Raw genomic sequence first — 57,671 nt, forward strand, 5'->3', positions numbered from 1 at the left:
GCTTCGATCATCATGTGCTCGCCGTGCTGCCACAAACAGATCCGCTTGCAGATCCAGAGCCCCGCCTTGTTGAAGCCGATGCTGCAATACGGTCTGCACATGGGCCAGCAGGCAGAGATGGTCACCGACAGCCTGCGCGCGCTGTTGCTGGAGGCATGCGGTTACGAGACCAAAGTGTTCGAGTTCATTTCGCTGGAGCACACCAACAAGAACAAGATGATCCTCGCGGTCAAGCGTGCCGAGCCGGTCGATCCTGCTCAGTTACTGGCGCGTATTCAGGAGCTCAAGACGTTCTACGGCATCAGCGAGCATTGCCTGGAAACGCTCCTCAAGAGCGACGGCTTTATCGGCTGAAAATAGCCGTTCTGTGCGCAGTGGCCGAAGTGCCTGCGCTCAACGGTCTGGTGTTTGACTGATTCGTTGCGCTGGGTCAATGGTTGTACCTCGCGCAAGGCGGATGCTTGGCTCATCACCCAAGCATCCACGCTACGCTCGAGGGTCCGTCATGATCAGCACTTTTTTCATCCCCGCTGTGAACATCATCGGCACTGGCTGCATTGATGAAGCCATGCTCGCCATACGCAAATACGGATTTCGCAAGGCGCTGATCGTCACGGATGCGGGGCTCGCCAAGGCTGGAGTAGCCAGTCAGGTCGCCGGGCTGCTGGTGGAGCAGGGCATCGACTCGGTCGTGTACGACGGTGCCCGCCCCAACCCGACCATCGCCAACGTCGAGAACGGTCTTGCCCTGTTGCAGGAGCGCCAGTGCGATTTCGTCATATCGCTGGGCGGTGGCTCGCCGCACGACTGCGCTAAAGGCATTGCCCTGTGTGCCAGCAACGGCGGGCACATCAGTCACTATGAGGGCGTAGACCGCTCGGCAAAGCCGCAGTTGCCGCTGATCGCCATCAACACCACCGCCGGAACCGCGAGTGAAATGACCCGCTTCTGCATCATCACCGATGAAGCCCGGCATGTAAAAATGGCCATCATCGACCGCAACGTCACGCCGCTATTGTCGGTGAATGACCCCGACATGATGGTCGCCATGCCCAGGTCGCTGACCGCCGCCACCGGTATGGATGCCTTGACTCACGCAATCGAAGCCTATGTCTCCACGGCTGCCAACCCGATCACCGATGCCTGCGCCTTGCAGGCCATGGCGCTTATCGCCAACAATTTGCGCGACGCATTCAACAACGGGGCGAACATCACCGCCCGCGAGAACATGGCCTATGCCCAGTTCCTCGCCGGCATGGCGTTCAATAACGCCTCATTGGGCTACGTGCATGCGATGGCGCACCAGCTGGGCGGCTTTTATGATTTGCCCCACGGTGTGTGCAACGCGGTACTGCTGCCCCATGTGCAGCGCTTCAACGCCAGTGTCAGCGCTGCCCGCCTGACCGACGTTGCGCACGCCATGGGCAGCAATATCCGCGGGCTGTCTCCGGAAGAAGGCGCTCAAGCGGCCATCGACGCCATTCGTGCACTGTCGGCTGCCGTGGACATCCCGCCAGGTCTTGCTACGCTGGGCGTCAAAGAGGAAGACTTCCCGCTGTTGGCCACCAATGCTCTGAAAGATGCCTGTGGCCTGACTAATCCGCGTCCTGCCGATCTTGAGCAAATTCAGGATATATTTCGCCAGGCACTTTAATCACTTCTGCACAACAGGCCCGCCATGGATAGGCTTCGGCCCTACACCCTTGCAGAGGGTGAGCGATTTACAGGTCCAATACAACTGGGGTGCGCTGGCAGTGTGGGGTTCATTGCAGTGGCTTCGAGGCAGGCGTCGTATCGGCCATCGAGTAAACCCACTCGTTGCCGATCTTCGCTTTGTGAAACAACTTCAGGTCCACCAAACCATTCAGAACGGTTGCCGCTGTGTTGTAGGCACATGCCAGGTTTTCTTTGACATCGGTCACCGTAAAGGATTTGCCGTCTGAGGAACTGGCCACGTTGAATACCGTTCGTTGCTTTTCGGAAAGCTTGGCATACAGCCCTGACTCGTAGAGGAACGCGTTGAACCGGTCCATGGCCGCTACGGCGGCTTCGTGATTTCTCGTGAACTCTTTGATGGCTCGGGCAATGACCTGGCATTGGTAATCAATGAAATACGTCAGGTCCATCTCATCGGTTTCAGTGTAAAGGTAGCTTCTTCCGTATTTGACGGGCGCAATTTTCAGAAGCGTGCTGATAGCGATATACCTGAATCCGCCAAAACCGCACTTGAACAGATACCAGTAAAACAGCGACCTGGCGACCCGGCCATTACCGTCATGAAAGGGGTGCTCGAAGCCAATGACGAAGTGGAGGATGACCGCTTTTATCAACGGGTGGATATAGGTCACACCCTCTGCATCCGCATGATCTGCATTCACCCATTTGATGATTGATTGAAGTCGCTGCGGCAGATGTTCAGCGGGCGGAGGCTGATGAACAATATTGCCGTTACCGTCCTCGACGACAACGTCATCAACAGACCTGAATTCGCCTGGACGGTAACGCTTATCCTCTATCCCCGCGACACCCACCTGGTGCAGGTCGGTTATAAGCTCCAGAGTCAGGGCCTCGTCGCGATACTCCCACGCATGCTGCATCATCCGGAAGTTGCCGATGATCATCTTCTCATCGGGGGTCCGTGCGCCACGTTTTCGCTTCAGCAGCGCCTTCGCCGCTTTGGTCGTCGTTGCTGCGCCTTCAAGTTGACTGCTGCTGATGGCTTCATCTTCGGCGAGGTCGTTGAGCAGGTACTTCAATTGTCGAGACTCTCCGACCCTGGAGCACATCCATTCCAGTGCCGCAGTGGTCGTGTTCTGGTCGCAGGCCGACACCGCTATTTGCATTGCCGGTGTATGCAGAAACCCGCAGGGCTTGGGCGGCTCACCAAGTGAAATGGCGGTTACCAGTTGACGATTTCTGGCCTGCCTGACAACCGACCAGGCCAGATCCGCATCCAGCGACTTCGGGAATCTGAAACGCAGTTTGTCGAAATGCAGATACCGCCCTTGGGTATCGAAGGGTTGCGCAAGCTCAAGGTACGCGTCTGCCTGATCGGCATGGTCCTTGATGATCCTGGCGAATGGATTCGGTATGAGCTTGGGCGGCGACTTAATTGTCATTTCAAATTTCCGAAAATTTGAAATGGAGGATACGTAGGTTGAAGGTGTATTTCAATTTTGAATGAAATTGAAATAAATGGCTGGCCGGTTGATGCTTGGAGACGAGACTCGGAGCAGACGCAGGGGTGAGCGTGTAGGAGAGGAGCGGGACTGTGAGCGTTTCAATTCTGAAATGGATGTTCATCGGCACAGGCCAGTGACACGTTACCTGTATCTGATTGTGATAGCGGGGGGAGGGTGATACTTGACTGGAAAGGGGGACTGGCGAATTTCAGGAGGGTAGAGCAGATTTTTTTGAAGGATTGAAGTGGAGCGGGTAGAGGGAATCGAACCCTCAACTAAAGCTTGGGAAGCTTTCGTTTTACCACTAAACTATACCCGCTCTGATAGCTGCTCTGAGCGGCTGACTTTGTACCAGAACCCTGCCCTGATTTGAAGCGCTAATTTCACCCCGCAGCGCTTTACCTCCTGATACTCACCCTGAAAACCAACCGCCAGATGACGATGCTCCGCAACTGACGGTGGCTTGGTGTGTGGTTTTCAGAAGGTCAGGGACGGGTAGTCCTGAGCGCGGTTATGGGCGTTGCGTGACGTCTGTGCCGGTTGCAGGAAATTCATCAGTACCTGTTTCGAGTCGCGGCAGGCGGCCTTGTGTTCCATGTCCAGGAAGTGGCCGGTAGCGTCGATGGTGCTGAAGCAGCAGTCGCGCAGGTATCTGGAGAAGTGGGCGGCGTCGTTTGCGCAGGTGTATTCGTCCAGGGCTCCGTTGATGAACAGCACGGGGACGGTGATGTTCTTGCCTGCGGTCAGGTAATTGTCCGGGTCGAGCTCCAGGACCTGGCTGAAGTGGTAATGCATCTGGTCATACTCGTGAGCATCCAGGCTGCTGATATGACGGAAATTGAAGCGCTTGAACAACGTAGGCAGATGCTTGCCGACGGTGTTGTTGATCAAGTGGCCCATGTCATAACGGTTGTGCGCGCCCAGGTGCGTGATGCCGTGACACAGGTAGTCATGCATCTTCTCGTTGATCACGGGGGAGAACGAGCTGATCACTGCGCTTTCGATGCGTTTCGGCCGATGCGCCAAAGCAACCAGCGTGGCCGCGCCGCCCCACGAGAACGACAGCACGTGCTCGGCGTTGAAGTGGTCGATCAATTCCAGCAGGAGCTGGCCTTCTTCTTCCCGGGTCAGTGGCGCGCCATGCAGGTTGTGCGGTTTGGATTTGCCTGAATAGGGCTGGTCGTAAAGCACCACGTTGAAGGTCGGGTAGAGGTTGCGGACGGTCTGGGTAAATGAAGCGGTGGTGGCCAATGAGCCGTTGACCAGAATGATGGTCTTGGCGGCGGCATCGGTGCGATAGAGTTCGGTATAAACCCGAAACTGTCCTTGTATGTCGAGCACTGCTTTTTCTGGCGACATAGGTTTCACTCCTGGCGTAGACAGGTAGGCGTGCCTATGACATTGCCCGCGTTTCGTGACAGACATGCGATAGTCGATCAAAGGCCTGTGCCGATCCGACGAGCGTCTGCCAGGCGGCCATGACGTTCAGAACAGGCCGATTTCGCCGGCGTTCAGCGCGCGATAGCTGCCGGGGCCCAGGCCGGGGTCCAGCGCCAGCGTGCCGATGTTCTCCCGATGCAGGCGCAACACTTTGTTGTCGAAGTGGCCGAACATTCGTTTCACCTGATGATAGCGGCCTTCGACAATGCTCAGGCGTGCACTGCGCGGCCCCAACAAGGTCAATTGCGCCGGTTGTGTGGTGAGGTTTTCGAATGCGAAATACAGGCCTTCGGCAAACTTCGCGGCATAGCGTTCGTCGATCGGTTGCTCGGTCTCGACGTAATACACCTTGGGCATTTTGGTCTGTGGCTGAGTCAGGCGTCGCGACCATTGACCATCGTTGGTTATCAGCATCAGGCCGGTGGTGTTGAAGTCCAGCCGTCCGGCGATGTGTAGTTCGTGCTTGTCAGGCTCGTCCAGCAAATCGAGCACGGTCGGATGCTGCGCATCGCTCGTCGCGCTGACGCAGCCTTCAGGTTTGTGCAGCATGAAGTAGCGGGGGGCTTTGCCTGCCTGGAGGATTTCTTCGTCAAGCGCCACACAACTGAATTCGCGTACTTCGTGATGCGGGTCGCGGGTTGCCTGGCCGTCTACCTGTACCCGTCCGTTGGCCAGCGCCAGGCGCACTTGCTGACGATTGAAGCGTGGCAGGTTGCTGAGGAAGCGATCAAGGCGCATGGCGATAACGGCGAGCTGAGGAAGGGGCGCGCATCTTACTCTGTGGCCCGGCGTGCCTGGGGATTTGGCGCTGCATCTTCGATCCCGGCGCAGCGCGGGCACAGACAGGCCTTGTCGCGAAGGTTATCCGGCAGCGCTGCCAGCAATGCCGGGTCGATGCTTTGCGAGAAGCACCAGCAGGGCTGGTCCACGGTGCGCGGATCGGCCAGGCTGCATTGGTTGCTGAAGCCGCAGAGGGGGCACAGCGCTGTGTCAGGGGAGGCCGTTGTCATGTCGGAGTAAGCGCCGTGCTGGATGATCGGGGTGTTCGGTTCAGGCCATATTAGCAATCACCGAGCTCGCTGCCGGGGCATGATAGACGGGTGAACGGTTCATCAGCGCAGATATCGCGGCACATCGGCAGTGCACCAGCAATATTCTGTCGTAATGGATGCCTTGCATGGACAGGCTTTCGAACAGGTCGGCCAACGATGGCGGGGGCATGCCGAAGCGGTTGCGCACTGTCAGAACATCCATCGGCGTTGGCGGCAGCCAGCCGCGCAAGGGCGACGCCCGCGAGTTGCCCACCACGCTTGCGATCTCGTCATAGCTCTCGCTGGTGGTCGTCTGAAACTTGGACAGGCTGTAGTTCTTCAGTCTGCCGGGCAGCGAAGTGCCTGCTATCAGCTTGTCGGTGAGAAGCAGGGGTTCAAGCGGCGTTGGCTGCATCACGCTGTGCACCGCCGTGTTGGAGCGTGCGAATGGCCGGGCATTCTTGTTAACGACCCGATGCAGTTTCGGGTCCACCAGTTCGTAGCCATGCGGCGCGTAGGTGCGAATCTCGGTGCCATTGGGGATCTTCACGGTTCGGGACCACGGCGTGTAGTACCCGTGGCTGCTGACCACCAGAGTGCGCGCCTGACCTCTGTCCGACGTCCATAAAAGGAACCTTTTACCCAGCTTCCAGGCATGCACCTGCAACAGGTTTGACGAGACGGCAGTGCTGACAGTCCAGCGTTTGAGCAGGGCGTCGGTGTGAAAGAATTTCTCCAGCCGGGTCTGGCGCGGGGTGACAAACTGCCTGCGCAATGGCCGGGTGCCGAACGCCCGGTCGAGCGTAATCGCTACGGTTTGGGAACTGCTCACGGCAGGTTTTACGATTCGGCTCAGTGAGCGCAGCATCCTTGGCGTGTGCGGAGCCAGTTGCAGCAAGCCCAGCGTCAGCGTGGCCAGCAGCGCCTGGTTTTTCTCTGCGTAACGGCTGCCCGGCAGATGCGTTGCGGCAATGGCCAGCGAGGTGATGCCAATCTCCGTCGCCAGGGAGGCAATGAGCGCAGGTGTCAGCAACAAGGACATCGGCACCAGCAGCCGCTGTAATTGCTGAAGCCGGTCGGTCCAGTCCGCCAGTGTTACCTGCGTTGACGTGACGATCTGATCCTCTGCGTCATCCAGTGCGTTCTGTTTGAGCAGTTGGTGCAGAAAAGCGAATGGCGTGTCTTCCAGTCTTTTCTCACACAACGAGTGGCTCATGGCCTGGCGCGTGTCCGGGTTGTACAGCGCATCGGTCCAGGGGCGAAGGATGGAAACGGGCGGGTTGGGCGCCTGTGTCCCGCCCCATAATTTGAGCAGGTAGTCCAGGCGCGGGTGATGACGGCGGGGAACATAGTGCATGACCGTGTCACGCCATTCCGGACTGGCCGTTGCCCGATTCAGATGCTGCTTCAGCGCCGTGTCATCTGCAAACTCGATGAACGCATCGGCGTGGCCTACCTGATAAAGCACGTTCGTCAAGCCCGGCTGCTCAAGTACCAGCAGGCCGGTGTATTGCTCCTGCATGCCGTCGGTCAACGCGCCCTGAACGAAAAAACCGAGTGACCGCCATTGACCAGGTGCAGAGGGCGCAAGGGTTTCCACGAGCAGATCGAAGGTGCCGCGCGTGAGGCTGCCGCGCTTCAGGCTGATCAACGCCTGGCTGATGAAGGTGGTTCTGAACGCCTGTTCTATGGCGGTTCTCTGCTGATCCCAGAAGTCGTGTATGCGTTGAGTCATCCAGGTCAGAAAGTCGAAGGCTCTGATGTAGTCCTCGAGCGCCTGCGGGCTGATATCAAGCACCTGACCCTGCTCACTGTCGCCCTGCCCGGTGGGGTCGAAGAAGACCACGGTGCCGCCGCCGTGATCGATATAGCCAGCAGGGTGATCGACTCGATAATTGCTTATCAGCGCCTCGCTCAGGCTGATCGGCCTCGGGTCGGGGGTGTGAACATAGGTAGGCGGCAACCGGGGGTTGCCCAGGGGTTTGCTCGAATAGCCGGGTTGATAAGCGATGAACACATGCTCGGGGTTGTGCGTCAGCGCGTGGTTTTCCTGCAGATAGCTCGCCATGACCTGGCCGGCCATTTTCGACGCAACCGGGATCTGCTCCAGAATGCTCGGCTGTGTCTGCCACAGGTCTGCGGCACCTGCCAGCGCCAGGCCGCGAGCGACTGGCCTGAGCAGGTCGAGCGTGCTGCGCGCGTGGCTGTCGGCAAGAAGCCCGGCGAACGAAGCCTGGGTCAGTGCGCTGAACAGGTCGCCTTCGATCAGCGGCGCCTCGACAACGATGCCGGCATGCTGCTCAAGCGCAAGAAATACCTGGCCGTAGAGCCCTGAGGCGTTCATGGCCGCCAGCAGCCGCCTGCTCATCTGGCGTGGATCATCGCTGATGTATTCGATGACGTTACCCTTGGCACCCAGAATGTGAGTGAAACAGTGCGACGTGGTTTTCGAGCTGATCTGAAATATCCCCGGCACCTGTTTGCCATTCAGCGTCAGGACCCGGACCTCGGATTTTTCACCTCGTCCGCTCATGCTGATCGTGTCGGTGTCGACGGGAGACCGGTCAAGTCCCATGGCGTCCCGCGCCAGCCAATAACCGTCCCGACTGATGTGTCTGTGGTTGAGCTGCCGAGCCAGGTTGTCAAGGAACGCCAGCCGCGACAAGGTGCGCCAGGTTGCTTCGTGTCGTGTCCTGAAGGACTGCAGTACGGCGTTGTAGTTGCGTTTGAGCGGCAGCTCGCCAATCAGCCTGAACATCTGCGCGGTTGTCAGCGCAGGCGTGTCCTCGCACAGTGAAAGGTCGGCAAGTGTGCTACGCGACAGCGCCTGGAAATGCGCGGGTTCGAAGCTGGCCAGCGCCACATCGGTCAGCGACAGGCTGACGCTGTAATGCTCGTGTCCATTGTCGTCCACAGCAGGTCGGTCATCGTTGCTGAAGGTGATCTGCAGGGCGTCCGGGTCGAGTGCCTTGTCGCTCATCTGCGTGAGCAGCGTGGTCAGTTGCCGGCGAACGAAATCCTGTCGGGTCGGTGGAAAATCCATGTCCAGTTGGCAGGCTTTCAGGAGTAACGTCGAGTCGGCAATCAGCCGGAAACCTGCGCTGTTACGCATGGCCCTGAGTTGTCGCTCGATGTGTGGCGAGGCGTCTTTTGGCTCGCTTTCTTCGGCCACTGCAGGCGACGGTGTTGGCTCGGGCACTGAAAAGCCGTCGGGCAGCATAAACGGTATCGATGCGTTCAGCGTGTCGTGCCTGCTACTGCTGTGCTCGGGACGCAGAACGCTGGTTTGCTCCAGCAGCATAGAGGACGGATGAAACAGCGTGTCCTGGCGAAGCGGACTCCAGATGGGGTTCATGACGTGCGGTCAAAATGAATGAATGCCCATTATTTCGCGACGCGCGATGGGGAAGGTCATAACTATGTAGTGCGATTTCCCGTCGCGCTGAAAGAGTGAGGCGGCACGCCCGATCATGCCGCCTGGCGCTTACTGCTGTCGCACGTGCGCACGCCAGCCGCCGAGATGGCTGATGTCGCGGGCACCTTCCAGGCCATAGGCTTCGCAGATGAAACCGGTCTCCCAGCGGCCGTCGGCCAATTGCACCTTGCCCAGCCCGAGCGGTGCTGGAATGCCGGTCAGGAACGACCCCAACTCGATACTTGGCAGCTCCCAGACCTCCACGTCGATGGCTACGCCGTGTTCGGCCACCCGCACCATGCCAGGCCGGAAGGGCGGACCACCGGCCAGCGCATACAGCCGATAGTCGGCCGAGCTTTGCGTGGTTTCCAGCAGGCGTGCCCCGCGTTGCCTGAGCTGCCAGTTCAACGCCAGTCCGTCCAGGTGAGCACCGCAGACCACCAGCCGCGCCCTATCGTTGCGCGCGGTAGTCTGTGGCGCAGGCAGCCGAGGTGCTTCGCCGCCAATCAAGGGCAGGGCGGTTTGCCGTTGCAAGGCGTCGGCCAGGCTGAGCAGGTACTGATCGGTGAATGCGCGTCCGAACAGCGTTACGCCCCACGGCAGACCGTTGCCCATGAACGCGCTGGGCACGGCGACGGCGGCGTAGTCGAGCAGGTTGACGAAATTCGTGTAGTAACCCAGCTCCGAGTTACGCAACACTGGCTCGGCCGCCAGCTCTGCCGATGTCACCGGGCGGCCGATGCTTGGCGTCACCACGCACTCCAGCCCCTCAAGTGCCCGATCGCACGTCGCCTTGAGCGCTTGCAGGCGGTATTGCGCGCGAAACGTATCGACCCCGCTGACCTGGGGAGCCTTGGCCAGCACGTCGCGGATCACCGGCAATACGGCGTCAGGGTGTTCTTCCATTAACTGCCCGGCGACGCTGTAGCGTTCGGCCACCCACGGCCCTTCGTACAACAACCGCGCGGCTTCGAGAAACGGTGACAAGTCCACGGTGACCGCTTGGCCACCCAGTGCGATAAGGTGGTCGATGGCTGCGTTGAACAGCACCGGCCCCTCGGTACAGCCGAAGAACTGCAGGTCCTCGGCGCGGGGTACACCGAAGCGAAACGGGCGAGGCGTGCCGAACGCCGAGGCGTCGTTCCACAACGGGTTGCGACGGCTGTACTCATCGCGCGGATCAAATGCGGCGATCAGTGCCAATAGCTCGCTGGCTTCCCGTGCCGTGGCGGTGAAGGTCGAGACACAATCCTGCGTGCGGCATGCGGGCACCACGCCTGCCGTGGAAATCAGCCCCTTGCTGGCTTTCATTCCCACCAGGTTGTTCAGTGCTGCAGGTACCCGGCCCGAGCCCGCCGTGTCGGTGCCCAGCGAGAAGCTGCTGACGCCCAGTGCCACGGCCAGCGACGAGCCAGCGCTCGAACCGCCGGACGGGTACTCGTTCAACACGCTGTTGGGGCAAGCGCCATAGGGTGACCGGCTGCCGTTCAAGCCTGTGGCGAACTGGTCCAGATTGGTCTTGCCCATGGGCACTGCGCCCAGCGCGATCAGTTGCGCGACGACGCTTGCCGAGTGCCCGGGTGTGTAGGCGTAGTCCGGGCAGGCCGCGGTGGTTGGAATGGTCGCCAGATCAATATTGTCCTTGATCGCGAAGGGCACGCCGAACAGTGGCAGGTCCGTGGGATCACGATCGTCCAGTGCGGCCAGATAAGGCTCGAGTTCAGCCGGGCTAAGCAGGTAGATGAACAGGTGATAATCGCTGTTCAGCCTTGCGGCTTTTTCGCGCAGCGCCAGGATCAGCTGGCGCGGTGATGTCCGGCCGGACTGGTAGAGCGCGCGTACGGTGTCCAGGCGCAGGTCATTGGGCAGTACTGTGTCGTTCATGACGGGATTCCCTTGAAAGTGAAAAGTGGGTCGATTCAGTCTGCGGCCAGCACCACGACCCGTTGCCCTGCGCGTACTGCCGAGCCGGGTTGCACCCTGACGTCCTGCACCACGCCGGCGATCGGGGCGAGCAGGGGGATTTCCATTTTCATGGACTCCAGAATCACCAGCACATCGCCTGCTTCAACGCGGTCGCCCGGTTGCACCTGGACTTGCCAGAGATTGCCGGCGATGTGGCTGTCGACGCCTTGCTGGCCGGGTTGCAGAGGCTGTTCTTCGGTGTTCGGCGTCACGCCTTCATCGCTCTGGAAATCGGCCTGCCCGTTGGCGATCCAGCGTTCGCGCTCGGCGTTGAAGGCGGCGTTTTGCTGGGCGCGAAAGGCCGTAATACCTTCGGTTTCGCGGCTCAGGAAGGCCTGGTAATCAGCCAGATTCAGGGTGCTGTGTTCGATGTTCAGGGCAAAGCGACCCAGCGGGAAGTCGCGGCGGATACGCAACAGTTCGTCGGCGCTGACCGGGTAGAAACGGATCTGATCGAAGAAACGCAACAGCCATGGTTTGCCCTCGAAGGCTGCGACGTCGCGATAGCGATTCCACATCTGCAATGTACGGCCGACGAACTGGTAACCGCCGGGGCCCTCCATGCCGTACACGCACATGTACGCGCCGCCGATGCCCACCGAATTTTCGGCGGTCCAGGTGCGTGCCGGGTTGTACTTGGTGGTGACCAGCCGATGGCGCGGGTCCAGCGGCGTGGCCACCGGTGCGCCGAGGTACACATCGCCCAGCCCCATGACCAGATAACTGGCGTCGAACACCGTGCGCTGGACTTCGTCGAGGTTGGGCAGGTCATTGATACGGCGGATGAACTCCAGGTTGCTCGGGCACCAGGGCGCGTCCTTGCGCACGGTGGTCATGTATTTTTCAATGGCCAGCTGGCAGGCCGGGTCGTCCCAGGACAGTGGCAGATGGACGATGCGCGAGGCCACTTGCAGGTCTTTCGCTGCGCACACCGCGTCCCATTCTCCGGCGACGATGTCGAGCAGTTGCCGAAGCGGCAGTTGCTCGGGGCGGTAGTGGACTTGCAGCGAGCGAATGCCCGGCGTCAGATCGACCACCCCCGCCAGCGCCTTGGCCTCCAGCGCAAGTATCAAGGCATGGCCGCGCAGACGCAGCACCAGGTCCAGCTCCGGCGCACCGATTTCCAGCAGCAGATGGGTATCCCCGGACAGACGCGCAACCAGGCGTTTATCGTCCTGGCCGATGTCGAGGATGACCGGGGAGGGCAGATCTTCTATGCGGACAACTTCGCTGTCACGGGAGTTTGCGGTGCCCTGTAGGAGCGGACTTGTCCGCGAAGAGGGTGTTGCAGTCGATGGATTTTCTGCGTCAGGACTATAGCCTTCGCGAACAAGTTCGCTCCTACTGGAGTTTGCGGTGCCTTGTGGGAGCGAGCTTGCTCGCGAAGAGGGCGGTACAGCCGATGGATTTTCTGCGTCAGGACTATAGCCTTCGCGAACAAGTTCGCTCCCACGGGAGTTTGCGGTGCCCTGTAGGAGCGGACTTGTCCGCGAAGAGGGCGGTGCAGTCGATGGGTTTTCTGCGTCAGGAATATGGCCTTCGCGAGCAAGCTCGCTCCCACGGGAGTTTGCGGTGCCCTGTAGGAGCGGACTTGTCCGCGAAGAGGGTGTTGTAGTCGATGGATTTGCTGCGTCAGGAATATAGCCTTCGCGAGCAAGCTCGCTCCCACGGGAGTTTGCGGTGTCCTGTAGGAGCGGACTTGTCCGCGAAGAGGGCAGTGCAGTCGATGGGTTTTCTGCGTCAGAAATATAGCCTTCGCGAACAAGTTCGCTCCTACTGGAGTTTGCGGGGCCTTGTGGGAGCGAGCTTGCTCGCGAAGAGGGCGGTACAGTCGATGGATTTGCTGCGTCAGGAATATAGCCTTCGCGAGCAAGCTCGCTCCCACGGGAGTTTGCGGTGTCCTGTAGGAGCGGACTTGTCCGCGAAGAGGGTGTTGCAGTCGATGGATTTGCTGCGTCAGGAATATGGTCTTCGCGAACAAGTTCGCTCCTACGGGTATACGCGGCTTCCTGTAGGAGCGGACTTGTCCGCGAAGAGGGTGTTGCAGTCGATGGATTTTCTGCGTCAGGAATATAGCCTTCGCGAACAAGTTCGCTCCCACGGGAGTTTGCGGTGCCTTGTGGGAGCGAGCTTGCTCGCGAAGAGGATGTTGCAGTCGATGGATTTTCTGCGTCAGGAATATGGTCTTCGCGAACAAGTTCGCTCCTACGGGTATACGCGGCTTCCTGTAGGAGCGGACTTGTCCGCGAAGAGGGTGTTGCAGTCGATGGATATTCTGCGTCAGGAATATAGCCTTCGCGAGCCGGCTCGCTCCCACGGGAGTTTGCGGTGCCTTGTGGGAGCGAGCTTGCTCGCGAAGAGGGCGGTACAGTCGATGGATTTGCTGCGTCAGGAATATAGCCTTCGCGAACAAGTTCGCTCCTACGGGTATACGCGGTGTCCTGTAGGAGCGGACTTGTCCGCGAAGAGGGCGTTGCAGCCGATGGATTTTCTGCGTCAGAAATATAGCCTTCGCGAACAAGTTCGCTCCTACGGGCATCAGTGTTTCGCATGTTTTGTAGCAGCACTGCTGCCATTTCCGCATGACACGCCTCGACGCTCACCGGAGTGAATCGGACCTTGTCGCCAGCCTTCAATTGCCCCAGCTGCCACAGGTCCGCTTCGATGATGGTCACCGGGCAGACGAATCCGCCCAGGCTGGGTCCGTCCGGCCCGAGGATTACCGGCATGTCGCCGGTGAAATCCACCGCGCCGATCGCATACGGGTTGTCGTGAATGTTGGAGGGGTGCAACCCCGCCTCGCCACCATCGGCACGCACCCATTCGGGTTTGGGGCCGATCAGGCGCACGCCGGTGCGGCTGGAGTTGAAATGCACTTCCCAGTCGGTCGCGAAAAACCTTTCGATGTACGCTTCGGTGAAGTATTCCGGGGCGGCATGCGGGCCGTAAATGACCCTCATCCGGCGCACGTCTGTCAGCGCTTCAAGTGCCTCATCGGCAATCCGCTGCCCCGCACTGCGCTCCACCAGGGGCGCGATGTGCAGCACATCGCCGGCGCGCAGCGCGCGACCGCCATGACCGCCGAACTGGCCGAGGGTAAAGGTACTTTTGCTGCCCAGGTAATCCGGCACGTCGAGCCCGCCGCGCACGCACAGATAGCTGCGCACACCGGCACCTGCGATGGTGCCCAGCGACAACGTCGAACCGGCGCTCACGAATAGCGCGGTGTTCATCGCACAGGACTGGCCATCGAGGGTGATCGGGATGTGTGCACCGGTCACTGCGACCACCGCATCGGTGTTGAAGCGCAGTAGCGGCCCGCTCATGGTTATTTCCAGCGCGGCGCATCCTTCAGGGTTGCCCAGCAGGCCATTGCCCTGGCGCAACGCGCGGCTGTCCATCGGCCCGGATGGCGGTACACCGACCGCCCAGTAGCCCAGTCGTCCCGGATAATCCTGAACGCTGGTCTGGGTGCCGCCGCTCAGCACTTCGAAGGTGTCAGCGTGATACACCAGATCTTCCAGACAGCGGGTCCACGGCTGGCCACTGGCGAACGGCGCGTCGGCAATGATCTGGCGCAGGTAGTCGCGATTGGTTTCCACACCGTACAGGCGCGTTTCGTTCAGCGCGTCGATCAGCCCGGCGCTGGCGTCCTCGCGGCTCGGCGCCCAACTGATCAGCTTGGCGATCATCGGGTCGAAGTACGGCGGTATCTCACAACCGGCCTCGACCCAGGTGTCGATGCGCAGCGACCGGCCATCCGCAGGCGGGAAATCAGCCGCAGTCAGCAGGCCAGGGCAGGGCTGAAAGTCACGGCCCGGATCTTCCGCGTACAGCCGCGCCTGAATCGCATGGCCAACCGGTTTCAGACCGGCCTGCAACTGATCCAGCGGTGGCAGATCACCGGCGGCCAGTTGCACCATCCAGCTGACCAGATCCACGCCCCACACCTGCTCGGTGACGCCGTGCTCGACCTGCAAGCGTGTGTTCACTTCCAGAAAATAGAAGCGCTGATCTTCACTGTCGAAGACGAACTCTACCGTACCGGCGCTGCGATAATTGACTGCCCTGGCGAGTTTGACAGCCGCTGCGCACAGCTCTTCAGCCATGCCGTGCGGCAGGTTCGGGGCCGGGGTTTCTTCCAGCACTTTCTGATTGCGCCGCTGTACCGAGCAGTCGCGTACGCCGAGCGCCAGCACTTCGCCCTGACCGTCGCCGAACACCTGCACTTCCAGGTGGCGGGCGCGCTGGATGTATTTCTCGATGAACACACCCGCGTCGCTGAAATTGTTCTGACCGAGGCGTTTGACCGCCTCGAACGAGTCGGCCAGCTCTTCGGCGCTGCGACACACACGCATGCCGATGCCACCACCGCCCGCCGTGCTCTTGAGCATCACCGGGTAGCCGATGGTGCGGGCTGCCGCGATGGCTGACTCCAGGCTGTCGAGCAGTTCAGTGCCTTCGAGCATGGGCACGCCATGCTGTCTGGCCAACGCTCGGGCGGTGTGTTTGAGGCCGAATACGCGCAGTTGCTCGGGCGTCGGGCCGACGAAGGCGATACCGGCGTCTTCGCAGGCCTGAGCGAACGCAGCGTTTTCGGAGAGAAACCCGTAGCCGGGATGAATGGCCTTGGCGCCGCTGGCTTTGGCGATGGCGAGGATCTTGTCCACCGCCAGATACGTTCCGGCTGCGCCGCCTTCGCCCAGGCTATGGGCTTCGTCGGCCTGCATCAGGTGCAGGCTGGCAGCGTCGGCTTCGGAATACACCGCCACGCCTTTGACCTGCAAGGTGCGCAGGGTCCGCAAAATGCGGCAGGCAATGGCGCCACGGTTGGCGATCAGCAGTTTGTCGAACATGGCATAACCCCGGAAACCCAGTCGCGCTCGGTTTCGTGATGGGAAGCGGGCCGTCCCGCTATTGATCAATCTACGCAACGGTCGTCCGTTGCTGAGGGCAGGTGCCGGGTCAGTTGCGAATCAACAATTGCGCAGGCGTCGGGTTGTAGCCGTTGCAGGGGTTGTTGAGCTGCGGACAGTTGGAAATCAGCACGATCACGTCCATTTCTGCGCGCAGCTCGACGTATTTGCCGGGTGCGGAAATACCGTCTTCGAAGGTCAGGCCGCCTTCGGCTGTCACGGGTACGTTCATGAAGAAGTTGATGTTGGGGCCGATGTCGGCCTTGCTCAGCCGACCGTCATGCATGCAGGCGCGCAGGTAGTTGTCGCGGCAGCTATGCATGTAGCGCTTTTCCAGGGCGTAGCGGACGGTGTTGCTCTCTTGCGCGCACGCGCCACCGAGTGTGTCGTGGCGACCGCAGGTGTCATCGACAATGGTCAGCATCGGCTGGCCGAGGTTGGAAAACAGCACGCTGCCGGTGGTCAGGTACACGCTGTTCTGACGGCGCAGGGTGCGCTGTACGTCGTAGCGTTCACGCGGGTTGCTCAGGCTGAAAAACAGTGTGTCGACCGCCTGATTGCCTTGCAGATCGAGGATGCGCACGGTCTGCCCGGCCTTGACCTCGGCCAGAAAGGGCTCGCCGGCCGGTATGGTCGCGTCACAGCAAAGGTGAGTGGGTGAATTCATGACAAGGCTCCTCAGGCGAACAGACGGTCGGTATTGATGAAGCCGCGCTCGTTTTCCGGGCGCGAGGTGCGGCAGTGCTCGGCAACGCTGGCGTCGGCTTTCATCCAGCTGAGCTTGAGCGGTTGCGGGGCATATTCCGGGTTGGGGTCCATCGGGTGTTGCAGCGCGGTCAGCACCACCAGCGTGTCCATCGGTGCGTAGAGTTCGATGTAGTCACCGGCTTTGGAATTATTCGGCGCGAAGTGCAGGGTTCCTGCCTCGTCGACATCGACACGGCTGAACAGGTTGAGGGTCATCAGCAGGTCGGACAGCCCCAGCCCCCATTTGCCCAGCTCGACCAGCAGGTTGTCGACGCCGTTGCGAAAGAAGCCGTTGCGCAATTCCTGATAACGGCCCTGGCCGTATTTTTCAGCGACTTCCTGAGCATTGAGCACGCCGCCGATGCTGTCGCTCCAGCCGCAGGTGTCAGTGACGATGGCCGCCAGTACACGGCCCATGTCCGAATACAGGCAATGACCGTTGCTCAGGCGAGCGGTGTGCTGGCATTTGAGGCTGTCGGGCAGGTTCAGCCGTTCGGTTTTTTCGTGGGCGTTGAGCAGGGTCAGGCTGACGTTGGCGTTGCCGTGCAGGTCGGTCAGACGCAGCAGTTCGCCGCGTTTGAGGATGAACGAACGATGGCCGCCACCGGGCAGCATCTCTTCGGCGAAAACCGGGTACAGCGTGGTTGAGTCAGTCATTGAACGGGCTCCTCTGAAACGTTGAGCAGCGAATCGATGGCGGCGCGTTCGGCGCGGCGTTCGCTGTTGAGGGGGATGTCGTAAGTGATGCGCGCGCCATAGGCGCCGGGGGCGTGCGGGTCGTGGCGCACCTTGTCGAAAACCAGCAGGCGGGTGCCGAGGTTGAAACCTTCGGACAGGTCGTGGGTGACCATGAACACGGTCAGCTTCGTTTCGCGCCACAGGTCCAGCAGCAAGTGGTGCATGTCCTTGCGGATGCCCGGGTCGAGCGCGCCGAACGGCTCGTCCAGCAGCAGGACGCGCGGTTTCATGATCAGCGCCTGGGCGATCGCCAGTCGCTGTTGCATGCCGCCGGACAATTGCGTCGGGTACTTCTCCAGCGCATGCCCCAGGCCGACCTTGCCGAGCAACTGCGCAGCGTGCTCGCGCGCCTCGCTTTTGGCCTGGCCGAACAATCGGCCGAGCCAGGGCGAGCGGGGCAGCTCCAGACCCAGCGCCACGTTGTCGAGCACCGACAGGTGCGGGAACACCGAATAGCGCTGAAACACCACGCCACGGCTGGCATCCGGCTCATTGCGCAGGGGCGTGCCGTCCAGCGTGATCAGGCCGCGACTGGGGGATTCCTGACCCAGCAACAGGCGCAGAAAGGTTGACTTGCCGCAGCCCGACGCGCCGACCAGCGTGCAGAACTCGCCTTCGGCCACATCCAGGTTGAGGCCCTCGAGCACCACCTGATCGGCGTATTGCTGCCAGACATTGCGCACACTGATAAAGCTCATGCTCGCGCTCCTTCGTACCAGGGAAAGGCGCGTCGGGTCAGAGCTTTCAGGCCCCAGTCCATCAGCCAGGCGAGCAGGGTGATCCACACCACATAGGGCAGAATCACGTCCATCGCCAGATAGCGCCGCACCAGGAAGATCCGGTAGCCCAGGCCGTCAGTCGAAGCAATCGCCTCGGCGGCGATCAGGAACAGCCACGCCGAACCCAGCACCAGGCGCAGCGCGATCAACAGGCGTGGCAGCAATTGCGGCAGGATCACCCGCAGGATCAGTGTCCAGGTAGAGGCACCGAGGGTTTGCGCCTTGATCAGCAGTTCGACCGGAATTTCACGGGCGCGCTGTTCCAGATCACGGGCCAGAATCGGCGTGATACCGATCACGATCAGCATCACCTTCGATAACTCGCCCAGACCGAACACGATGAACAGAATGGGCAGGATGGCCAGCGGCGGCACCATCGACAGCACCGTCAGCAAGGGCGACAGCGGTGCGCCGCACAACGGCAGGATGCCCGCTGCGATGCCCAGACCCAGGCCCAGCAGCGCGCTGATCCCCAGGCCGATGGCCAGGCGTTTCAGGCTCGAGGCGCTGTCCTGCCACAGCAGGTAGTCACCGCTGCGCGGATCGGCAACGAACGCCATGCGCTTGACCGCATCGGCCATCTGTACCGCGCTGGGCAGTAGTTTGTCGCTGGGGTTTTCCGCAAGCCGGGTCGCCGAGCCCATGAAATAGGCGAACAGCAACAGGGCGAACGGCAGGATCACCAGTATCAGGCGACCGGCACGATCCGGATGGCGGTTTATCAAACGCATGGCAATGACCTTTCTACTGAGCGTGACTTACAGCTTGCCGTCGGCGGCCATCTGCACGTAGCTGGGGTCAAAGTGCAGCTTGAGATTGCCCTTGTCGCCGAGCGTCACGCCATTGGCGAACGACATGCCGACCGCATCGGCGTCGCGTGCGCCTTCGCCGAGCAAACCGTGGGCGAACGAGAAGTCAGCCACCTTGCGCTGGGTGTCCGGCAGCTGTTTGCTGGTGGCGAACTCAAGGGCTTCCTTGGGCGTGGCAAACAGCTTGGTGGTGTCCAGTTGCGCCTGGAAGCCGGCCAGATCGGTGCCCGATGCCTTGGCCATGTGTTCCAGCGCAGCCTTGGCCTGAGCATTTTTGGCATTCATCAGCGCGACCACTTCAAACCAGGCGCCGGTCAGGGCTTTGCCCAGGGCCGGGTTGTCTTTCAGGGTCTGGGTGTTGACGACCATCATGTCCATGATCTCGCCGGGGATCTGGCTGGAGTTGAACACTTCGGTCACGCCGGGCTTGGCCTTGATGTCCGAGAGCATCGGGTTCCAGGTGGTGACGGCCTGTACATCGTCGGTATTGAAGGCTGCCGAGATATCGGCATCCGAGGTGTTGACCACCTTGAGGTCTTTTTCACTGAGCTTGACGCTGTCCAGCGCTCGGGCCAGCAGGTAGTGAGACACCGACAGTTCGACCAGATTGACGTCCATGCCTTTCAGATCGGCGACTTTCTTGCCTTCGCCCTTGAGCACGATGCCGTCATTGCCATTGGAGAAGTCGCTGACGATCAGTGCCGTGCTTTCCACGCCACCTGCGGCCGGGATGGTCAGGGCGTCCATGTTGGTCATGGTGCAGCCATCGAACTGGCCGGCGGTGTACTGATTGATGGATTCGACGTAGTCATTGAGCTGAGTGACATCGATCTTGATGCCGTACTTTTTCGCCCACTTGTCGACGATGCCCTGGCTACCTGCGTATTCCCACGGCATCCAGCCTGCGTAGATGGTCCAGCAGACGTTGAAGTGATCTTTCTGGGCGGCATTCGCCGAGAGGCTCAACGCAGCAAACAGGCCTGCCGTCAGCAGACCGAAGAGACGAGACTTTTGCATGTTGAGAAATCTCCAGTAGTGAAAAAAGGCGGCCAGGAGCAACGTGACACCACTGGTGTCCCTGTCTCCCGGGCTTTTGTCCCGCCGTGTAACCTCTACTGGAGGTCGCCAACTCTCGGACCAGCCACTTGCCTGGCGGCAAGCCGGAACCCTAGTCGGCTATTGCAAATTGTGGTGCCGCGAACCTGTGTTGACTCCTGCACATCTCTCATCAAGCGAGAGTTGTGCCAACTCGTGCTGCGCCTTGTTTTTCAAGGGCTGGCCGAGTCATGGACGGCCAGCTGCCGGAGGAACTGCCTTGTGCTGGTGCGAGAGCGCACCGTGATGAGGCAAAGGTAGATGAAATGTTTTGTAGCATGTTTGTAGAAAGCCGAAACAGGCCTGCAGGCCTTGGTTGCAGAGCCTTTGCGCATCTGCTGGCGATCATTTGTATTGAGGCGTCGACGCAGCCCCAAGGCACTAGAAGGCCTTTTCGGTGTCAGATAATTCGTCCGCCAACCGCTTTGACGGACGCCGACCAGCGTCGCTGGTTTGGCCCAATCGCGGTCCAGGAGGCCGCCATGTATCGAAGACCCTTGCTTATCACGTTGCTGACCCTTTTCCTTTCTGGTTGCTACGCAGGTCCCGGTTACTACGAATCCGATGTGTACACGCAGCCGACTGTCGTTGGCGGTGCCTACGCGTATGACAATGGCTACCGCTCTACCTACTATCAGGAGCGACGCATCTATGTGGCGCCTCAACCGCGCTATTACGCCCCAGCACCCCGTTATTACGCGCCACCGCCCCCGCCGCGCTATTACCAGCCGGGACGTCCGCCGGGTTATGGCTGGAGAAACGACGGTTTCGGCCGCAATGACGGCTTTCGCGGCAATGGTGGCTTCGGCCGCAACGACGGCTTCCGCGGCGATCGAGGTAGCCGTGGCTGGGACGACCACGGTGGGCGTGGCGGACGGGATGGCCGTGATCATGGAAGAGGCGGGCGCGGCGATGGTCGTGGTGGGCATCGATAGCTGAAATATGCGCGCTCGCTATCCTCCCAACCCTGTGAACTGACAGCTGCGAACTGACTGTTGCAAACTGACTATCGTGCCGACGCTCCGCGTCGGCACACTTTTCTGGACGATCTGCGTCCGATCTTGAAGGCGCATGGCGCAACCGGCATTGACTTTGCTGTCCGGCTTTCCTAGTGTCCGCGCATTGTTTTTACCGGATGTAACCATGACTAGCGACGACCGCATCAAGCTTGAGCCGAGCTGGAAAGAAGCCCTGCGTGACGAATTCGAACAACCCTACATGGCTCAATTGCGCGAGTTTCTGCGTCAGGAGCACGCGGCCGGCAAGGAAATCTATCCGCCCGGGCCACTGATCTTCAATGCGTTGAACTCCACGCCGCTGGATAACGTGAAAGTGGTCATCCTGGGCCAGGACCCGTATCACGGCCCGAACCAGGCGCATGGGCTGTGCTTCTCGGTGCAGCCGGGTGTGCCGACGCCGCCATCGCTGGTCAACATCTACAAAGAGCTGAAACGCGACCTGAACATCGATATTCCGAACCACGGTTGCCTGCAATCCTGGGCTGATCAGGGTGTGCTGTTGCTGAACACCACCCTCACCGTCGAGCGCGCCAACGCGGCTTCCCATGCAGGAAAAGGCTGGCAGCACTTCACCGACCGGATCATTCAAGTGGTCAGCGAGCACCAGCCGCATCTGGTGTTCCTGCTGTGGGGCGCTCATGCGCAGAGCAAGCAGAAACTGGTCGATGCGACCAAGCATCTGGTGCTGACCTCCGTCCATCCGTCGCCGTTGTCAGCCTACAAAGGCTTTTTGGGCAACGGGCATTTCGGGCGGGCCAACAAGTACCTTGAGCAAAACGGCATTGCGCCGATCGACTGGCGCTTGCCTGCGCTTTGATTTGAGAAGGTTCCAGCGACCTGATCAGTCAGCGAGCCGTTTGTTCCAGCGTCGGTAAAGCGGCTCGGCGAGAAACAGCACGAACAGCAGGCGCATGACCTGCATGGCCGTGACCAGCGGCACCGACAGTTGCAGCACTTCGGCGGTCAGGCTCATTTCTGCGATGCCGCCGGGCATCATGCCCAGCGTCAGCGAACGCAGGTCCAGGTGGGTGAGGGCGCTCAGCGCCAGTGCCGCCAGCGCGGCGATCAGCATGGTCAGCGCAGTGCCCAGCAGCGTGCGCGCCAGGAACGATGGCGCACGCCGAAAGAACTCCCGATTGAAATGACAACCCAGCCCGCTGCCAATCAGCAACTGGCCAAGCTGGCTGGCACCGTTGGGCAGGCCGATTTTCAGATCCCAGACCACGCTCGCCACGGCACTGAGCAACAGCGGGCCGAACAGCCAGGGATTGGGCTGCTTGAGGCGTTGCCACAGCCAGGCCAGCGCAGCCCCGAGCGGCAGCAGAACGGCCAGCCAGCGCCAGTCCACGACGCTGGCATGCAAGGCGGGTGCGCCATCACCCGATAGGTATTTGAAGATCGCCGGTACGCACAGCACGACGGCGAGTACCCGCAGACTTTGTGCGGCCGCGACACTGCTCAGCGTTGCACCGTTACGCGCGCCGAGGTTGACCATCTCCCCGGAACCGCCCGGCATGCTGGAGAAGAACGCCGTAGGGCGATCCTCGCCGGTACGCAGCATCAGCCACACGCCGACCAGACACGACAAGCTGGTGACCAGGGCACCGATGAAAATCAGCCCGAAATGCGCCAGTACCTGCTCGATGACCACCGGGGTGAAGTGCAGGCCGATGCCGATCCCAATGATCAGCTGTCCGCATTTGCGACCGCCGGGAATCTGCGCCAGCTGCCAGGGTGTCAGGCAGCGCACCAGGATGATTGCCAGCAACGAGCCCACCATCCACGGCAACGGCCAGCCGACCTGGCTGGCGAGGTAGCCGCCCAGCAGGCCGACCAGTGGCGTTGCCCACCATTGGCGCAGAGACGAATCAGCCATGTGCCGCAGCGGCCTGCTGTTTGGCGCGCTTGCGCCAGATGCGCAGCAGCGGGAACAGCAGCATGAACACGGTCACTACCCAGACCCCGAGGGTAATCGGGCTGGACCAGAGGATCCCCAGTTCGCCGTTGGAGATCGACAGGGCACGACGCAGGTTTTGCTCCATCAGGCCCCCCAGGATGAACCCGAGCAGGATCGGCGACAGCGGGAAGTCCAGCTTGCGCAGGATGTAACCGAAGATACCGATACCGACCATCAGGAACAGGTCGAAGGTGGTAGCGTGCACCGCATACACACCGATGCCGGTGATGATCGCAATCACCGGGACCAGCGCCCAGTTCGGTACGGCAAGGATGCGCGTGAAGATGCGAATCATCGGGATGTTGAGGATCACCAGCATGATGTTGGCGATGAACAACGACGCGATCAGGCCCCAGACGATATCCGGTTGCTGTTGAAACAACATCGGGCCGGGCGTGATGTTGTACAGCGACAACGCGCCGATCATCACCGCCGTGGTGCCTGAACCCGGCACGCCGAGTGTCAGCATTGGCACCAGTGCGCCACAGGCTGTCGCGCCGATGGCTGTTTCGGGGGCGGCCAGGCCACGCATGTCGCCCTGGCCGAACTTGCCGCTGGCGCCGGCGATGCGTTTTTCCGTCATGTACGCGACCGCACTGGCCAGCGTCGCACCGGCACCCGGCAGCACCCCGAGGATGAACCCCAGCAGACCGCAGCGAATGTTCACCACGAACACGGAAGCGGCTTCCTTGACGTTGAACATCATGCGCCCGGTGGCCTTGACGGCCTCCTGGCCGCGATGGGTCTTCTCCAGCAGCAAAAGGATTTCGCTGATCGAAAACAGGCCCAGCACCAGCACCACGAACTGAATGCCATCGGTGAGGTGAATGTTGTCACCCGTGAAACGGTACACCCCGCTGTTGGCATCGATACCGACCGCAGACAGGAACAGCCCGATCAGCGCGGCAATGAACGTCTTCAGCGGCCGGTCACCGGCCATCCCGCCCAGACAGACGATCGCAAATACCATCAGCACGAAGTATTCCGCAGGACCGAAGGCAATCGCCCATTTGGCGAGCAAGGGCGCGAACAGCACCATGCCGCAGGTGGCGATGAACGCGCCGATGAACGAACTCCATGCCGACAGCGACAGTGCAACCCCGGCCAGGCCCTGGCGGGCCATCGGGTAACCGTCCAGGGTGGTCATCACGGTGGAGGCTTCACCCGGAATGTTCAGAAGGATCGAACTGATGCGTCCGCCGTATTCGCAGCCAAGGTACACGGCTGCCAGCAGAATCAGCGCCGACTCGGGCGGCAGGCCCAGCGCGAAGGCGATAGGGATCAGCAGCGCTACACCGTTGATCGGTCCAAGCCCCGGCAGCAGGCCGACGACAGTCCCGATCAGTGTTCCGCACAGCGCCGTGATCAGGTTGTAAGGCGTCAGGGCGACACCGAAGCCCTGGCCCAGATAACCGAAAGTATCCATTTTAATTCTCCAGAACGCTGAGCAGGCCCAAAGGCAAGGGGACGTCCATGGCCTTGTCGAACAGCAGGTACAGGCCGACGCTCATCAGAATCACCACCACCACGCTCGGCAGCCAGCGACCGCCATACAGGCGGGCCATGGGGATGCCGATCAGAATGCTGCTGAGGATGAAGCCCAGCGGTTCGAACAGCCCCGCGAATATCAGCAGCAGGACGATGCACACGCCGATCTTTATCAGGGTCTCGCGGTCCAGCTCCGGGTCTTCCTCGGTGTGCACGATGGGTGTGGGCCTGATCAGCAGGTACAGCAGGGCGGCGCCCATCAGCCCGAGCATCAGCAGCGGGAAAGCGCGCGGTCCGACCGGTTCATAGGAAAAAGGTGCCTGATAAGGCCAGGCCATAAGGGCAAGGCCTATGCATGCCAGTAACAGCACGCCAGCGAAGATGCGTTGTATGACCATGAGAAGCTCCTGAGTCACGCCCGTACGGCGGGCGCAACTGAATGTCAGCCAATTGAGTTCAATTACTGAATCAGGCCGAATTCCTTGGCCATCAACTTGTAGTCGGCAACCTGCTTCTTGACGTAGGTGTCCAGTTCCGCGCCGGTCATGGCGAACGGGAACAGCTCGCGCTGGTCGCGCAGTTTGGCGAAGTCCTCGGAAGCCAGGATCTTGTCGAACGAGGCTTTCCACCAGTTGTAGTCTTCGTCGCTGACCTTCGGCCCGAGGTAGAAGCCACGTACCACCGGCCAGACGATGTCGTAGCCCTGTTCCTTGGCGGTGGGGATGTCTTTCATTTCAGGTTCGTCGATACGCTTTTCGGCGAACACCGCGAGCAGGCGCATATCGCCGCTCAGAATGTGCGGCATGGAGTCGGAAATATCGGTACTGCCCACCTGGATGTGGCCGCCAAGCAACGCGGTGGCGATTTCACCGCCGCCTTCGAGTGCCACGTAGCGCAGGGCGCGCGGGTTGATGCCTGCGGCCTTGGCGATCAGCGCGGTCTGCATCCAGTCCTGGCTGCCCACGGTGCCGCCTGAGCCGATCACGACTTTGCTGGGATCGGCTTTCAGCGCCTGGACCAGATCGTCGAGATTCTTGTAGGGCGAGTCGCTCTTCACGGCGATGGCGCCATAGCTGGTGCCCACGGCGGCGAGCCAGCGCACTGCGTTCTCATCGAAACGACCGAATTTGCCCTGCGCCAGATTGAGCAGCGAACCGCTGGACCACGCGACCAGTGTGCCGGCATCGGCGGGGCGCTGCGCGACGACGGCGTTGTAGGCCACCGCGCCGACACCGCCTGGCATGTAGGTGACGCGCATCGGCGAGGTCAGAATCTTCTCGTTGATCAGCGCGCTCTGTACCAGTTTGCAGGTCAGGTCGAACCCGCCACCTGGCGAGGCAGGGGCGATGCATTCCGGACGTTTGGGTTCGGCAAGCAACTGGCTGGCAATCAGCATGCACCCAGCGGTGGCGGCTACGTGACGCAGGGAAAATTTCATGTTCAGTCTCCAGGGATATTGTTGTTTTTGGCAGAGAGAAGCTGTTCGCCAGGCGCTTTTGTCGCGCACACGGCGAAGCCTGTGTGCTGTTTCACAGGTACTGGCGTTTGCGCTGAAGTGTTGTTTTGCGGCGGGTGGCGGGAGGGGCGCGCAGAGCATTCCTCGACGGGAGGTGCTCCATGGGCTGGCAAGCCTGGACGGGCGTAGACATGACGTGACTCCGTTTAACAATTTATTGTTTTTATTGTTCAGACGCATCCGGGCGCCTGTTTTTTACGTACCCTTTTATCGGGTCGTTTCGCGATGCTAAACGACAAACCTTTCGTAAACCTTTCAGTTGCCTTTCACGTCGTGATTAGCGAGCCTCGAATCGTTTCTGCCCTTCACAGACGGCAGCCGGCCTGTAAACTCCACCGCCACGAGCCTCGATACCCAGATCGATAACAACAGTGACAATCAGGAGACGGCGATGCGTGTTCTTCTTGTGGAAGATCATCTGCAATTGGCTGAAAGTGTCGCGCAGGCGCTCAAAAGCGCGGGTTTGACCGTTGATGTGCTGCACGATGGCGTGGCCGCCGACCTGGCGTTGAACAGCGAAGAATACGCGGTCGCCATTCTCGATGTCGGGTTGCCGCGCATGGACGGCTTTGAAGTGCTGGCGCGTCTGCGAGCGCGCAGCAAAAACCTGCCGGTGCTGATGCTGACGGCGCGCAGTGACGTCAAGGACCGGGTCCATGGGCTGAATCTGGGCGCCGACGACTACCTGGCCAAGCCTTTCGAACTTTCCGAGCTGGAGGCCAGGGTCAAGGCCTTGCTGCGGCGCAGCGTGCTGGGTGGCGAGCGGCAACAGCGTTGCGGCGTCTTGGCCTACGATCTGGACACTCGACGTTTCACGCTCGGCGAAGAACTGCTGACCCTGACTTCTCGCGAACAGGCGGTGCTGGAAGCGCTTATCGCCCGGCCGGGTCGGGTGATGAGCAAGGAGCAACTGGCGGCGCAAGTGTTCGGGCTCGATGAAGAAGCCAGCCCCGACGCCATCGAGATCTATGTCCATCGTCTGCGCAAGAAGCTCGACGGGCATTCCGTGGCCATCGTGACCTTTCGCGGTCTGGGGTATCTGCTGGAAAGCCGTGATGATTAACGACAGCCTGCGCTGGCGGTTATTGTGGAACCTGGCCCTGCTGCTGGTGGTGTTGATGCTGGCCAGCGGCATGAGCGCTTACTGGAATGGCCGCGAAGTGGCCGACACCGCCTATGACCGCACGTTGCTGGCTTCCGCGCGGACCATCGCGGCCGGCCTGACCCAGCGTGACGGGACGCTGAGCGCCGACATTCCCTACGTGGCGCTGGACACCTTCGCCTACGACAGCGAAGGGCGCATCTACTATCAGGTCAATGACATTCATCAGAAGCTGATTTCCGGCTATGAAAACCTGCCGTCGCCGCCGCCCGGTACATTGCGCACCGACGATTACCCGGCCCTGGCGAAATTTTATAACGGGATCTATCAGGGGCAGGACGTGCGGGTTGTCAGCCTGCTCAAACCAGTGACCGATCCGGGTATGAACGGTACTGCTGAAATCCGCGTTGCCGAAACCCAGGAAGCGCGCAAGGGCATGGCGCGCAGCCTGATGGCTGACACATTGCTGCGTCTGGGCATGCTCGGAGGAGGCGCGCTGCTGCTGGTCTGGTTCACGGTAAGCGCGGCATTGCGACCGCTGGAGCGCCTGCGCACCGCCGTCGAGGAGCGTCAGCTGGATGATCTGCGCGCGTTACCGATGGTTGAAGTGCAGCACGAACTGCGTCCGCTGGTAGGGGCGCTGAACCACTTCACCGAGCGACTGCGCGTGCAGTTCGAGCGTCAGGCGCAATTCATCGCCGATGCCGCCCACGAACTGCGCACCCCGCTGGCCGCCTTGAAGGCGCGGGTCGAGCTGGGGCTGCGCGAGCGCGACCCGCAGCATTGGCGCAGCACGCTGGAGTCGGCGGCGCTCGGCACCGATCGACTCACGCATCTGGCCAACCAGCTGCTGTCCCTGGCGCGCATCGAAAACGGCGCGCGGGCTATCGCCGAGGGCGGGGCGCAACAGCTGGACCTCAGTCAACTGGCCAGGGAACTGGGCATGGCCATGGCGCCGTTGGCTCATTCCCGGGGCGTTGCGCTGGCGCTGGAGGCTGACGAGCCGGTCTGGTTGCGCGGCGAGCCGACCTTGCTGAACGAATTGCTGAGCAATCTGATCGACAACGCGCTGGCCCACACTTCACCGGGCGGCAACGTGGTGTTGCGGGTCTATGCGCCGGGTGTTCTGGAGGTCGAGGATGATGGTCCCGGCATCCCGGCAGATGAGCGTGAGCGGGTTTTCGAGCGCTTTTACCGTCGCAGTCAGCAGGGCAGTGGTGCCGGGCTCGGGCTGGCGATTGTGGGCGAAATCTGCCGGGCACATCTGGCCAGAATCACGTTGCACGAGGGCGCCGAGCGCGGCTTGAAAGTGAGGGTCAGTTTCAGCGCCACCTGATGGGTCGAAACTAGTAGAGCATGCTCTTGGCTTCGTCCATCTGGGCGCTGAGCACGCCTTCGCCTCTGGCGAGCCGCAACTGGCTGTAGGCAGGCAGGTCGACCATTTCAATGAGGCTGAAGGGGTGTTCGGTATTCCTGTGGATATGCACCGTGGCGATCTGCACCAGATCGGTGTAGTCAGGGCTTTTCGAGACACGTGCGAAGTTCTGGAACTGGCCCGGCACACAGGCCAGTGGCTCGGGGAAATCCCATGAGCGCAGCAGGCGCTCGCCGATGACCGGATGAATGCTGTCGATCACGTGGTTGAGGCTGATCGGGTCGGACAGCAGCTCGTAATGGTCTTCGGCATAGGTCAGGATCGGCAGGATCCCGATCAGATGGATCAGCCCGGCGAGCGTGGCCTGATCGGGTTTCAGATTGGTGTAGTGCTGACACAGGGTGTAACTGATACCGGCCACCTGCAGGCTTTGCTTCCAGATATCGCGCATCTTCTGCTCGATGACCGGCGACTTGGCGTGGAACATCTGCTCGACCACCAGGCCGATGGCCAGGTTGCAGGTGTAGTTGACGCCCAGCCGCCGAATAGCGGTGTTGACGTCGCTGACTTCAAAATTCGGGCGCAGCAAGGGGCTGTTCGCGACCTTGATCAGGCGCGCGGAAAGGGCTGTATCGCTACCGATGACCTTGCTCAGGGCCGAGATACTGATCTCGGTGTCCTCTGCAGCCAGGCGAATTCTCAGTGCCACTTCCGGCAGGGTGGGGAGAAACAAGGCATCTCTGTCGATGGCCTTGATCAAGTTTCTCTGCACCTCGTCAGCCATCTTGCTCATGTTGCATCTCGCAGCTGTTGGGGGTGTCCAGAGTTATCCGCGCGCTCTTCAGAGCGCCAGGCTGTACTGGAACGCTCTAAAGACACTAGGAAGCTGAATGTGTTCGTCTGGCTAGCGCTGAGTTTCGAGTTTGCTGTCCAGTGTGTAGGGCAGTTCACTCATTTGCAGCTCTGCGCCTTCTGGCGAGCCAAGATTGATACGACCGTCTTCCGCCGCATCACCCTGCAACACCGCAAGCAGTTCGATGTTCTGCCCATCCTGTGCGGCCATGACGACGTTGCCCACAGCGCTGGCATGCACCGGTGAGAACAGTGCCGTACCGGGCTGCGGGATCTCTTCGCCGCTCAGGGTCAGGCGGTAAAGCCTGCGCTTGAGTTTGCCAAGATATTGCATTCTGGCAACGATTTCCTGGCCGGTGTAGCAGCCTTTCTTGAAGCTGACGCCGCCAACCGCTTGCAGATTGATCATCTGCGGAATGAATTCTTCGCGGGTGCTGCCGAACACCTGGCCGATGCCGACACGTATCTGGCCCAGCAACCAGTCATTCAGCGGGGCTTCGCTCAACTGCGCTGCCAGGCTCGACTTGATGCTGTCCGCCTGTGCGCTGCGCACCCAGAGCTCGGCGCGGCCTGGCGAGACGCGGATCGCGATCAGATCATTGGCGCGTACCACGCTATCGGTTTCCTGTGGCAGATCCAGCCCCAGGCTGATCAGCGCAGCGTCCCCATCCTGCAGGCCGAAGCGCACCCAGTCTGCGCTTTCGTCCGTGAGCTTCGATTTGGAGAACACTGCGTATTTGCGCAGGTCGAGCAATTGCGCCTCGATCAGTTCGCCAGCCATCGCCAACAGGCAGCCGTCGCCTTCGAACACGATGCGAAAACTCGACTGCATCCGGCCTTTCTGCGTGCAACGGGCACCCAGGCTGGATTTGTCTTCATTCAGGTAGTTGAGGTTGCACGTCAGCTGACCCTGAAGAAACTTGCTGGCATCCACGCCGCGAACGGCGAGAACGCCCTCATGGGTTAGCGTGCAGAAAAAAGCTGTGTGGGCCATGGTCATCGCAGATTGGGAAAAAAGTCCGGGGGCACATCATAGTGCCGAGTCGAGGTTATGCATACGGGTACATGAAAACTGCTGCGACCATTGCAAGATTCGCGCGCCCGGCTCACGGCTGTATACTTGCCGCCTACTTTGAGGAGCGCTCCATGGTCGAAGACGTTGAACTCAACCGCCTTTACTGGCACAGCCGCCGCGGCATGCTTGAACTGGACGTGCTGCTGGTGCCGTTTGTCCGTGAGGTCTATCCCCACTTGAATGACGAGGACCGCGATTTGTACCGCCGTCTGCTGACCTGTGAGGATCAGGATATGTTCGGCTGGTTCATGCAGCGTGCCGAATCCGAAGATGCTGAATTGCAGCGCATGGTTCGCATGATCCTGGACCGTGTCCAGCCCCAGTGATCGCTTCGAATGTCATTGGCAGGCCTCGCGTCTGCTGGTGACGGCGTATCTCGCGGTCCAGTGTCTGGCACTGGTCGCGTTGTGCTGGCTGGACATCGCTGTGTGGGCTGCGGCGCTGGGTGCGCTGATATGTCTGGCGCATGCTGCCTGGGTGATACCACGCTCGATCCTGCTGACGCATCCGGCGGCATTCACTGCGCTCAAGCGCGATCATCAAGGCTGGCAACTGTGGAATGCACGTACCGGCTGGCAGCCTGTGCAGTTATGCCCCGACAGTCTTGCCTTGCCGTGGATGGTGATTCTGCGTTTTCGCCCGATTATCGCCGGTCGGCCAGCACGATCAATAAACAGTTGTTGTATCCCGCATGACGCATTGACGCCGGACATTCACCGACGTCTGCGCGTGCGTTTGAAATTCAGCCGGCATAGGTGGGCGGCACCAGAATAGTGTCCAGCGCCTCCGGCAACATATCAGGATAGTCCAGCGTGTAGTGCAGACCGCGGCTTTCCTTGCGCTGCATGGCAGAGCGGATCATCAGTTCCGCCACCTGCGCCAGATTGCGCAACTCGATCAGGTCGCGGCTGACCTTGTAGTTGCTGTAAAACTCGTCAATCTCGTCCAGCAGCAGGCGTACGCGGTGCTCAGCGCGCTGCAGGCGTTTGTTGGTGCGCACAATGCCCACGTAGTCCCACATGAACCGTCTCAGCTCGTCCCAGTTGTGCGCAATGATCACGTCCTCGTCCGAGTCGGTGACCTGGCTGGCATCCCAGGCCGGCAGGTCGGCGGGCATCTGCACGTCATTCAGTTGCTTCTCGATGTCTGCGGCGGCCGATCGGGCATAGACGAAGCACTCCAGCAGCGAGTTGCTGGCCATGCGGTTGGCGCCATGCAGGCCTGTGAAGCTGGTCTCGCCGATGGCGTAAAGGCCCGGCACATCGGTATGCCCCTTGCTGTCGACCATCACGCCACCACAGGTGTAATGCGCAGCGGGGACTACGGGGATCGGTTCGCGCGTGATGTCGATGGAAAATTCCAGGCAGCGTTCATAGACGGTTGGGAAGTGCGTCTTGATGAAGGCTTCCGGCTTGTGGCTGATGTCCAGATACACGCAGTCGATGCCCAGCCGCTTCATCTCATGGTCTATCGCGCGGGCAACGATATCGCGTGGCGCCAGTTCTGCCCGCTCATCGAAGCGTTGCATGAAGCGCTCGCCGTTAGGCAGCTTGAGGTACGCCCCTTCACCGCGCAGTGCCTCGGTGATCAGAAAGCTCTTGGCCTGCGGGTGATACAGGCAAGTGGGGTGAAACTGGTTGAACTCAAGGTTCGCCACCCGGCAGCCGGAACGCCAGGCCATGGCGATGCCGTCGCCACAGGCGCCGTCAGGGTTACTGGTGTACAGGTAAACCTTGGCGGCGCCGCCCGACGCCAGGATTGTAAAGCGCGCGCTGTAAGTATCCACTTCGCCACTGTGGCGATTGAGCACGTAGGCGCCGAGGCAGCGCTGGCCTTCCAGGCCTAGACGGCGTTCGGTGATCAGGTCGATGGCAGCGCGCTGTTCGAGCAATTCGATATTGGGGCGTTTGATTGCCTGTTCCAGCAGGGTGCGAAAAATGGCGGCACCCGTGGCGTCTGCAGCATGAATGATCCGCCGATGGCTATGGCCGCCTTCACGCGTCAGGTGAAATTCAAATCCGCTTTCGTCGGTGTCTGCTTCATCGCCACGGGTGAAAGGCACGCCTTGATCGATCAGCCATTGAATCGCCTCGCGGCTATGTTCGACAGTGAAACGCACAGCGTCTTCGTTGCAAAGGCCGCCGCCTGCGTTCAGCGTGTCCTCAACATGAGATTGCACGGTGTCGGTGTCATCCAGCACTGCCGCAACACCGCCCTGCGCCCAGAAGGTCGAGCCGTTGGCGAGATCACCCTTGCTCAGGACCGCAATCCGCAGGTGGTCGGGGAGGGTCAGTGCCAGGCTCAACCCGGCAGCGCCGCTGCCGATTACCAGTACGTCATGCTGAAAATGTTGGCTCATCTGCGAATTCTGCCCTTGGCGACCACTAGTATAAGTATTGGGGTAACGGCACAATAGCCTCGCCTACATGGCAATGTGAGACCACGGCGGGTCTGGATTGTGCTCCAGTCCCGGACCGCATGCCTATTGTTTTCCTTTTGTTCGGTTGCTGGAAATGCTCCAGCGCGTTGATTCAAGGGAGCTTTATGCAGTTTGAGGCTCACGCCGGCGATTGTGTCAATGGAACTTTTTGTAAAGAACCATGCTCAATAGCAGGTTGCCTACACAGGAACAGCGTCTATTTCGCAGGGTTAGATAAGTGATCATCAACTGCGAAACTGGCGACAAGACTATTCGCGCAGCCGACCGTGTCGAGCTGCGTTTTTCGTGCACGCTTTATGATGGCTTGCAGGAAACTTGCTTGAAGGGGGAGAACTTTTGCGAAAAGCCCGAGTCTATGTTTGCGAGCCTGAACAATATCAGTTGCAACACTCCTTCATGCTTAACGAGGAGTGTTCATGCTAACCCAGGAAGAGGATCAGCAGCTTGTCGAGCGTGTACAGCGTGGCGATACGCGAGCATTTGATCTGTTGGTGCTGAAGTATCAGCACAAAATTCTAGGGTTGATCGTGCGATTCGTGCACGACACCCATGAGGCTCAAGACGTTGCACAGGAAGCCTTTATCAAGGCTTACCGTGCTCTCGGAAATTTTCGCGGTGACAGTGCTTTCTACACCTGGCTGTACCGCATCGCCATTAACACGGCGAAGAACTATCTGGTTTCGCGAGGTCGGCGACCACCGGATAGCGATGTAAGGTCTGAAGACGCGGAGTTCTACGACGGCGACCACGGCCTCAAGGACATCGAGTCGCCGGAGCGTGCATTGTTGAGGGATGAGATCGAGGGCACCGTCCATCGGACCATCCAGCTTCTCCCGGAAGATTTACGTACGGCACTAACTTTACGTGAATTCGATGGTCTGAGTTATGAAGACATTGCGAGCGTCATGCAGTGTCCTGTTGGTACCGTGCGCTCTCGGATCTTCCGCGCTCGGGAAGCCATCGATAAAGCCCTGCAGCCGTTGTTGCAGGAATCCTGAGACAGCGGCGATAGCCCAAGAGAGGAACCCGCCATGAGTCGTGAAGCCCTGCAGGAATCGCTGTCCGCGGTACTTGATAATGAAGCGGACGAACTGGAATTACGTCGGGTATTGAATGCCATTGACGATGCCGATACTCGCGCCACCTGGTCGCGTTACCAAGTTGCTCGTGCAGCGATGCACAAAGAGCTGCTGATCCCTCATCTGGATATCTCGGCTGCTGTATCTGCCGCGATCGCCGATGAAGTCAGCCCGCTCAAGGCAGCTCGCGGTCCTTGGCGTACGCTGGGTCGTCTGGCCGTTGCAGCGTCGGTTACCGTAGCCGTTCTGGCCGGTGTCCGCCTGTATAACCAGGACGATATCGCCGGTGCGCAACTGGCACAGCAGACCCAGCAGCCTGCCAATCTGACTGTTCCGCAAGTGAAAGGCCCGGCCGTACTGGCTGGCTACACTGAAAGCGCCGAGCAAGCGCCTGGTCCTATGGCCAATGGTGTATTGCAGGGCGGTGGTCAAGGTGATCAGCGTCTGCCGGGCTATCTGCGCCAGCATGCTCAGGAAGCAGCGTTGAAGGGTACTGAAAGCGCGCTGCCATACGCACGTGCTGCGAGTCTGGAAAACCGTTAAGGAGGATCATGCGAGCCGTCCCTCTACTGCCACTACTGCTTGGTGGATGGCTTGCCCTCCCGGTACAGGCTGATGATGCGCAAGACGCAATCAATCGTCTTGCCAAGGTTGATCAGCAGCAAAGCTATCAAGGCACCTTTGTATACGAGCGCAACGGTAGTTTTTCTACTCACCGAATCTGGCACCGCATAGCGGACGGCCATATTCAGGAGCGCTTGCTGCAGCTTGATGGTTCTGCTCAGGAAGTATTGCGTGTTGACGGGCTTACTCAGTGCGTCAGCGGCACGCTCGAAGCCGGTGTGGCCAATCCGGCCGACTCTTCTCCCCGCGCATTCGATGTCAAAAGACTGTCCGCCTGGTACGACATGAAAATTGCCGGCAAATCCAGAGTGGCCGGTCGTCAGGCAACTATCGTTGCGCTGTCCCCCAAGGACCAGCATCGATACGGCCTCGAACTGCACCTGGATAACGAAACCGGTCTTGTGCTCAAGTCGCTTCTGTTGAGCGAGAAGGGGCAGCTGCTCGAGCGTTTCCAGTTTACCGATCTCGATACTGCCAGCGCGCTGTCCGAGCAGATGCTCAAGACCAGTGCCGACTGCAAGCCTGTTTCTGTGGTGAAGACCAAGCCTGAGCCCTCCATAAGCCCTGTGGCATGGCATTCGGACTGGTTACCGCCGGGTTTTGACGTCAGCAGCAGCGGTGTACGCAAAGACCCTGCTACGCAGTCGCCGGTGACCCATCTGATGTACAGCGACGGTCTGGCGCGTTTTTCGGTGTTCATCGAATCGGTTAAAGGTGGCGCGTCTTCGGATATTCGCACCCAGCTAGGCCCGACAGTGGCCGTTTCCCGCCGTCTGACAACGCCGCAGGGCGACATGATGGTGACGGTCGTCGGAGAAGTCCCGATGGGTACTGCAGAGCGCATAGCATTGTCGATGCGTAACGACGAACCTTCAGCCAATAAATAAACATTTGGAGTCACGGCTCCCAGGATGTAAAAATTTTCATCCTGGGTTACAGAAGCCGCCAGGCCGCACTCAACCTGGCTTGAGCAAAGGCGCTGAAATGTTTGGTGAGGTTTGCAGATTGCAAAAACTCTGTTTTTTTTCTATAGGTCAGAGCCTCGCAGCTCTGGCCTTTTGTCGTTTTCAGAGGTCATGTCGCTGATCCAGAGATAAGCATCGCTGCTTGAGGTCTTTGAGTCGGTTGCTTCGGACTGCTTAATTTTTTCCTCGTTACAAACGGGAGCCATATGTCGATACCACGCATGAAATCCTACTTTTCATTGATTGCCGCTGTGCTGATGCTCGGTCAGGTGGCTACGGCGCAGGCCGAAAACCTGCCGGACTTCACCGGGCTGGTCGAGCAGGCATCGCCCGCAGTGGTGAATATCAGTACGCGCCAGAAGTTGCCGGACCGTGCCGTCGCCAATCAGCAGATGCCTGATCTGGAAGGCCTGCCGCCGATGCTTCGCGAGTTTCTCGAGCGCAGCATGCCGCCGGGTTCGCGTCCGCCAGGCTCGGGTGCAGGCAAGGGCGATCGCCAGCGTGAGGCTCAGTCCCTCGGCTCGGGCTTCATCATCTCCCCTGATGGCTACGTGCTGACCAACAACCACGTAATCGATGGCGCTGACGAGATTCTCGTACGCCTGTCTGATCGCAGCGAGTTGAAGGCCAAACTGGTCGGTACCGATCCGCGTACCGACGTTGCCGTGCTGAAAATCGATGGCAAGGACCTGCCGACCGCCAAACTGGGCAATTCCAATACGCTCAAGGTCGGCGAATGGGTTCTGGCGATTGGCTCGCCGTTCGGTTTCGATCACTCCGTGACCAAGGGTATCGTCAGTGCCAAGGGGCGCAGCCTGCCTAACGACACCTATGTGCCGTTCATTCAGACCGACGTGGCCATCAACCCGGGTAACTCCGGTGGTCCGCTGTTCAACATGGCTGGCGAGGTCGTCGGGATCAACTCGCAGATCTTCACCCGCTCAGGTGGTTTCATGGGCCTGTCGTTCGCGATTCCGATCGACGTCGCCATGGATGTCGCCAACCAGCTCAAGGCTAATGGCAAAGTCAGCCGCGGCTGGCTGGGTGTGGTCATCCAGGAAGTGAACAAGGACCTCGCCGAGTCGTTTGGCCTGGACAAGCCTGCCGGTGCGCTGGTTGCGCAGGTGCTTGAAGATGGCCCGGCTGCCAAGGGCGGTGTGCAGGTGGGTGACGTGATTCTGAGCGCCAACGGCCAGCCAATCGTCATGTCGGCTGACCTGCCGCACCTGATCGGCAACCTCAAGGACGGCAGCAAGGCCGAACTTGAAGTGATTCGTGACGGCAAGCGTCAGAAGTTGACGGTTACCGTCGGCGCACTGCCTGATGAAGGTCAGGAGATGGGCGATGTTGGCGGTACGGGTGCCGAGCGCAGCAGTAATCGTCTGGGCGTATCGGTGATCGAGTTGACCGCCGAGCAGAAGAAGTCCCTGGACCTCAAAGGTGGCGTTGCCATCAAGGAAGTCACAGGTGGCCCGGCTTCGCTGATCGGTCTGCAGGCGGGTGATGTGATCACTCACTTGAACAATCAGGCGATCACGTCCAGCAAGCAGTTCACCGAGGTGGCGAAAAGCCTGCCCAAGGATCGCTCTGTCTCGATGCGCGTTTTGCGTCAGGGTCGTGCGACCTTCATCACCTTCAAGCTGTCCGAGTAACCGGTCGGTTTAAGCGGAAAGGGTGGCCATGGCCACCCTTTTTTGTGCCCGTTTGTTTACCGTGCGCCGATCCGGGTGCCTGTAAGCGTGACGCCTCTTGCTTAGTTCAGGTACAATTCCCGGCTATTTTTCGGCGGGCAATCTGCCTGCAACCTTTTTGAGTGTTGATCCGTGAGTGATTTGAGTCATATCCGCAATTTCTCCATCATCGCCCACATTGACCATGGCAAGTCGACGCTGGCCGACCGTTTCATTCAAATGTGCGGCGGCCTGACCGAGCGCGAAATGGAAGCGCAGGTGCTCGACTCCATGGATCTTGAGCGCGAGCGCGGGATCACCATCAAGGCCCACAGCGTTACCCTGTATTACAAGGCCAAAGACGGTATCACCTACCAGCTGAACTTCATCGACACCCCCGGGCACGTCGACTTCACCTACGAAGTCAGCCGTTCTCTGGCCGCGTGCGAAGGTGCGTTGCTGGTCGTCGATGCAGGGCAGGGCGTCGAGGCGCAATCGGTCGCCAACTGCTACACCGCCATCGAGCAGGGCCTTGAGGTCATGCCGGTACTGAACAAGATGGACTTGCCGCAGGCCGATCCGGACCGCGTCAAGGAAGAGATCGAGAAGATCATCGGCATCGACGCCACCGATGCCGTGGCGTGCAGCGCCAAGAGCGGCATGGGCGTTGACGAGGTCCTCGAGCGTCTGGTCGCGACCATCCCTGCACCGACCGGCAATATCGAAGATCCGCTGCAGGCGTTGATCATCGACTCCTGGTTCGATAACTACCTGGGCGTCGTGTCTCTGGTGCGTGTGCGCCACGGCCGCGTCAAGAAGGGCGACAAGATTCTCGTCAAGTCGACCGGCAAGCTGCATCTGGTCGACAGCGTGGGCGTGTTCAACCCCAAGCACTCGGCGACCGTCGATCTGAAAGCGGGCGAAGTAGGCTTCATCATCGCCGGCATCAAGGACATTCATGGTGCGCCGGTCGGTGACACCCTGACCCTGAGCACCACCCCCGACGTCGACGTGCTGCCCGGCTTCAAGCGTATTCAGCCACAAGTCTACGCAGGCCTGTTCCCGGTCAGCTCGGACGACTTCGAAGACTTCCGTGAAGCGCTGCAAAAGCTGACGCTTAACGACTCTTCACTGCAATACCTGCCCGAGAGCTCCGACGCGCTGGGCTTCGGCTTCCGCTGTGGCTTCCTCGGCATGCTGCACATGGAGATCATCCAGGAACGCCTGGAGCGTGAGTACAACCTCGACCTGATCACCACCGCGCCAACCGTAATCTTCGAACTGTTACTGAAGACGGGCGAAACGATTTACGTCGATAACCCTTCCAAGCTGCCTGACCTGTCGGCCATCGAAGACATGCGCGAGCCCATCGTTCGCGCAAATATTCTTGTGCCGCAGGAGCACCTGGGCAACGTCATTACGTTGTGTATCGAAAAACGTGGCGTACAGCACGACATGCTGTTCCTCGGCACGCAGGTTCAGGTGAGCTACGATTTGCCGATGAACGAAGTGGTTCTCGACTTCTTCGATCGTCTCAAGTCTGTCAGCCGCGGTTATGCTTCGCTGGATTATCATTTTGATCGTTACCAGTCGGCCAACCTTGTCAAACTCGACGTTCTGATCAACGCCGAGAAGGTCGACGCCCTGGCCCTGATCGTTCACCGCGACAACGCACACTACAAAGGGCGTGCGCTGACCGAGAAGATGAAAGAGCTGATCCCTCGACAGATGTTCGACGTGGCAATTCAGGCGGCTATCGGCGGTCAGATTGTGGCCCGGACAACCGTCAAGGCGCTTAGAAAGAACGTATTGGCCAAATGCTACGGCGGTGACGTCAGCCGCAAGCGTAAATTGCTGGAGAAGCAAAAGGCCGGTAAGAAACGCATGAAGCAGGTCGGCAACGTGGAAATTCCACAGGAAGCCTTCCTTGCAGTGCTCAGGTTGGAATAGTCAGGTCCTATGTCACTAAATTTCCCGCTGTTGTTGGTCATCGCTGTCTTCGTCTGTGGCGTGCTTGCACTGATTGATCTGGTCATCCTGGCGCCCCGTCGCCGGGCTGCCATTTCCAACTATCAGGGCAGCGTGGGCGAACCTGACATTGCTGTCGTGGAGCGCTTGAACAAAGAGCCTTTGCTGGTCGAGTACGGCAAATCGTTCTTCCCGGTGTTGTTCATCGTGCTGGTGCTTCGTTCGTTTCTGGTCGAGCCGTTCCAGATTCCTTCGGGCTCCATGAAGCCGACACTGGATGTGGGTGATTTCATTCTGGTCAACAAGTTCGCGTACGGCATTCGCCTGCCGGTACTGGACCAGAAGGTGATTCAGATCGGTGATCCGCAGCGTGGCGACGTGATGGTGTTCCGCTATCCGAGCGACCCGAGCGTCAATTACATCAAGCGTGTCGTCGGTCTGCCGGGTGATCGTATTCGCTACACCAGCGACAAGCGGCTGTTCATCAATGGCGAGCTGGTCGCCAAGAAGCTGATCGGCACCGAGCCCGGTACACTGGGCAGCGCGGAACTCTATGAAGAGCAGCTGGGCGAAGTCGAGCATCAGATCCGTCAGGAAATGAGCCGCTACCGCGCGCCGCCTGACAGTGAATGGACCGTGCCTGCCGCGCACTACTTCATGATGGGCGACAACCGTGACAACTCCAACGACAGTCGTTACTGGGATGATCCCAACATTCCCAAGGACGAGCTGGGCATGGTCCCGGACAAGAACATCGTAGGCAAGGCGTTTGCGGTGTGGATGAGCTGGCCCGAGCCGAAACTGAGCCACTTCCCCAACTTTGCGCGTGTAGGGCTGATCAAGTAATCGATGCGGCGCTGCCTGAGCAGCGCCGTATGTCATTTGGGCTGACTGGAAACGCCTCTGAAGCATGAGTCGACCCGGTCAGGAGGCGTTGCACTCTTGAGGTCGAAGTCGAACATGGCGTTCTCTACTTCTCAAAAAGGCTTTTCTTTCGTGGGCTGGCTGTTAGTGCTGGCGCTGGTCGCGTTTGCGACGAGCACGGCCTTCAAGCTGGTCCCGCACTACCTCGACTACATGACGATGAAGAAAATCATCGAAGCGGTCGACACCAACAAGACCCTGGACATCACCACGGTCGACGATTTTTACGGTTATGTCGGTAAGAACATGCAGGTCAACAGCATTCGGGATATAGATTTGAACAAGGCGTTGAAAGTGACGGTGGAGAACAATGCGTTCCAGGCTCATTTGAACTATGAGCAACGTGAACCGTGGTTCCAGAACATCGATCTGGTGTTGAAGTTCGACAAGCAATTCAGCGTGGGTAAACCGTGAGCGTATCCTTGAGCCGCCTTGAGCGTCAGCTCGGCTACACCTTCAAGGATCAGGAGCTGATGGTCCTGGCCCTGACCCATCGCAGTTTTGCCGGTCGCAACAATGAGCGTCTGGAGTTTCTCGGTGATGCGATTCTCAACTTCGTGGCTGGCGAGGCGCTGTTCGAGCGCTTCCCCCAGGCTCGCGAAGGCCAGTTGTCCCGCTTGCGGGCGCGGCTGGTGAAGGGCGAGACCCTGGCGCTGCTGGCCCGTGGTTTTGACCTGGGCGAGTACCTGCGCCTGGGCTCGGGCGAGTTGAAAAGCGGTGGTTTCCGTCGTGAGTCGATTCTCGCCGACGCGCTCGAGGCGCTGATCGGGGCGATCTACCTGGATGCAGGCATGGAGGCGGCGCGCGAGCGCGTCCTGGCCTGGCTGACAACCGAGTTTGACAGCCTGACGCTGGTGGACACCAACAAGGACCCCAAGACCCGACTGCAGGAATTTCTCCAGTCGAGGGCCTGCGAACTGCCGCGTTACGAGGTGGTGGATATCCAGGGCGAACCGCATTGCCGGACGTTTTTCGTCGAATGCGAGATCAACCTATTGAATGAAAAAAGCCGAGGACAGGGTGTCAGCCGCCGGATCGCCGAACAGGTAGCCGCCGCAGCAGCACTCATCGCCCTGGGCGTGGAGAACGGTCATGAATGATACAACCGCAACACGCTGTGGCTATGTTGCCATTGTCGGCCGTCCCAACGTAGGCAAGTCCACGCTGCTCAACCACATTCTCGGTCAGAAGCTCGCGATCACCTCGCGCAAGCCGCAGACCACGCGCCACAACATGCTGGGCATCAAGACCGAGGGCGCCGTGCAGGCGATCTATGTCGATACCCCCGGCATGCACAAGAATGGCGAGAAAGCGCTCAACCGTTACATGAACAAGACCGCTTCGGCGGCGCTGAAGGACGTCGACGTGGTCATCTTCGTCGTCGATCGCACCCGCTGGACAGACGAAGACCAGATGGTTCTGGAGCGCGTTCAGTATGTGCAGGGTCCGGTCATCTTGGCGATCAACAAGACCGATCGCATCGAGGACAAGAGCGACCTGATGCCGCATCTGGAGTGGCTGCAGGGCCAGCTGCCGAATGCGTCCATCGTGCCGATCTCCGCGCAGCATGGCCACAACCTCGAAGCGCTGGAAAGCCTGATTGCCTCGCACCTGCCCGAGAATGATCACTTCTTCCCCGAAGACCAGATCACCGATCGCAGCAGCCGCTTTCTGGCTGCCGAACTGGTTCGCGAGAAGATCATGCGCCAGTTGGGTGCCGAGCTTCCGTACCAGATCACCGTCGAGATCGAAGAGTTCAAGCAGCAGGGCCGCACCCTGCATATCCATGCGCTGATCCTCGTCGAGCGCGACGGACAGAAGAAGATCATCATTGGCGACAAGGGCGATCGCATCAAGCGCATCGGCAGTGACGCGCGTCGTGACATGGAGCTGCTGTTCGACTCCAAGGTGATGCTCAACCTGTGGGTCAAGGTCAAGGGTGGCTGGTCCGATGACGAGCGCGCACTGCGTTCCCTTGGTTACGGCGACCTCTAAGCTGTCCTTTCGCCCGACTTTGCTATGGTCGGGCGAACACTTCCCTTTCGAGCCAGCCTGATGAGCACGCCTACCGGCCAACCTGCTTATGTGCTCCACAGCCGTGCGTATCGCGAAAACAGCGCGCTGGTCGACTTCCTCACGCCTCAGGGGCGTCTGCGTGCCGTGCTGCGCAGTGCCAAGGGCAAGGCCGGTTCGCTGGCACGCCCGTTCGTGCCCCTCGAGGTCGAGTTTCGAGGGCGGGGCGAGCTGAAGAATGTCGGTCGCATGGAAAGCGCAGGCGTCGCTACCTGGATGACCGGCGAGGCGCTGTTCAGCGGCATGTACCTCAACGAATTGCTGATTCGCCTGTTGCCTGCCGAAGACCCTCATCCTGCCGTGTTCGAACATTACGCTGCCACGCTGCTGGCCCTTTCTCTGGGGCGTCCGCTGGAGCCGTTGCTGCGTTCGTTCGAATGGCGCTTGCTGGATGACCTGGGCTATGGCTTCGCGATGAACGCCGACATCAACGGCGAACCACTGGCCATTGATGGCATGTATCGTCTGCAGGTCGATGCCGGGCTCGAGCGTGTGTACCTGCTTCAGCCCGGTCTGTTTCAGGGCGCGGAATTGCTGGCCATGTCCGAAGCGGACTGGAGCGTCCCTGGCGCATTGTCCGCTGCCAAGCGCCTGATGCGTCAGGCGCTGGCGGTTCACTTGGGCGGTCGCCCTTTAGTCAGTCGTGAACTGTTTCGCAAGCCTTGATCAGGCTTTATTCTCTACAGCCTGCTTCGACCAGCTCGCCCATTTTTCTGGAGACCACCGTGACCCACAGCACTCGTATCCTTCTCGGCGTGAACATCGACCACGTAGCCACCTTGCGTCAGGCCCGTGGCACGCGTTACCCGGACCCGGTCAAGGCTGCCCTGGACGCCGAAGAGGCAGGCGCCGACGGCATCACCGTTCACCTGCGTGAAGACCGCCGCCACATTCAGGAGCGCGATGTCCTGCTGCTCAAGGACGTCTTGCAGACCCGCATGAATTTCGAGATGGGCGTGACCGAAGACATGCTCGCCTTCGCCGAACGCATTCGCCCGGCGCACATCTGCCTGGTGCCTGAGACACGGCAGGAGCTGACTACCGAAGGCGGTCTGGACGTGGCAGGGCAGGAAGCGCGGATCAAGACGGCGGTCGAGCGACTGGCGAAGATTGGCTGCGAGGTTTCACTGTTCATCGACGCCGACGAGCGTCAGATCGCCGCTTCAAAACGCATCGGCGCCCCCGCCATCGAACTGCATACCGGTCGCTATGCCGATGCTCAGACCCCGACTGAAGTCGCCGAAGAACTGCAGCGGGTCGCCGACGGCGTCGCGTTTGGTCTCGCCCAAGGGCTGATCGTCAACGCCGGTCACGGCCTGCATTATCACAACGTCGAAGCGGTCGCCGCGATCAAGGGCATCAACGAACTGAACATCGGCCACGCGCTGGTGGCTCATGCTCTGTTCGTCGGCTTCAAGGCGGCAGTGGCCGAGATGAAAGCGTTGATCGTGGCGGCAGCCAGATAACTCGTCCCTCAGGGCTTGCGCCCCACGATCACCGCACGCATGGGGGCAGGCAGGCCCTCGACTGTCTTGCTGTGGTCGGTGGGGTCCAGATAGTCGCTCAGGGACTGGAAGCGCATCCACTCGGTGCTGCGTTGTTCGTCGACCGTCGTGTGGCTGACATCGACGCAACGCACATCGGTGAAGCCGGCACGGCGCATCCACAACTCCAGAGCAGGTACTGAAGGCAGGAACCAGACGTTGCGCATCTGCGCATAACGATCTTCCGGGACCAGCACCTGATGGACATCGCCCGGCACTACCAGGGTTTCCATCACCAGCTCGCCGCCTTTTACCAGACAGTCTTTCAAGGCCAGCAGGTGGTCGATGGGCGATTTGCGGTGATACAGCACGCCCATCGAGAACACCGTGTCGAAACCTTCCAGATTGGCGGGCAAGTCTTCCAGCGCGAACGGCAGGTGCCAGGCGGGCAGGTCAGGCAGATAGCGCTGCATGGCCTGAAACTGACAGAAGAACAGCCAGTTGGGGTCGACCCCGATCACGCTGTCGGCCCCGGCGCCAAGCATGCGCCATTGGTAATAACCGTTGCCGCAGCCGACATCCAGAACGCGTTTGCCCTTGAGGTCCAGGTGTGGCGAAACCCGCGACCACTTCCAGTCCGAGCGCCATTCGGTGTCGATGTGCACGCCGAACACATTGAACGGCCCCTTGCGCCACGGTGACAGGCCCAGCAGTGCCTTGCGCAGGGCGGTGCGGGTCTCGCCGTTGCACTCGGCTTCCAGGGTAAAGCTGTCGATCAGATCGATTCGCTCGGGCTGCAGGTCGGGCAAGGCATCCAGCGCACTTTGCCAGCGCTGCAGGTCACCGTGACCCTTGGCCATCTTGGTGTCGAGCTGGGCCTGCAGGCCATTGGCCCAATCGGCCAGAGGGGTTCCCGCCAGACGACGGACGAGGGGAGCGAGATCAATCATGGCAGGGCAATCAACGAGGTGAAGTTAAGGCATTGAAACCACGGCACCACCTTGGAAAAACCTGCGGCAAGCAGGCGTTGGCGGTGTTCTTCGAGGCTGTCGGGTTTCATGACGTTTTCAATGGCGCTGCGCTTCTGGGCAATTTCCAGGTCGCTGTAGCCGTTGGCGCGTTTGAAGGCGATGTGCAGGTCCGTCAGCAGCGCATGTTCCTGCGGGTCGTCGAAGCGCAGTTTTTCCGAGAGGATCAGCGCGCCGCCGGGCACCAGTGCGTCACGAATGCGCCCGAGTAATGCCAGGCGCTGGTCGGGGGCGATGAATTGCAGGGTGAAGTTCAGCGCCACCACCGAGGCGGGTTTGAACGTCAGGGCGAGGATATCGCCTTCGAGGACCTGCACCGGCAACAACTCCTGAAACATGGAGTCCTGCGCGTTGAGGTATTCACGGCAACGCTCGACCATGGCACTGGAGTTGTCTATCGCGATGACCTCACAACCCTCGCCGCGTACATGACGGCGCAGGGCCTGGGTAACAGCGCCCAGAGAACTGCCAAGGTCATAGAGCACAGTGTTGGGTTGCGCAAATTGCGCGGCCAGCACACCGAGGTTTTCGACAATCGTCGGATAACCAGGCACCGAGCGTTTGATCATGTCCGGGAATACCCGCACCACGTCTTCGTTGAAGGCGAAGTCAGGCACCTGGGGTAGTGGCTGGGCGAAAATGCGGTCGGTTTCTTTGCTCACGGCGGTTCCGGCGAAGGCTTTGAAAGGCGGGCATTCTAGCCAAGTTGCCGCCGGGATGCATGGTGCAGTACGTGCTGTCGGACAAGCCGCGCGCAACGCCTCACTTCACGCTGATGGCGCACTCGAAGGTCTGCTCCGGGGCGACTTCGGGTGCCCAGGGTTGCTGATAGACCATCATCAGCCGGCCGGTCCCGGCATCGGTGGCCTTGAAGCGCCAGACCGATTGCCCACCGTTGCCGACCATTTCCTTGCTCTCGGCGTTGGCATACACCTCAGGCCCCAGGCTGCGCAGGATATTCTGGGCCGGGTTCTGGGTCAGCCAGCGAAAGCCGGTGGTCGGGTTGCTGGGCAGAGTCAGGATCAGCGTCTGCCCGGACGTAAGTGTCAGCGGGCAGTCGCTTTGCGTGTCGATGGACACAATGTTTTTCGGCGTCTGAGCGCACGCCGTCAGCAGCGCAAGGCTCAGCGGGGCAATGAAACGGGCAGGGGTCATGGCAAGTTCCGGTATCGCGATACGAGGCGCAAGGATAACTGATCGGAGTTTTGTGGGGGAGTACGACAGCTGTCACGCTCTGGATCGGACGCAGAGGGTCCAGAACTGCATTCCCACGCTGGAGCGTGCGGAACGAGAGGCGCCCGATAGAACACCTCTCGTGCCAATTCAGCGCAGGACCTGCGCAGTATCAAGCTCTAGAACAGCACCTTCACCACGTCCGCGAAGCGTTTGGCGAAGTGCACGGTAATGCCTTCCTTGAGATAGTCCGGCAGTTCTTCGAAGTTGCCACGGTTAGGCTCCGGCAGGATCAGTTCGTGGATTTTCTGGCGCCGCGCGGCAATGACTTTTTCGCGGACGCCGCCGATAGGCAGCACGTGCCCGGTCAGGGTCAGTTCGCCGGTCATGGCGACGCCTTTTTTCGGCGGCTGGTTGCGGGCCAGGGACAGCAAGGCGCTGGCCATGGTCACGCCCGCACTCGGGCCGTCTTTCGGGGTGGCACCTTCGGGAACGTGTACGTGCACGAACGCCTCATCGAAGAACTTCGCATCACCACCAAACTTCGACAGATTGGCGCTGACGTAGCTGTAGGCAATTTCGGCCGACTCCTTCATCACATCGCCCAACTGGCCGGTCAGCTTGAAACCGCGGTTGAGCGTATGAATGCGCGTCGCCTCGATCGGCAGGGTGGCGCCGCCCATGCTGGTCCAGGCCAGACCGGTGATCACGCCAGTGCCGGACAGCACCTGTTCGCTGCGGAACACCGGCATGCCCAACGACGCTTCGAGGTCTTTCGGCCCGATCTTGATCACTGAATCAGGCGCATCCAGCAGTTTGACTACCGCCTTGCGCACCAGCTTGCCGAGCTGTTTTTCCAGATGCCGCACACCGGCTTCGCGAGCGTAGCCCTCGATGACGGCGCGCAGGGCGCTGTCACTGATGCTCAGCTTGTTTTTCGCAACGCCGGCTTTCGCCAACTGCTTGGGCCACAAGTGGCGTTTGGCAATCGCCAGTTTCTCTTCGGTGATATAGCCGGACAGGCGAATCACTTCCATCCGGTCAAGCAGCGGGCCGGGGATCGAGTCCAGCGTGTTGGCCGTGCACACGAACAGAACCTTGGAGAGGTCCAGACGCAAGTCCAGGTAGTGATCGAGAAACTCGACGTTCTGTTCCGGGTCCAGGGTTTCCAACAGCGCGGATGCCGGATCGCCCTGATAGCTCTGGCCCATCTTGTCGATTTCATCGAGCATGATGACCGGGTTCATGACTTCAACGTCTTTCAACGCCTGCACCAGCTTGCCCGGTTGCGCACCGATGTAGGTACGGCGGTGGCCCTTGATTTCGGCCTCGTCGCGCATGCCGCCTACGCTCAGGCGATAGAACGGCCGCCCCAGCGACTCGGCAATCGAGCGCCCGACGCTGGTCTTGCCCACCCCCGGCGGACCGACCAGCAGCACGATCGAGCCGCTGATTTCACCCTTGTAGGCACCGACGGCGAGGAATTCCAGAATCCGTGCCTTGATGTCGTCAAGCCCGGCATGGTGCTGATCGAGCACCTTGCGCGCGTGCTTGAGGTCCAGCTTGTCGGCACCGTAGATGCCCCATGGCAGCGAGCTGGTCCAATCCAGGTAATTGCGTGTCACGGCGTATTCGGGCGAGCCGGTTTCCAGCACCTTGAGCTTGCCGATTTCTTCGTCGAACTTCTTGCGCGCCTGTGGCGGCAGGGTCTTGCCTTCCAGACGCTGCTCGAACTGTTCGATGTCGGCGCTGCGATCGTCCTTGCTCAGGCCCAGCTCCTGCTGGATGACCTTGAGCTGTTCCTTTAGGAAGAACTGCCGCTGATGCTCGCCGATCTTGCGGTTCACCTCGGCAGAGATTTCTTTCTGCAGGCGTGCAACCTCGACTTCCTTGCGCAGCATCGGCAGGACCTTCTCCATGCGCCTGAGCATCGGCACACAATCGAGTACTTCCTGCAATTCGACGCCGGTGGCGGAGGTCAGGGCAGCGGCAAAGTCGGTGAGCGGCGAGGGGTCATTGGGGCTGAAACGGTTGAGATAATTCTTCAGCTCTTCGCTGTACAGCGGGTTGAGCGGCAGCAGTTCCTTGATCGCGTTGATCAGGGCCATGCCGTAGGCCTTCACTTCATCGGTCGGCTCATTGGGCTGCTGCGGGTATTCGACTTCTACCAGATACGGCGGGCGATGATGCTTGAGCCAGGTACGGATGCGCACCCGGCTCAGGCCCTGCGCGACGAACTGTAAACGACCATTTTCACGACTGGCGTGGTGAACCTTGACCAGAGTGCCATACTCGGGGAGTGCGTCAGTCTTGAAGTGGCGTGGATCTTCCTGCGGAGTGTCCATGAAGAACAGCGCCAGCGAATGATGCTCGGACTTGCTGACCAGCTCCAGCGTTTCGGCCCACGGCTCTTCATTGACGATGACAGGCAGGACCTGCGCCGGAAAGAACGGACGGTTGTGGATCGGAATGATGTAAACCTTGTCGGGCAGGTTCTGGCCGGGCAAGGCAAGCGAGGTGCTGTCGGAACTCAGAGACACATCGTGCTCGTCTGCGTCGTTGGGCAAATCTGGCGAGTCTGTCTGCTGGTCGTTCATGGGGCACCTGAGAAGTTGAACATGGCTCTTAGATGGGGCGGTGGCTCTCAGGTTTCAATAGTCTCGGTCGATAGTCTGTAAAGCGATTGGAAAACCGCTATTTATGAGTGGTGGGGCCTGTCAGGGTAGAAAAGAGCGGGCTTATTTCATTTACGGCGCTGCCGTTATGGGTTGAATCAGGTATGACCAACGTATTTATATCGGCATTGCTGGCCGGACTGTGCGTAGCCTCGGCTGCGAGCGCATCGGCTGCCACCTTTACCGCGCAGGTGATGGACAAGGAGGGCAAGCCCCTTGCGGATGCGGTGGTCACCCTCAAAGGGCCGCCCGATCCTTCACCCGTTGCGTTGAAGGCATCAATGGATCAGCGTGATCAGGAGTTTGCGCCACATGTACTGGCCATCCACACCGGCACTCAGGTCAAGTTTCCCAACAGCGACAACATCCGCCATCAGGTCTACTCCTTTTCTCCGGCCAAGCGCTTCGAATTGCGACTTTACGAGGGCACACCCTCGGATCCGTTGTTGTTCGACAAACCCGGCGTGGTGGTGCTGGGCTGCAACATCCATGACTGGATGGTCGGTTACATCTACGTCACCGACGATTCATGGTTCGGCGTGACCGACAGCAACGGCCAGCTCAAGCTCGATCAGATGCCCGCCGGGCACTACAACGCCACCCTCTGGCACCCGCAGATCGCGGACATGCAGCCGGTATCGGGCGGCGAGTTCGAGGTGCCTGCCGCCGGGCTCACCCAGCGTTTCAACCTGGCGGTCGAAATGCAAGCCGAGGACAAACCCGGCAAGCCCGCACCAGGCGGCTTCGGTGACGCCTTCCACAAGGCCACGCATGAATGAAATTTAAAGCCAGCTTTCAGGCGCGCATCGCCGGGGTTCTGATTGTCCTGTTGCTGATTGTCGTGAGTGCGGTCTACATCGCCGTCAAGGTTGCAACAGGCGAGGCGGTGCGCACTCAGGCTCAGGCGCAACTGGAGGTGGGCAGTCGTGTGTTCGAACGGCTGATCGACCTGCGCGGCAAGCGTTTGCGTGACACCGTGCAATTGGTGGCAGCCGATTTTGGCTTTCGCGATGCCGTGGCCAGTGCCGATTCCTCGACCATTCGCTCGGTGCTGCTCAACCACGGCAAGCGCATCAATGCCAGCGACATGTTCCTGCTGGGCATGGATGGCGTAGTGATTGCCAGCACCGTACCGAAAGTCCCCGAGGGTTCCAGGTTTGTCTATGACCAGGCCCTGCGCAACGCCAAACGTGCCGGTCAGTCAGTGCTCATTGTGCCCGGCGGCGGAGACCCTCATTTGCTGGTGGAGGCCACCGTTCTCGCGCCATTGCCGATCGGCCGCGTGGTCATGGGCTTTACCATCGACAGCGATATTGCCGAAGAACTGCGCTCGCTCAGCGGTCTGGAAGTGTCTTTTCTCACCGTAGAAGACGGCAAGAACGGTGAACTGATCAGTACTCAGCCAGAGGCCTTGCACGCGGGCCTGATCGAGCTGATGCGCAGCTCCTCGGAAGGCCAGATGTTGCTCACCGAGCAATCGAATCTTAACTTTCTCAGCCAGACCCTGATGCTCGCCAACACCAGCAATGGCGGCGACGGGCAGGTCATCGCGCTGTTGCAGAGCCCTCTGGACAAGGCCTATCAGGCATTCGCGCCATTGAATCAAAAGATCTTCTGGATTTCCATGGTTGCCCTGGTGGCTTCGCTGATCGGCACACTGGCGCTGGCGCGAAGCGTCTCGCTGCCGGTTCAGGCCCTGGCCACGGCGGCCAAACGCATTGGTGATGGCGACTATAAAACCCCGGTCACGCTGGTCCGCAGTGATGAACTGGGCATGCTCGCCGACGCGATCAACACCATGCAGCAAGGCATTGCGGTGCGCGAGGGGCAATTGGCCCACAACGCTTTGCACGACAACCTGACCGGGCTGCCGAACCGGGCGCTGGTGATGGAGCGTCTGGGCAGTTCGATTGCGGCAGATCGCGGGGTTGCTCTGTTGTCTCTGAGCATAGAGAACCTTGCCACGATCAGCGAAAGCGTGAGCGCCGATGGTGTGGACCAATTGTTACGGCAGGCGGGCCAGCGCCTGCAAGGCAATCTGCGCGCCGGCGACACCGTGGCGCGTCTGGGGGCCAACGAATTTCTGCTGTTGCTGGACAACACGTCCAGCGCTGGCGCGGTGGGCATGGCTGACGCTGTGCAGCGTCTGCTCAGTGAGCCGCAGCGTATCGACAATCATGAGTACGCGCTTGAATGCTGCATTGGTATCACGGTGTACCCGGAGCACGGTGATTCCGCCCAGGAATTGCTCAACCGTGCGGCCATTGCCCGCAAGGACGCCGCGTTCCTTCCCGGTCGCCTGCAGATCTATCAGGATGGACGTGACCTGGCCCACCAGCGACAGATCACGCTCATTCGTGATCTGCGCAAAGCCGCGCAGAATGGCGAATTGATGCTGCATTACCAGCCCAAGCTGGATATTCGTCAGGGCTATGTGCGTCAGGCCGAGGCGCTGCTGCGCTGGGCTCATCCGCAGTTCGGTAATGTCTCGCCCGCTGAATTCATCGTCCTCGCCGAGCGTACCGGAAGCATTTACCTGCTGACCAACTGGGTGATCGAAGAGGCGATGCGCCAGCTGGCCGAATGGCGTAAGCGCGGTCTGGTCCTGCAGGTGTCGGTAAACATTTCCGCTGATGACCTGCTGGGTGATGATCTGGTCGGCTATGTCGTGAAACTGCTCAAGCAATACGCCATACCTGCCGAACAACTGTTATTCGAGATCACCGAAAGCGCCGTCATGAGCGAACCGGAAAAGGCACTGATCGTCCTGCATCGCCTGCGCGATTGCGGCATCAGCCTGTCGATCGATGATTTCGGCACCGGTTACTCGTCACTGGCTCACTTGAAACGTCTGCCCGTACAAGAGCTGAAAATCGATCAGTCTTTCGTGCGTAATCTGGATGAAACCAGTGAAGACGCAGTGATCGTGCGGTCGACCATTGAAATGAGCCACAACCTCGGACTGAAGGTGGTGGCAGAGGGTGTCGAGTATCAACACAGCCTGGACCTGCTCCGGCGTTGGCACTGCGATACGGCCCAGGGTTACCTGATCAGTCGACCGCTGACCGCGTCGGCGTTCGAGGCATGGATTGCTACGTATCAGGCCTCACCCGGTCTTATGGTGAATTAATCCATGTTGCACAAAACATCGCTGCTGTTGGGGTCTTTGCTGGTGGGCATGGCGGGCGTTGCTCCGACGTCCGCCCTGGGCGACAACGGCCGGTTGATCGCCACGGGCGGCGCGACCAGCATTGAAGGCAGCGCCGGCGGCGGCATAACCCCGTGGGCGGTGATCACCGGCTACAGCGAGCAAGGCGAGTGGGGCGCTACCGCCTTCGCCACGCACGTGAATCTGCCGGACTACAACCTCGATGTGGCAGGCCTGGCGGTCGCCTATGGCAATCGCGTGGAGTTGTCCTACGCGCATCAGCGTTTCGATATCAGCAACCTGCAGCACAGGCTCAGCCTGCCGGACGATAACCTCAGTCAGGACGTGTTCGGCGTCAAGGTGCGGCTGTTCGGCGACCTGATCTACGAAAGCCTGCCGCAGGTTTCTCTGGGTGTGCAGTACAAGCATCAGAACGATTTCCTGATTCCCAGCCTGGTCGGCGCCCGGCGTGACTCCGATGTCGAAGGCTACCTGACGGCCAGTCGGTTGTTCATGGGTGCGGCGTTCGGCTACAACGTCGTGGTCAACGGCGGCGTGCGTTACAGCCGCGCGAACGAAACCGGACTGTTGGGGTTCGGCGGCGATCGGCGCGACAGCCGCAGCCTGCTCAAGGAGGGTTCGGTAGCCGTGCTGTTCAATCCGCGCTGGGCGCTGGGCGTCGAATATCGCGAGAAGCCGGACAACCTGTCGTTTGCAGACGAGAGTGACTGGGCCGATGTGTTTCTCGGCTATTTCCCCAACAAGCACGTGTCCGTGGTTCTGGCTTACGCCCGCTTGGGTGAAATCGCCACGCTGGATAACCAGAACGGCACCTATCTGTCTGTGCAGGGGAGTTTTTGATGAGGCGCTTGCTGATAGCCATGATGCTGACGCTACTGGCCGGTTGCGCGCAGCAGCAACAGCCACCCAAGGATGACAGCCTCTACCAGGGCCTGGGCCAGCGTGCAGGTATCCAGCGCATCGTCGAAGGCATGCTGATAAACGTGGCCAAGGATCAGCGGATCGTCGAGCACTTCAAGAAAGTCGACATCGTGCGTCTGCGCGACAAGCTGGTCGAACAACTCTGCGTCGAGTCCGGCGGCCCGTGCCGCTATACCGGCGACAGCATGGCCGAGGCGCACAAGGGCCAGAACCTGACGCCCAGCGATTTCAACGCGCTGGTCGAAGACCTCATCGCCTCGATGGACACCGAAAAGGTCCCGGTCCCCGTACAAAACCGCCTCATCGCCCGTCTGGCACCGATGCGCGGCGAAGTGATCGGCAAGTAAGTCGTAGCCTGGACCTTAAAAAATAGAACGCTCGTACAGGCGCGAACTTGTTCGCGAAGAGGGCGTTTGAGCAGCAGAAATGTTGTGAATGTACAGGCCCTTTCGCGGACAAGTCCGCTCCTACAGAAACCGGGTTTCACACCGAGTGCGAGTTGACTCTTTTATATAGCGTGGCAACGAGAGTGATCCAGCCCGCCTCAACTCAACCGAGTCAGATACCCCGGCACTTCCTGCTCCGGCAATACCGACAGGACTTTCAGGCGTTGCAGCATGCGCTGCCGGGCGCGTAGCAGGTGTTCCTTGAGGTTCAGGGCGGCGGCGTCGAAGGCGCCGTGCAGCAGCAATTCGATGATCAGCCGGTGTTCGGCCAGCATCGCTTCATCGGCGCCAATGCTCAGCAAGCGGTAGAAAATCCGGTTGATGATCATCGGGCTTTGCGCCTGGCTGATCAGCATGGCGATCTTGCGGTTTTGCAGGCCGCCCAGGCATTGCTGATGCAGATCATCTTCAAGGCGCTCGATTTCCTCAAGGCTGCACTGTTCGGCGTTTTGCGCCTCGATGACTCTAGTCAGCATCGCTTCGAGGGTTTCGCGGCTCAGCTGTGGCGCCGTCTGGCGCAAGGCTTCGGGCTCGAGGCAGGCGCGCAATTCGTAGTCTTCGGTGATTTCCCGGGCCGTCAGCGGCCCCGCGAGCCATTGCGAGTAAGGCTCTTTTTCCACCAGGCCGCGATCGCGCAGACGCATCAGCGCCTCACGAACCACTGCGCGGCTTACTCCGTAATGCTGCGCGGCGCTTTGTTCATCCAGCCGGTAGTGACCAAACGCGATACAGGCTGACAGTGCCGCACCGATCTCATCATGAATGCGTTCGCCGAGCGGGCGGGTATCGACCAGTTCTTCACTGCTGTCCAGCCCGAACTGCTTGTGGCTCAGGCTCAGGCGCAGCGGCTCGACTTCCTGCGCGTCAGGATTGACCAGATAACCCCGGCCGTCGAAGCGGCTGATCAAGCCTTCTTCGTGCAGCAGATTGAGCGCCTTGCGCACCGGCACCCGGCTGGTGCCGAACAGCTCTGCCAGCGGTGCTTCAAGCAGCACCAGTCCATTGGCGGCCGCGCCCGAGACGATGGCGTTACGCAACACCTCGCGAATCATGGCGTAGCGCGACGCGGTGCGCGGGTCCTCTTCTGACATCGGTTTCATACACTTCTGGCGGTTGACGGACGATTCTCGCACAGAAGCGCTGTTGTCACCTTGGCACACGTCCTTATGCTCGCTCATGGGGCCACCGTTACTTTTTTGCACTGAAATGTACCTTTTATAAAAGATACATTATTTCTTTATGACGATCCTGTGCGCTGACGATGCCCTATCGCAACTGATTGATCCCTTTGCAAAAAGGTTTCTAGTACGGCGGTTCCAGCGCGAAAGGGCCATCAGCTCGATCGGGTCAGGGTGTCGCGACGTGCAGATTGGCATGGAATCTGCCTTTGTTAAATGTACATTTTATTAATAAGTACATTTTTTAAAGGTGTGATGTCCATGACCGATACCGGGAGTCACAGCGTTACCCGTGATGCCTGCGCACTGGCCGAGGATTTTGCTCAGGGGCGCAGTGACCCTGTGCAGGCTCTGGACAAGGCTCTGCAACAGGCAGAAACCGCCGATCATGTGTTCATTTCCATGAGTATCGAACGGGCACGCAGGGAAGCCGAAGCGTCTGCGGCCCGCTGGCAACAAGGGCAGCCATTGAGTCCCTTCGACGGCGTGCCCATCGCCTGGAAGGATCTTTTCGATGTGGCAGGCAGCGTCACAACCGCCGGTGCCGCGGTGCGCACCAACCTGTCGCCCGCGCTGCTGGATGCGCCGAGTGTCGGGCTGCTGGCACGGTCCGGGATGGTCAGCCTGGGCAAGACCAACCTCAGTGAATTCGCTTATTCAGGGCTGGGCCTGAACCCGCATTTCGGCACGCCGATCAACCCCAACAGCGACAGCTCGCCGCGCATTCCTGGCGGTTCGTCTTCGGGTTCGGCAGTCGCCGTGGCCAACGGAACCGTGCCGATCGCCATGGGCACCGATACCGCCGGTTCTATTCGTGTGCCGGCAGCGCTCAACGGTCTGGTGGGGTTTCGCAGCACCAGCCGCCGCTATAGCCGCGACGGTGTTTTCCCGCTGGCACTGACGCTGGACAGCGTCGGGCCATTGACCCGCAGCGTACGCGACGCTCTGGTGATCGACGATCTGCTCTGTGCGCGCAGCAAACCTTCATCGTTGATACCACGCAGCCTGGCCGGTCAGCGTTTTCTGCTCGATCAGGCGGTGCTGGAAGACGAGCGCGTCACGCCAGCCGTCCGCGACAACCTGTTGCGTGCCGTCGAAGCCTTGCGTGCAGGCGGTGCGCTGATCGAGGTCAAGCCTTGCCAGGCATTTCAGGCCACGTTGCTGTTGACCCAGCAACAGGGCTGGCTTGGTGCGGCCGAAGCGTTTGCGCTGCATCAGGCGTTGCTCGACAGCGACGCCGCCAGCCAGCTCGACCCCAGAGTTCGCAAGCGCCTGGAGGCCGCCCGTTCCATGCCGGCCAGCCTGCTGGTCAATCTTTACGCCGCGCGCGAACGCTTGCAGGAGCAGTTGACCCTCGAACTGGACGGCGCGCTGTTGATTACCCCGACCGTGGCCCATGTGGCGCCGCCGCTCGCACCGCTGCTGAAGGACGACGATCTGTTCGTTCAAACCAACCTCGCCACGCTGCGCCTGACCATGCCCGGCAGCCTGCTGAACATGCCGGGTGTGTCACTGCCCAGCGGCCGCGATGCCTCGGGCTTGCCCACCGGGCTGTTGCTCAGCGCACCGGCAGGCGAAGACGCACGGCTGCTGCGGGCGGCGTTGACCGTGGAGTCCTTGATCGCAGCCCCTTGAACACGTTTTGCAGTTCCAACCGGCCCGCGTGCCGTACCGCGCGAAGCCGATCTGATTAACCCGTGGGAGAACAACGATGGCCAAAGAAATTCTGTGTGCGTTTGGTGTGGATGTGGATGCCGTTGCCGGCTGGCTGGGCTCCTATGGTGGCGAAGACTCGCCGGACGATATTTCCCGCGGCCTGTTCGCCGGTGAAGTCGGCGCGCCGCGTCTGCTCAAGTTGTTCGAGCGTTACGGTCTGCGCACCACCTGGTTCATTCCGGGGCACTCCATGGAGACCTTCCCCGAGCAGATGAAAGCCGTGGCGGATGCCGGGCATGAAATCGGTGTGCATGGTTACAGCCATGAAAATCCGATTGCCATGACCCCGGAGCAAGAGGAGATCGTCCTCGACAAATCCATCGACCTTATCACGCAAATGACCGGCAAACGTCCGACCGGCTATGTCGCGCCATGGTGGGAGTTCAGCAACGTCACCAACGAGCTGCTGCTCAAGAAAGGCATCAAGTACGACCACAGCCTGATGCACAACGACTTCCATCCTTACTACGTTCGGGTGGGCGACAAGTGGACCAAAATCGATTACAGCCAGCACCCGGATACCTGGATGAAGCCCTTGGTGCGTGGCGAAGAAACCGATCTGGTGGAAATCCCGGCCAACTGGTACCTGGACGATCTGCCGCCAATGATGTTCATCAAGAAGGCGCCGAACAGCCATGGTTTCGTCAACCCTCGGCACCTGGAAGAGATGTGGCGCGACCAGTTCGACTGGGTCTATCGCGAACATGAACACGCTGTATTCACCATGACCATTCACCCGGACGTGTCTGGTCGCCCGCAAGTGCTGCTGATGCTGGAGCGCTTGATCGAGCACATTCAAAGCCATGCTGGCGTCAAGTTCGTCACTTTCGACGAGATTGCCGACGACTTCGTGCGTCGCAACCCCCGTACCCGCTGATTCATTGCCCTGTCCGAGGCGTCACTCATGTCCATTTACAATAAGCTCGACCTGACCGGCTGGAAACCTGAGCAACTGACTCCGGAGCAAGTACGGTTCGCCACATGGATTGCGTTTTTCGCGTGGGTGTTTGCGGTATATGACTTCATTCTGTTTGGCACGCTGTTACCGGAAATCGGTCGGCATTTCAGCTGGAGTGAGGTCGAACAGGCCGAAATCGCGACCTGGGTCGCGGTCGGCACCGCGGTGGTGGCTCTGGCCATCGGCCCGCTGGTAGATCGCCTGGGACGGCGCGTGGGTATCATTTTCACCGTGAGTGGCTCTGCGATCTGCTCGGCGCTCACGGCCATCGGCGGAGCATGGGGCAAGTCGCCCCTGATCCTCATTCGTTCGCTGGGCGGTCTGGGTTATGCAGAGGAAACGGTCAACGCGACCTATCTGAGCGAAATCTACGCGGCATCCGACGACCCGCGACTGACCAAGCGCCGTGGCTTCATCTATAGCCTGGTGCAGGGCGGCTGGCCGGTCGGTGCGCTGATCGCGGCCGGTCTGACAGCAGTGCTGTTGCCGGTTATCGGCTGGCAGGGTTGCTTCGTGTTTGCGGCCATCCCGGCCATCGTCATCGCGATCCTGGCGCGCAAGCTCAAGGAGAGCCCGCAGTTTCAGATCCATCAACGCATCACCCAGTTGCGCAAGAAGGGCGACCTCAGCCAGGCAAAGGCCGTGGCGCAGACGTACGGGGTGGATTACGAAGAACACA

Annotated in this window: 50 protein-coding genes, 1 tRNA gene and 1 riboswitch (2 of these 52 running past the window's edge); of the genes, 26 read left to right on the top strand and 25 right to left on the bottom strand. The window is 60.2% G+C overall.

Annotated elements, in window-relative coordinates; genetic code table 11:
* Positions 1–354 carry the 3' portion of a class I SAM-dependent methyltransferase gene (locus LIX91_RS00730; protein ID WP_003418631.1) on the top strand. 867 nt of this gene lie to the left of the window's left edge, so 354 of the gene's 1,221 nt are visible here — the last part of the coding sequence; its start codon lies beyond the left edge, outside the window; the stop codon is at positions 352–354.
* Between the two features lie 151 nt (positions 355–505).
* Positions 506–1,654 (top strand): L-threonine dehydrogenase, encoded by a 1,149-nt coding sequence (yiaY, locus tag LIX91_RS00735; RefSeq protein ID WP_226487826.1) that lies wholly within the window; start codon positions 506–508, stop codon positions 1,652–1,654.
* Positions 1,655–1,763: 109 nt separating this feature from the next.
* Here yiaY and LIX91_RS00740 read toward each other — a convergent pair whose 3' ends face one another.
* The 13 genes from LIX91_RS00740 to LIX91_RS00800 all read right to left on the bottom strand — a co-directional run bounded on the left by LIX91_RS00740 (position 1,764) and on the right by LIX91_RS00800 (position 20,039).
* Positions 1,764–3,119: a Fic family protein gene (locus LIX91_RS00740; RefSeq protein WP_100072461.1), complete on the bottom strand. Its 1,356-nt coding sequence runs from the start codon at positions 3,117–3,119 to the stop codon at positions 1,764–1,766.
* A 308-nt stretch (positions 3,120–3,427) separates the two neighbouring features.
* Positions 3,428–3,501, bottom strand: a tRNA-Gly gene (locus tag LIX91_RS00745).
* 158 nt (positions 3,502–3,659) lie between these two features.
* On the bottom strand, positions 3,660–4,541 hold the full coding sequence (locus LIX91_RS00750) for an alpha/beta fold hydrolase (RefSeq protein ID WP_100072460.1): 882 nt from the start codon (positions 4,539–4,541) through the stop codon (positions 3,660–3,662).
* Between the two features lie 126 nt (positions 4,542–4,667).
* Positions 4,668–5,360: a 16S rRNA pseudouridine(516) synthase gene (locus tag LIX91_RS00755; RefSeq protein WP_226487827.1), complete on the bottom strand. Its 693-nt coding sequence runs from the start codon at positions 5,358–5,360 to the stop codon at positions 4,668–4,670.
* A 35-nt stretch (positions 5,361–5,395) separates the two neighbouring features.
* Positions 5,396–5,632 carry a cysteine-rich CWC family protein gene (locus LIX91_RS00760; protein WP_080052626.1) on the bottom strand — a complete coding sequence of 79 codons (237 nt, stop codon included), beginning with the start codon at positions 5,630–5,632 and terminating at the stop codon, positions 5,396–5,398.
* Between the two features lie 40 nt (positions 5,633–5,672).
* Positions 5,673–9,008, bottom strand: a complete 3,336-nt coding sequence (locus tag LIX91_RS00765) for a dermonecrotic toxin domain-containing protein (protein WP_226487828.1) — start codon at positions 9,006–9,008, stop codon at positions 5,673–5,675.
* 129 nt (positions 9,009–9,137) lie between these two features.
* Complete coding sequence (atzF, locus tag LIX91_RS00770; protein WP_100072457.1) at positions 9,138–10,952, bottom strand: allophanate hydrolase; 1,815 nt, start codon at positions 10,950–10,952, stop codon at positions 9,138–9,140.
* 35 nt (positions 10,953–10,987) lie between these two features.
* Entirely contained in the window at positions 10,988–15,889 is a 4,902-nt protein-coding gene (locus tag LIX91_RS00775) for a 5-oxoprolinase/urea amidolyase family protein (RefSeq protein WP_226487829.1), read from the bottom strand.
* A gap of 109 nt (positions 15,890–15,998) precedes the next feature.
* Positions 15,999–16,616, bottom strand: a complete 618-nt coding sequence (locus LIX91_RS00780; RefSeq protein ID WP_003413046.1) for an urea amidolyase associated protein UAAP2 — start codon at positions 16,614–16,616, stop codon at positions 15,999–16,001.
* 11 nt (positions 16,617–16,627) lie between these two features.
* Positions 16,628–17,353, bottom strand: coding sequence for an urea amidolyase associated protein UAAP1 (locus tag LIX91_RS00785; protein ID WP_046234991.1), 726 nt, complete (start codon positions 17,351–17,353; stop codon positions 16,628–16,630).
* Positions 17,350–18,132, bottom strand: coding sequence for an ABC transporter ATP-binding protein (locus LIX91_RS00790; protein ID WP_024662634.1), 783 nt, complete (start codon positions 18,130–18,132; stop codon positions 17,350–17,352). The genes LIX91_RS00785 and LIX91_RS00790 overlap by 4 nt, the downstream gene beginning before the upstream one ends.
* Positions 18,129–18,944: an ABC transporter permease gene (locus LIX91_RS00795; protein ID WP_226487830.1), complete on the bottom strand. Its 816-nt coding sequence runs from the start codon at positions 18,942–18,944 to the stop codon at positions 18,129–18,131. Before LIX91_RS00795 ends, LIX91_RS00790 begins: the two co-directional genes overlap by 4 nt.
* A 27-nt stretch (positions 18,945–18,971) precedes the next feature.
* Positions 18,972–20,039: a putative urea ABC transporter substrate-binding protein gene (locus LIX91_RS00800; RefSeq protein WP_226487831.1), complete on the bottom strand. Its 1,068-nt coding sequence runs from the start codon at positions 20,037–20,039 to the stop codon at positions 18,972–18,974.
* Positions 20,040–20,102: 63 nt separating this feature from the next.
* Positions 20,103–20,205, bottom strand: a riboswitch (guanidine-I (ykkC/yxkD leader).
* A 478-nt stretch (positions 20,206–20,683) separates the two neighbouring features.
* Between LIX91_RS00800 and LIX91_RS00805 the strand changes: the two genes are divergently transcribed.
* Entirely contained in the window at positions 20,684–21,052 is a 369-nt protein-coding gene (locus tag LIX91_RS00805) for a hypothetical protein (protein ID WP_161937048.1), read from the top strand.
* Between the two features lie 208 nt (positions 21,053–21,260).
* Positions 21,261–21,953: a uracil-DNA glycosylase gene (gene ung, locus LIX91_RS00810; RefSeq protein WP_003425266.1), complete on the top strand. Its 693-nt coding sequence runs from the start codon at positions 21,261–21,263 to the stop codon at positions 21,951–21,953.
* Positions 21,954–21,977: 24 nt separating this feature from the next.
* Here the strand turns inward: ung and LIX91_RS00815 are convergent, their stop codons facing one another.
* The 4 genes from LIX91_RS00815 to LIX91_RS00830 form a co-directional block, all read right to left on the bottom strand.
* The gene (locus tag LIX91_RS00815) at positions 21,978–23,012 is read right to left on the bottom strand and encodes an AbrB family transcriptional regulator (RefSeq protein WP_226487832.1); all 1,035 of its coding nucleotides are present in this window, start codon (positions 23,010–23,012) and stop codon (positions 21,978–21,980) included.
* Positions 23,005–24,519, bottom strand: a complete 1,515-nt coding sequence (locus LIX91_RS00820) for a tripartite tricarboxylate transporter permease (RefSeq protein WP_003413028.1) — start codon at positions 24,517–24,519, stop codon at positions 23,005–23,007. Before LIX91_RS00820 ends, LIX91_RS00815 begins: the two co-directional genes overlap by 8 nt.
* 1 nt (position 24,520) lies before the next feature.
* Positions 24,521–24,979 carry a tripartite tricarboxylate transporter TctB family protein gene (locus LIX91_RS00825; protein ID WP_003413025.1) on the bottom strand — a complete coding sequence of 153 codons (459 nt, stop codon included), beginning with the start codon at positions 24,977–24,979 and terminating at the stop codon, positions 24,521–24,523.
* A gap of 62 nt (positions 24,980–25,041) precedes the next feature.
* Complete coding sequence (locus tag LIX91_RS00830) at positions 25,042–26,025, bottom strand: Bug family tripartite tricarboxylate transporter substrate binding protein (RefSeq protein ID WP_170963816.1); 984 nt, start codon at positions 26,023–26,025, stop codon at positions 25,042–25,044.
* 463 nt (positions 26,026–26,488) lie between these two features.
* Here LIX91_RS00830 and LIX91_RS00835 point away from each other — a divergent pair, with 463 nt between their 5' ends.
* Positions 26,489–27,160 (top strand): response regulator, encoded by a 672-nt coding sequence (locus LIX91_RS00835; protein WP_003363740.1) that lies wholly within the window; start codon positions 26,489–26,491, stop codon positions 27,158–27,160.
* A complete protein-coding gene (locus tag LIX91_RS00840; RefSeq protein ID WP_003413020.1) occupies positions 27,153–28,535 on the top strand; it encodes a sensor histidine kinase in 1,383 nt (460 codons plus the stop codon). Before LIX91_RS00835 ends, LIX91_RS00840 begins: the two co-directional genes overlap by 8 nt.
* Before the next feature lie 10 nt (positions 28,536–28,545).
* Here LIX91_RS00840 and LIX91_RS00845 read toward each other — a convergent pair whose 3' ends face one another.
* Both LIX91_RS00845 and LIX91_RS00850 read right to left on the bottom strand, forming a co-directional pair.
* Positions 28,546–29,367, bottom strand: a complete 822-nt coding sequence (locus LIX91_RS00845) for an HDOD domain-containing protein (RefSeq protein ID WP_032703140.1) — start codon at positions 29,365–29,367, stop codon at positions 28,546–28,548.
* A 111-nt stretch (positions 29,368–29,478) separates the two neighbouring features.
* Positions 29,479–30,420, bottom strand: a complete 942-nt coding sequence (locus LIX91_RS00850; protein WP_032703161.1) for a YgfZ/GcvT domain-containing protein — start codon at positions 30,418–30,420, stop codon at positions 29,479–29,481.
* A gap of 152 nt (positions 30,421–30,572) precedes the next feature.
* Between LIX91_RS00850 and LIX91_RS00855 the strand changes: the two genes are divergently transcribed.
* Complete coding sequence (locus tag LIX91_RS00855; protein ID WP_003418591.1) at positions 30,573–30,827, top strand: succinate dehydrogenase assembly factor 2; 255 nt, start codon at positions 30,573–30,575, stop codon at positions 30,825–30,827.
* Positions 30,811–31,275 (top strand): protein YgfX, encoded by a 465-nt coding sequence (locus tag LIX91_RS00860; protein WP_226487833.1) that lies wholly within the window; start codon positions 30,811–30,813, stop codon positions 31,273–31,275. The genes LIX91_RS00855 and LIX91_RS00860 overlap by 17 nt, the downstream gene beginning before the upstream one ends.
* Here LIX91_RS00860 and nadB read toward each other — a convergent pair.
* Positions 31,244–32,860, bottom strand: a complete 1,617-nt coding sequence (nadB, locus tag LIX91_RS00865) for an L-aspartate oxidase (protein WP_003418588.1) — start codon at positions 32,858–32,860, stop codon at positions 31,244–31,246. The genes LIX91_RS00860 and nadB overlap by 32 nt on opposite strands.
* A 497-nt stretch (positions 32,861–33,357) precedes the next feature.
* On the opposite strand from nadB, the gene rpoE reads away from it, so the two are divergent.
* The 11 genes from rpoE to pdxJ all read left to right on the top strand — a co-directional run bounded on the left by rpoE (position 33,358) and on the right by pdxJ (position 43,710).
* Complete coding sequence (rpoE, locus tag LIX91_RS00870; protein WP_002554912.1) at positions 33,358–33,939, top strand: RNA polymerase sigma factor RpoE; 582 nt, start codon at positions 33,358–33,360, stop codon at positions 33,937–33,939.
* A 33-nt stretch (positions 33,940–33,972) separates the two neighbouring features.
* On the top strand, positions 33,973–34,563 hold the full coding sequence (locus tag LIX91_RS00875; RefSeq protein ID WP_003395810.1) for an anti sigma-E factor RseA C-terminal domain-containing protein: 591 nt from the start codon (positions 33,973–33,975) through the stop codon (positions 34,561–34,563).
* Between the two features lie 8 nt (positions 34,564–34,571).
* The gene (locus LIX91_RS00880; protein WP_226487834.1) at positions 34,572–35,531 is read left to right on the top strand and encodes a MucB/RseB C-terminal domain-containing protein; all 960 of its coding nucleotides are present in this window, start codon (positions 34,572–34,574) and stop codon (positions 35,529–35,531) included.
* Between the two features lie 299 nt (positions 35,532–35,830).
* Positions 35,831–37,261 carry a DegQ family serine endoprotease gene (locus LIX91_RS00885; protein WP_226487942.1) on the top strand — a complete coding sequence of 477 codons (1,431 nt, stop codon included), beginning with the start codon at positions 35,831–35,833 and terminating at the stop codon, positions 37,259–37,261.
* A gap of 171 nt (positions 37,262–37,432) precedes the next feature.
* Positions 37,433–39,229, top strand: a complete 1,797-nt coding sequence (gene lepA, locus LIX91_RS00890) for a translation elongation factor 4 (RefSeq protein WP_003413009.1) — start codon at positions 37,433–37,435, stop codon at positions 39,227–39,229.
* Positions 39,230–39,238: 9 nt separating this feature from the next.
* The gene (gene lepB, locus LIX91_RS00895) at positions 39,239–40,093 is read left to right on the top strand and encodes a signal peptidase I (RefSeq protein WP_003363711.1); all 855 of its coding nucleotides are present in this window, start codon (positions 39,239–39,241) and stop codon (positions 40,091–40,093) included.
* A gap of 114 nt (positions 40,094–40,207) precedes the next feature.
* The gene (locus tag LIX91_RS00900) at positions 40,208–40,585 is read left to right on the top strand and encodes a DUF4845 domain-containing protein (protein ID WP_003363709.1); all 378 of its coding nucleotides are present in this window, start codon (positions 40,208–40,210) and stop codon (positions 40,583–40,585) included.
* Positions 40,582–41,271, top strand: a complete 690-nt coding sequence (gene rnc, locus LIX91_RS00905; protein WP_002554906.1) for a ribonuclease III — start codon at positions 40,582–40,584, stop codon at positions 41,269–41,271. Before LIX91_RS00900 ends, rnc begins: the two co-directional genes overlap by 4 nt.
* A complete protein-coding gene (gene era, locus LIX91_RS00910; protein WP_003363707.1) occupies positions 41,264–42,166 on the top strand; it encodes a GTPase Era in 903 nt (300 codons plus the stop codon). Before rnc ends, era begins: the two co-directional genes overlap by 8 nt.
* Before the next feature lie 60 nt (positions 42,167–42,226).
* Complete coding sequence (gene recO, locus LIX91_RS00915; protein WP_003418579.1) at positions 42,227–42,910, top strand: DNA repair protein RecO; 684 nt, start codon at positions 42,227–42,229, stop codon at positions 42,908–42,910.
* 59 nt (positions 42,911–42,969) lie between these two features.
* Complete coding sequence (gene pdxJ / locus LIX91_RS00920) at positions 42,970–43,710, top strand: pyridoxine 5'-phosphate synthase (RefSeq protein ID WP_226487835.1); 741 nt, start codon at positions 42,970–42,972, stop codon at positions 43,708–43,710.
* An 8-nt stretch (positions 43,711–43,718) separates the two neighbouring features.
* Here the strand turns inward: pdxJ and cmoB are convergent, their stop codons facing one another.
* From cmoB to lon, 4 genes are all read right to left on the bottom strand, one after another.
* On the bottom strand, positions 43,719–44,678 hold the full coding sequence (gene cmoB, locus LIX91_RS00925; protein WP_226487836.1) for a tRNA 5-methoxyuridine(34)/uridine 5-oxyacetic acid(34) synthase CmoB: 960 nt from the start codon (positions 44,676–44,678) through the stop codon (positions 43,719–43,721).
* Positions 44,675–45,418 (bottom strand): carboxy-S-adenosyl-L-methionine synthase CmoA, encoded by a 744-nt coding sequence (cmoA, locus tag LIX91_RS00930; RefSeq protein ID WP_003413000.1) that lies wholly within the window; start codon positions 45,416–45,418, stop codon positions 44,675–44,677. Before cmoA ends, cmoB begins: the two co-directional genes overlap by 4 nt.
* 100 nt (positions 45,419–45,518) lie before the next feature.
* Positions 45,519–45,911 (bottom strand): protease inhibitor I42 family protein, encoded by a 393-nt coding sequence (locus LIX91_RS00935; protein WP_003405351.1) that lies wholly within the window; start codon positions 45,909–45,911, stop codon positions 45,519–45,521.
* A gap of 197 nt (positions 45,912–46,108) precedes the next feature.
* Positions 46,109–48,526 carry an endopeptidase La gene (gene lon / locus LIX91_RS00940; protein ID WP_003412995.1) on the bottom strand — a complete coding sequence of 806 codons (2,418 nt, stop codon included), beginning with the start codon at positions 48,524–48,526 and terminating at the stop codon, positions 46,109–46,111.
* Positions 48,527–48,708: 182 nt separating this feature from the next.
* Between lon and LIX91_RS00945 the strand changes: the two genes are divergently transcribed.
* Genes LIX91_RS00945 through LIX91_RS00960 form a run of 4 tightly spaced genes read left to right on the top strand, consistent with a single transcriptional unit; the run spans position 48,709 to position 53,041 of the window.
* Complete coding sequence (locus LIX91_RS00945) at positions 48,709–49,383, top strand: hypothetical protein (protein ID WP_003412993.1); 675 nt, start codon at positions 48,709–48,711, stop codon at positions 49,381–49,383.
* Positions 49,380–51,734, top strand: a complete 2,355-nt coding sequence (locus tag LIX91_RS00950; protein WP_003412991.1) for an EAL domain-containing protein — start codon at positions 49,380–49,382, stop codon at positions 51,732–51,734. Before LIX91_RS00945 ends, LIX91_RS00950 begins: the two co-directional genes overlap by 4 nt.
* A 3-nt stretch (positions 51,735–51,737) precedes the next feature.
* Positions 51,738–52,613, top strand: coding sequence for a DUF3034 family protein (locus LIX91_RS00955; RefSeq protein WP_103696373.1), 876 nt, complete (start codon positions 51,738–51,740; stop codon positions 52,611–52,613).
* The gene (locus LIX91_RS00960) at positions 52,613–53,041 is read left to right on the top strand and encodes a group I truncated hemoglobin (RefSeq protein ID WP_003412983.1); all 429 of its coding nucleotides are present in this window, start codon (positions 52,613–52,615) and stop codon (positions 53,039–53,041) included. Before LIX91_RS00955 ends, LIX91_RS00960 begins: the two co-directional genes overlap by 1 nt.
* A 197-nt stretch (positions 53,042–53,238) precedes the next feature.
* Here the strand turns inward: LIX91_RS00960 and LIX91_RS00965 are convergent, their stop codons facing one another.
* Complete coding sequence (locus LIX91_RS00965) at positions 53,239–54,231, bottom strand: GntR family transcriptional regulator (protein WP_003412982.1); 993 nt, start codon at positions 54,229–54,231, stop codon at positions 53,239–53,241.
* Between the two features lie 348 nt (positions 54,232–54,579).
* Here LIX91_RS00965 and LIX91_RS00970 point away from each other — a divergent pair, with 348 nt between their 5' ends.
* The 3 genes from LIX91_RS00970 to LIX91_RS00980 all read left to right on the top strand — a co-directional run.
* A complete protein-coding gene (locus LIX91_RS00970) occupies positions 54,580–55,953 on the top strand; it encodes an amidase (RefSeq protein WP_226487837.1) in 1,374 nt (457 codons plus the stop codon).
* 76 nt (positions 55,954–56,029) lie between these two features.
* Positions 56,030–56,911 (top strand): polysaccharide deacetylase family protein, encoded by an 882-nt coding sequence (locus LIX91_RS00975; RefSeq protein WP_002554892.1) that lies wholly within the window; start codon positions 56,030–56,032, stop codon positions 56,909–56,911.
* Between the two features lie 27 nt (positions 56,912–56,938).
* Positions 56,939–57,671, top strand: the 5' portion of a protein-coding gene (locus LIX91_RS00980; protein WP_003412976.1) for an MFS transporter. It continues 608 nt past the right edge of the window; 733 of the gene's 1,341 nt are visible here — the first part of the coding sequence; it begins with the start codon at positions 56,939–56,941; the stop codon falls past the right edge of the window.

It is taken from the genome of Pseudomonas sp. B20 (genome assembly GCF_020515755.1).
GTDB classification, from domain to species: domain Bacteria; phylum Pseudomonadota; class Gammaproteobacteria; order Pseudomonadales; family Pseudomonadaceae; genus Aquipseudomonas; species Aquipseudomonas syringae.

Coding starts and splice junctions, on each gene's coding strand:
- LIX91_RS00820 (WP_003413028.1), bottom strand. CDS start 24,519: ATGGATACTTTCGGTTATCTGGGCCAGGGCTTCGGTGTCGCCCTGACG.
- LIX91_RS00740 (WP_100072461.1), bottom strand. CDS start 3,119: ATGACAATTAAGTCGCCGCCCAAGCTCATACCGAATCCATTCGCCAGG.
- LIX91_RS00785 (WP_046234991.1), bottom strand. CDS start 17,353: ATGACTGACTCAACCACGCTGTACCCGGTTTTCGCCGAAGAGATGCTG.
- LIX91_RS00790 (WP_024662634.1), bottom strand. CDS start 18,132: ATGAGCTTTATCAGTGTGCGCAATGTCTGGCAGCAATACGCCGATCAG.
- recO (WP_003418579.1), top strand. CDS start 42,227: ATGAGCACGCCTACCGGCCAACCTGCTTATGTGCTCCACAGCCGTGCG.
- LIX91_RS00960 (WP_003412983.1), top strand. CDS start 52,613: ATGAGGCGCTTGCTGATAGCCATGATGCTGACGCTACTGGCCGGTTGC.
- LIX91_RS00935 (WP_003405351.1), bottom strand. CDS start 45,911: ATGACCCCTGCCCGTTTCATTGCCCCGCTGAGCCTTGCGCTGCTGACG.
- lon (WP_003412995.1), bottom strand. CDS start 48,526: ATGAACGACCAGCAGACAGACTCGCCAGATTTGCCCAACGACGCAGAC.
- LIX91_RS00845 (WP_032703140.1), bottom strand. CDS start 29,367: ATGAGCAAGATGGCTGACGAGGTGCAGAGAAACTTGATCAAGGCCATC.
- LIX91_RS00765 (WP_226487828.1), bottom strand. CDS start 9,008: ATGAACCCCATCTGGAGTCCGCTTCGCCAGGACACGCTGTTTCATCCG.
- LIX91_RS00880 (WP_226487834.1), top strand. CDS start 34,572: ATGCGAGCCGTCCCTCTACTGCCACTACTGCTTGGTGGATGGCTTGCC.
- LIX91_RS00900 (WP_003363709.1), top strand. CDS start 40,208: ATGGCGTTCTCTACTTCTCAAAAAGGCTTTTCTTTCGTGGGCTGGCTG.
- LIX91_RS00825 (WP_003413025.1), bottom strand. CDS start 24,979: ATGGTCATACAACGCATCTTCGCTGGCGTGCTGTTACTGGCATGCATA.
- nadB (WP_003418588.1), bottom strand. CDS start 32,860: ATGAGCCAACATTTTCAGCATGACGTACTGGTAATCGGCAGCGGCGCT.
- LIX91_RS00855 (WP_003418591.1), top strand. CDS start 30,573: ATGGTCGAAGACGTTGAACTCAACCGCCTTTACTGGCACAGCCGCCGC.
- LIX91_RS00970 (WP_226487837.1), top strand. CDS start 54,580: ATGACCGATACCGGGAGTCACAGCGTTACCCGTGATGCCTGCGCACTG.
- LIX91_RS00840 (WP_003413020.1), top strand. CDS start 27,153: ATGATTAACGACAGCCTGCGCTGGCGGTTATTGTGGAACCTGGCCCTG.
- LIX91_RS00780 (WP_003413046.1), bottom strand. CDS start 16,616: ATGAATTCACCCACTCACCTTTGCTGTGACGCGACCATACCGGCCGGC.
- LIX91_RS00955 (WP_103696373.1), top strand. CDS start 51,738: ATGTTGCACAAAACATCGCTGCTGTTGGGGTCTTTGCTGGTGGGCATG.
- LIX91_RS00760 (WP_080052626.1), bottom strand. CDS start 5,632: ATGACAACGGCCTCCCCTGACACAGCGCTGTGCCCCCTCTGCGGCTTC.
- yiaY (WP_226487826.1), top strand. CDS start 506: ATGATCAGCACTTTTTTCATCCCCGCTGTGAACATCATCGGCACTGGC.
- LIX91_RS00800 (WP_226487831.1), bottom strand. CDS start 20,039: ATGCAAAAGTCTCGTCTCTTCGGTCTGCTGACGGCAGGCCTGTTTGCT.
- rpoE (WP_002554912.1), top strand. CDS start 33,358: ATGCTAACCCAGGAAGAGGATCAGCAGCTTGTCGAGCGTGTACAGCGT.
- LIX91_RS00835 (WP_003363740.1), top strand. CDS start 26,489: ATGCGTGTTCTTCTTGTGGAAGATCATCTGCAATTGGCTGAAAGTGTC.
- LIX91_RS00850 (WP_032703161.1), bottom strand. CDS start 30,420: ATGGCCCACACAGCTTTTTTCTGCACGCTAACCCATGAGGGCGTTCTC.
- LIX91_RS00795 (WP_226487830.1), bottom strand. CDS start 18,944: ATGCGTTTGATAAACCGCCATCCGGATCGTGCCGGTCGCCTGATACTG.
- LIX91_RS00875 (WP_003395810.1), top strand. CDS start 33,973: ATGAGTCGTGAAGCCCTGCAGGAATCGCTGTCCGCGGTACTTGATAAT.
- LIX91_RS00945 (WP_003412993.1), top strand. CDS start 48,709: ATGACCAACGTATTTATATCGGCATTGCTGGCCGGACTGTGCGTAGCC.
- LIX91_RS00885 (WP_226487942.1), top strand. CDS start 35,831: ATGAAATCCTACTTTTCATTGATTGCCGCTGTGCTGATGCTCGGTCAG.
- cmoB (WP_226487836.1), bottom strand. CDS start 44,678: ATGATTGATCTCGCTCCCCTCGTCCGTCGTCTGGCGGGAACCCCTCTG.
- LIX91_RS00750 (WP_100072460.1), bottom strand. CDS start 4,541: ATGTCGCCAGAAAAAGCAGTGCTCGACATACAAGGACAGTTTCGGGTT.
- LIX91_RS00755 (WP_226487827.1), bottom strand. CDS start 5,360: ATGCGCCTTGATCGCTTCCTCAGCAACCTGCCACGCTTCAATCGTCAG.
- LIX91_RS00950 (WP_003412991.1), top strand. CDS start 49,380: ATGAAATTTAAAGCCAGCTTTCAGGCGCGCATCGCCGGGGTTCTGATT.
- LIX91_RS00965 (WP_003412982.1), bottom strand. CDS start 54,231: ATGTCAGAAGAGGACCCGCGCACCGCGTCGCGCTACGCCATGATTCGC.
- atzF (WP_100072457.1), bottom strand. CDS start 10,952: ATGAACGACACAGTACTGCCCAATGACCTGCGCCTGGACACCGTACGC.
- era (WP_003363707.1), top strand. CDS start 41,264: ATGAATGATACAACCGCAACACGCTGTGGCTATGTTGCCATTGTCGGC.
- ung (WP_003425266.1), top strand. CDS start 21,261: ATGACTAGCGACGACCGCATCAAGCTTGAGCCGAGCTGGAAAGAAGCC.
- LIX91_RS00975 (WP_002554892.1), top strand. CDS start 56,030: ATGGCCAAAGAAATTCTGTGTGCGTTTGGTGTGGATGTGGATGCCGTT.
- lepB (WP_003363711.1), top strand. CDS start 39,239: ATGTCACTAAATTTCCCGCTGTTGTTGGTCATCGCTGTCTTCGTCTGT.
- LIX91_RS00815 (WP_226487832.1), bottom strand. CDS start 23,012: ATGGCTGATTCGTCTCTGCGCCAATGGTGGGCAACGCCACTGGTCGGC.
- LIX91_RS00775 (WP_226487829.1), bottom strand. CDS start 15,889: ATGTTCGACAAACTGCTGATCGCCAACCGTGGCGCCATTGCCTGCCGC.